The sequence below is a fragment of the Paraburkholderia dipogonis genome, from assembly GCF_046027395.1.
GTDB lineage: Bacteria > Pseudomonadota > Gammaproteobacteria > Burkholderiales > Burkholderiaceae > Paraburkholderia > Paraburkholderia dipogonis_A.
Genome location: NZ_JAQQEG010000034.1, coordinates 55,975 through 104,299 on the forward strand (window position 1 = coordinate 55,975; position 48,325 = coordinate 104,299).

Here is a 48,325-nt window from a genome sequence, read left to right on the forward strand (position 1 = left end):
CTGCAGGCGCATCTCCCCGAAACGCTGGATCAGGTAGGGATCGTCGGTGGCCTTGTCGACGCCGGAATAGATCCACGCCTTGCCGTGTTGCGTCACGTAGGCGCGCGCTTCGTCGAGCGCGCCTTGCGCGATGCCCACGAACAGATTCGTCAGCACCTGCTGCGAGATCAATGTGCGCAAACTCGCGTGCGGCGTGTCGGGTCGCACCATCACTTCATGGGGTTCGACCTTGACCCGCACGAAAGACACGCTGCCGCTGTCGGTCTGCCGCTGGCCGATCGGGTTCCAGTCTTCATGAACGGTGATGCCTTCGCGCGTAGTCGGCACCACGCCGAAGACCGGTTTGCCGGTGACCGGATCGTGCGCGGAAACCGTCATCATGTGCGAGCCGCGTGTGCCCGAGCAAAAGCCTTTCTGGCCGTCGAGCAGGTAGCCGCCGTCGTCGGTTGCGCTTGCAACGAGTCGCGTGTCGAGCGGATTGACGGCGTTGCCCCACCACCATCTTTCTTCGACGGTGCCGCCGAGATAGCGGGCACGTTGTTCGGGATTGCCCCATACATTGACGCTGACTACCTGCAAGCAGGTGAAGCCCAACAGATGCGCGAGCGCGCTGTCCACTTGCGCGATCTTGCGGATCGTCTCGTAGATGTCAGGCCAACGCGCGCCAAGGCCGCCGAATTCGCGCGGCACCGCGAGCGTGAGCAGCCCTGCGTCGGCGATCCATTGTTTCTCCTGCGCGGCGTGGCCGCCATCGATATCGCGCTGCGCGGCATTGGCGCGCAACGCGTCGAGCAAACCCGCGAGATCGCGCACCTCGGGCGCAGCGAATGCCTGAGGCGTTTGTAACGCATCGGCATGACGAGGATCGTTCATGCAATTTCCAGGTGAAGAGTTGTTCGGCGAGCGGTAGTAGACGAAGCGCCTGCGGCGGCGCTCGATGCCGTAGCTAGCATGATAGGCGCTGATGCGGGCGCCGCAAACGGGTGCGGCTATTCTTCATGCAAATAGCCGCCGCGCGATACATACGATCACGCTCGCTGCGCAAGCCGCCGCACGAACCGGTCGCCGACGAACTGCACCGCCGTGACGATCGCGATCAGCAGCACGATCACCGTCACCATCACAGTCGTATCGAAACGCTGATAGCCGTAGCGGATCGCCAGATCGCCAAGCCCGCCGGCGCCGACCGCGCCCGCCATCGCCGACGAACCGATCATCGCCACCACGGTAATCGTGAAGCCGCCGAGAATGCCCGGCAGCGCCTCGGGCAGAAGCACATGCCAGATGATATGCCGACGTTGCGCGCCCATGGCCTGCGCGGCTTCGATCAAACCGCGGTCCACTTCGCGCAAACTCACTTCAGCCACGCGAGCAAAGAACGGAATCGCCGCGATGCTCAACGGCACGATCGCGGCCCATACCCCGATCGTCGTGCCGATCAGCAAACGCGTGAGCGGCAGCAACGCGACCAGCAGAATGATAAAAGGCGTGGAACGGAACGCGTTGACGAGCGCACCGAGCGTGCTGTTCACCGCCCGCTTCTCGAAGATGCCGCCGCGCGTCGTCGTGACCAGCACCAGCGCCAGAGGAATGCCGACCAGCGCCGCGAAGAATGCGGACACGCCAACCATGACGATGGTGTCGCGAATCGCGTCGGCGAGTTCGGAAAGCCACAACTCAGACATAGCCCAATACCTCGACATGGTTGGCGTAGCGGCGCGCGCCTTCGAGCAAGGTCGCGATCTGTTTTTGCACGGTACTGCCCGCGTTCGCACGCACCTGCGCCGACACCACCAGACGCCCTTGCGCATGCCCCTGAATCCGGTCGATGCCGCCATGCACGAAACTCACGCGCCCGCCTTCGACACTCAACGCCGACGCAAGGCCGCCGAGATCGGGCTCACGTGCATCGACGCCGGTAAAACGCACGTCCAGCAGAATCTGCGCGTCCACTTGCGCGATGTCGCGTAGCGGCTTGACCCGCTCCGCAAGGTCGGTCGGCAAGTCATGCACCAGGGTTCGCAGCAACGCGCGCGTCGCATCATGTTGCGGATCGCCGAACACGCGCCACACCGGGCCTGTCTCCACCACTTCGCCTCGCTCGATCACGGCAACCGTATCGCAGACTTCGCGAATCACCTGCATCTCGTGCGTGATCAATACGATGGTCAGGTTCAGGCGCTGATTGATATCGCGCAGCAACGCGAGAATGGCTTGCGTCGTTTCGGGGTCCAGTGCGGAGGTCGCCTCGTCGCAAAGCAGAATGTCCGGGTCGGTGACCAAGGCCCGCGCAATGCCGACCCGTTGTTTCTGTCCACCGGACAGGCTCGCCGGGTACGCGTCGCGTTTGGCCGACAAACCCACCAGTTCGAGCAGCGCATCGACTTTTTTATCGATCGTCGCTTTCGGCACACCCGCAATTTCCAGCGGCAACGCGATGTTCTCGCGCACCGTCTTCGCCGACAGCAGATTGAAGTGCTGAAACACCATGCCGATGCGCCGGCGCAACGTGACGAGTCCGCGCTCGTCGAGTTCGCCGACACTCACCCCATTCACGCGCACGGCGCCTGAACTCGGTTTTTCCAGGCCGTTGACGAGCCGCAACAACGTCGACTTGCCTGCACCGCTGCGGCCGATAATGCCGAACACTTCCCCCCGCGCCACCTTCAACGTGACGTCGGCGAGCGCCGCGGTCCGCACGCCACGCGTGTTGGCGAACACTTTGCCGACGTTGTCGAATATCACGGCAGGTCGCGTCGCCGTTGCATGCGAATCAGGATCGACGGCGAGAGACGGCGCGTCTTCGATGAATTGCGGCACGTCGAAAAGATTGGCCATGGTTTCTCCTTTCTCATGCATCCGCGGCGGCCGGCGCGGCGACTTGCACCCGTCGACGATGCTGTGCGCCGGCATGCACATCAGGCAGACGCGCGCGCCCGCCGCCAAACAGTTTCTCGCGCAGCGTCGGCGCAGGATCGTAATCCTCCTTGTAGACGCCGCGATTCTGCAACTCCGGCACCACCAGATTCACAAAGTCTTCGAACGATTCCGGCATGACCGTGCGCGTCAGATTGAAGCCGTCGACGCCCGCTTCCTCGATCCACGACACCAGTTCATCCGCGATCTGCTGCGGCGAGCCGACCACCGGCTTCGCGCGGCCGCCGAGCGTCATCTGTTCGAGCACTTTCCGTTTGGTCCACACGCCGCTCACGCTTTTCTTCGAAATCGCCTCGACGGCAGACTGCATCGACTCGGTCTTCACATAGGAGATGGGTTCGTCCAACTCGTATTGCGAGAAGTCAATGCCGGTCGAACTCGAGAAATGCGCAATGCCACCTTCGGCGCTCGCATAACGGCGGTATTCCTCGAATTTTTCTTGCGCTGCCCGCTCGGTTTCGCCGACTACAACGGTGACGCCCGCGAAGATCTTGATGTCGTCGGGCGCTCGGCCGAAGCTCACCGCGCGCGCGCGGATGTCGTCGACAATCGAGCGCGTCAACTGCTTGTTCTGACCGCCGACGAACACGCATTCCGCGTGACGTGCCGCGAAATCGACGCCACGGCTCGACGATCCCGCCTGATACAACACCGGCGTGCGTTGCGGCGACGGCTCGCTCAGATGAATCGCGTCGATCGAATAGTACGGACCGTCGTGCTTCACGCGATGCACCTTGTCCGGATGCGAGAAGATGCGCGCCGCGCGGTCGCGCACCACCGCGTCGTCTTCCCAGCTCTGCTCCCACAGCTTGTAGACCACGTCCATGTAGTCGTCGGCGCGGTCGTAGCGGTCGTCGTGGCTGATCTGCTGCGCGAGGCCCATGCCGCGCGCCGCGCTGTCCAGATAGCCCGTTACGATGTTCCAGCCCACCCGCCCTTTGGTCAGATGGTCGAGCGTCGACATGCGGCGCGCGAACAGATACGGCGGCTCGTAAGTCAGATTCGACGTGACGCCGAAGCCGATATGTTTCGTCACGTGCGCCATCGCGGGTACGATCAGCGACGGATCGTTGATCGGAATCTGCACCGACTCGCGCAACGGCGTTTCCGGGCCGCCCTGATAAACGTCGTACACGCCGACGATATCCGCGAGAAAGATCCCGTCGAACTTGCCGCGCTCCAGCGTTTGCGCAAGACTCGTCCAATAGTCGAGATCGGTGTAATGCGCCGAACGGTCGCGCGGATGCGTCCACAAACCATGATTGATGTGGCCGACCGCATTCATGTTGAACGCGTTCAGCAGGATCTTTTTCTTCGCCATTGTGCGGCTCCTTTGGCTTTCCGGTTTCGGCTAACCGCGCGGGTTACCAGGCGACGGCGTAGAGATTGCCGAAGGCTTTATCGAGCGCGGCGCGCACTGCCGGCGAATGTTGATAGATCGAGATGAATTTGCGGATACGCGGATCGTTCGCGCTTTCCGGACGCACGACCCATTGAATCGCGTAGTTCTTGTTTTCCAGGCCGTCGAACAGTAGCGCGCTATTCGGATCGGTCGTGCCGGCGAGCTTGATGAAACTCGGGTAACCCTGTGCGAGATCGACGTCGTCGAGCGAACGCGCCAGTTGCGATGCTTCGAGCTGGACGATCTTCAGATGCTTCGGGTTGTCGATGATGTCGAGCGTCGTCGCGCGATAGTCGATGCCCGGCTTCAGCTTGATGAGACCGGCGCGCTGCAGCAATAACAGGCCGCGTCCGCCGTTGACCGGATCGTTGGCGATCGCGACCGTGGCGCCGTCTTTCAGTTCGTCGAAGCGTTTGATCTTCTTCGAATACAGGCCGATCTTCATGATCGTGCCCGGTGCGATCGCGACGAAGTTATAACCGCCTTGCTTCTTCGCATTCTCGAGAAACGGAATGTGCTGGAAGTAGTTGACGTCGATATCCTTGTTGGCGAGCGCCGCGTTCGGCGTGTTCCAGTCGGTGAACTCGATGATCTTCACGTCGAGGCCCTGTTCTTTCGCTTCGCGCGCGGCGATTTTGAGCGCTTCGATCTGCGGACTGGTCGCGGTGCCGATTTTCAGCGTGGGCGAGTCGGCCGCGGAAGCGGGCGCGGCCTGCAGCGCGAGTGCGAGGCCGAACACGCTGATGAGCGAGACGGTCGGCGTGTGGAAAAAACGCTGCACGTTTGACAAAAAATTGCGCATGGTGAACTCGTGAGTTTCGGGCGTGGTTTGATTCGAGGCGAGCCGATCCAGCGGCATGCGCTGAAGCGTCTACGAAGGGAGTTCCTTCGAGGCGCAACCAGGCTTGCCGGACAGGTCGGGCAACGGAAAAGCCACCACGTGCGGCTTAAATCGCGCGTGGCAGCAACAGGACGCGCAATGGGGTCAGCGCGGACAGCGGAAGGTCGGACAGGTCATCGCCTCTCTCCAGATGAGGTGCGACTCATCATAGTGGGCGGCAAAGCGGCGGTCTACGAAGGGATTTTTGTAAGGAAAGCGGGAAAAATGATTTGGGCGTGACCACGCGTCATGGCCAGATCCGAAGTTACAGCAGCGGCAGCACGTCTGGCGAAGTGCCTTTCCGCAAGGTCGGGCGGCATCTCCCAAAGTGGATTCGCTTAACGAAAAACGCCGGGCCGCGCTTTCGCGCGACCCGGCGTCTACCGCTCTTCCGTCAGTCGACGAATTACTGCTTCGCCACCTGTTGCACGGCAGCGGCGGCCGCCACCGGCGCGGATGCCGGCGCAACCGCACCCACAGCCGTATCCGACGCCGTCACATCGCCCCAACCGCCGCCCAGCGCACGAACCAGATTCACCGTCGCCACCGCTTGCGTACCAGACAGATGGCTCGCCTGCAGTTGCGAAGTCAGCACCTGCCGTTCACCATCGATCACATCCAGATAGCTGACCGCGCCCTCCGTGTACTGCGTACGCGACAGATGCGCCGCCCGTTGCGATGCCTGGACCGCGTCGTTCTGCTCGCGCATCTGATCGTCGAGCAAACGCAAATCGGACAGGTTGTCCTCCACCTCACGGAATGCCACCAGCACCTGCTGGCGATACTGCGCCACGTCCTCGTCATACTTCGAACGGGCTTGCGCGAGGTTCGCCTTGCGGCGGCCGCCGTCGAACAACGGCAGCGTCAACGCCGTGCCGGCAAACGGCCCGAGAATGAACGCACGGCTCGACCATTTGAACAGATCCCCGAGCGTCGCCGATTCGAAGCCTGCCCCGCCGGTGATATCGAGTTTCGGGAAGAACGCCGACTTCGCGAGGCCGATACGCGCATTCGCCGCCTGCATCGCGCGCTCCGCCGCCGAAATATCCGGCCGGCGTTCAAGCAAAGCCGAAGGCAGGCCCGGCGGCACACGCACCGTCACCGGCGCCAGCGGCGCTTCCGCGAACGAAAAATCCGCCGGCGGCTTGCCGAGCAGAATCGCCAGGCTATGTTCCGATGCCGCGCGCTGACGCGCCACGCCCACGGCGTCCGCACGCGCACTGGCGAGCTCATTACGGGCCCGCGATACATCCAGTTCGCCGATATCGCCTTCCTTGAAACGCCGTTCGACCAGCTTCAGCGTGTCTTCACGCAACGCCACGGTACGACGGTACAGGTCCTGATCCGTATCGAGCTCGCGCAACTGGAAGTAGTTCTGCGCGACATCTGCCTGCAAGGACAGTTGCACCGAGCGAAACAGCGCTTCACTTTGCTGTTCGTCCGAACGCGACGCGTTCACGTTCGAGCCGACCCGTCCGAACAGATCCGCTTCGTACGAAGCGGTGGTTTGCGCGCGCCAGATCGTGCCGGTGGTGCCGCCCACGCTATCCGGCTGAAATTGCGACGCCGCCGAAGCACGCTCGCGCGTCGGGCCGAAGCCCGCATCGAGCTTCGGGAACCAGTCCGACTTCGCTGCCTGCGTCACCGCACGCGCTTGTTGCACGCGCGCCGCGGCCGCCTTCAGGTCCTGATTCGCGGCGGAAGCCTGCTCTTCGAGTGCATTGAGTTGCGGGTCGCCGAATATCGTCCACCATTCGCCGCGATGCGCGTCGTCGGCGGGCTGGGCCTGTTTCCACGTGCCGTTGTCCTGCGCCGATACACCGGACGCAGCCGAGGGCGCGGAAGCAGCCGACGTAGCCGACGCCGCAGGCGCTTCCTTGAACGCAACCGGCGTATCCACTTCAGGCCGCTTATAAGTCGGCTCCAGAGAGCAGGCGGCGAGCAACGCGACCAGCAAACCGCTGACAGCCGCCCGGCCCCATCCGCTCAAAGATTCATAGCGTTTCATTCTTGTTTTCTCCTCAGGCGTCCGTCACCGGCGCGCCATAGTGCGGCGAATCTTTCTGTGCGACGTGAATCGTGCCACCCGCCAGCGTACGCAGCACTACATAGAACACAGGGGTCAGCATCAGACCGAACAACGTGACGCCAAGCATGCCGAAGAACACCGCGATACCCATCGCATGACGCATCTCCGAACCGGCTCCGCTCGACAGCACCAGCGGCACCACGCCCATGATGAATGCGATCGACGTCATCAGAATCGGCCGCAGACGCAAGCGGCTCGCCTCGATCGCGGCCGACAGCGGCGTATGCCCGTCATGCTCCAGTTCGCGAGCGAACTCGACGATCAGAATCGCGTTCTTCGCCGACAGGCCCACCAGCACCATCAAACCGATCTGCGTGAAGATGTTGTTGTCGCCGCCCGTGAGCCACACGCCGGTCAGCGCGGACAACACGCTCATCGGCACGATCAGGATCACCGCGAGCGGCAGCGTCAGACTTTCATACAGTGCGGCGAGCACGAGGAACACGAGCAGCACGCTGATCGGGAACACCCACAAGCCTGCGTTGCCGGCCAGAATCTGCTGATACGTCAGGTCGGTCCACTCCAGCTTCACACCGCGCGGCAAGACTTCCGCCGCCACGCGTTCGGCCGCGGCTTGCGCCTGTCCCGACGAGAAGCCCGGCGCCGGTCCACCGTTGATGTCGGCAGCCGTATAGCCGTTGTAGCGCACCACCATTTCCGGACCGAAGGTCGGCGTCACCGTCACCAGCGACGACAGCGGCACCATGTCGCCCGCGGCATTGCGCGTCTTCAGTTGCAGGATGTCGTCGGCGCGTTGACGGAACGGCGCGTCCGCCTGCACTCGCACCTGATACACACGGCCGAAGCGGTTGAAGTCGTTCACATACAGCGAGCCGAGATAAATCTGCATCGTGTTGAACACGTCCGTGACCGGCACGCCGAGCTGCTTGGCCTTCACACGATCGAGATCCACATTCAGTTGCGGCACGTTGATCTGATAGCTCGAGAAGGTCGGGCCGAGTTCAGGCGTCTGCGAGGCCTTCTTCACGAATGCCTCCGCTGCCTTGTTCAACTCCGCGTAACCGAGCGCGCCGTGATCCTCCAACTGCATCTTGAAGCCGCCGAGCGTGCCGAGACCGAGCACGGGTGGCGGTGGGAACACCGCGACGAACGAATCCTTGATCGCACCGTATTGCTGGTTCAGCGCACCGGCAATCGCACCGGCCGAGAGTTTCTTGTTGCCACGATCCTTGAAGGGCTTGAGCGTGACGAACACGATGCCCGCGCTGGAGCTATTCGTGAAGCCGTTCACCGACAGACCCGGGAATGCCACCGCGCTCTCCACGCCCGGCTGCTTCAGTGCAATCGAGCTCATGTCGCGAATCACTTTCTCCGTGCGATCCAGCGACGCACCGTTCGGCAATTGCGCAAAGGCAATCAGGTACTCCTTGTCCTGCGCCGGCACGAAGCCGCCCGGCACCACGCGCGAGATCAGCACAGTCGCGCCCAGCAGAATTGCGTAGACAGCCAGCATCGCGCCCTTACGGCGCAGCACGCCGGTCACGCCGCGTCCATACTCCGTCGAACCGCGATGAAAGACCTTGTTGAAACGCTTGAAGAAACCGCCCAGCAGGCGATTCATCACACGCGTCAGGAAGTCTTCCTTCGCGCCGTGGCTGCGCAACAGCATCGCGGACAGCGCCGGCGACAGGGTCAGCGAATTGAACGCCGAGATCACCGTCGAAATCGCGATGGTCATCGCAAACTGCTTGTAGAACTGGCCCGTCAAACCGGTCATGAACGCGAGCGGCACGAACACGGCGACGAGTGTCAGCGCAATGGCGATAATCGGCCCGCTCACTTCCTGCATCGCCTTATAAGTCGCGTCACGCGCACTCAGCCCGTTTTCGATGTTCCGCTCAACGTTCTCCACCACCACGATCGCATCGTCCACCACGATCCCGATGGCGAGCACCATGCCGAACAGTGACAACGCATTGATCGAGAAACCGAACGCGAGCAGCAGCGAGAACGTCCCGACAATCGACACCGGCACCGCGATCAACGGAATAATCGAAGCACGCCACGTCTGCAGGAACACGATCACGACGATCACCACCAGCGCAATCGCTTCGAGCAGCGTATGCACCACCGCCTCGATACTCGAGCGCACGAACTGCGTCGGGTCGTAGACGATCTTGTATTCGACGCCCGCCGGCATGTCTTCCGCGAGTTCCTTCATCGCGGTACGCACCTGATCGGAAATCGCGAGCGAGTTCGCGCCCGGCGCCTGGTTGATGGCGAGCGCCACCGCCGGCTTGTTGTCGAGCAACGAACGCAGGCCGTATTCCGAGGCCGCGAGTTCGATCCGCGCAATATCTTTCAGGTAGGTCACGCCGCCGTCCGGCGTGGTCTTGACGATGATGTCGCCGAATTCGCCCTCAGTCCTCAGACGGCCACGCGCATTCACCGACAACTGCAGTTGCGTGCCCGGCACCGAAGGCGATGCGCCGATCACACCGGCCGCCACCTGAATGTTCTGCTCACGGATCGCGTTGACCACTTCGGTCGCCGTCAAGCCGCGTTGCGACACTTTCTGCGGATCGAGCCAGACGCGCATCGCGTAGTCGCCCGAACCCCACAACTGCACTTCGCCGACGCCCTGAATCCGTGCGAGCCGGTCCTTGACGTTCAGCAGCGCGTAGTTGCGCAGATACGTCATGTCGTAGCGATTGTTCGGCGAGATCAGATGCACCACCATGGTCAGCGTGGGCGAGCTCTTGATCGTCGTGACGCCGAGCCGCTGCACGTCTTCCGGCAGACGCGGCAGCGCCTGGTTGACGCGGTTCTGCACGAGCTGCGTCGCGAGGTCCGGATTGGTGCCGAGCTTGAAGGTCACCGTGAGCGTGAGATTGCCGTCGCTATTCGCCTGCGACTGCATGTACAGCATGTTCTCGACGCCATTGATCTGCTCTTCGAGCGGCGAAGCGACCGCTTCGGCGATCACCTTCGGATTCGCACCCGGATACTGCGCGTGCACCACCACCGAAGGCGGCACGACTTCCGGATACTCCGAGATCGGCAGCTTGAAGAGCGAAATAATGCCCGCCAGCAGGATCAATACCGACAGCACGCCGGCAAAGATCGGTCGATCGATGAAGAATTTGGATATGTTCATGGGAAGCTCTTAACGTTGGAGCATGCGCCGCGCAGTCAGGCCGCGGCGCGCGAGGCTCACGAATTCTTGTCCGCTTTGGTGCGCGTCTGCGTTTGCGCCTGCGATTGCGGTTGCGTTGGCGTCTGCTTCTGTGCGAGCGGTGCGCTGTTCGGATCGTCATCGGTCGTCATCGGCACCATGTGCGCGCGCACCGCGTCACCAGGACGCACGCGCTGGATGCCGTTCACGACGATCCGGTCAGTCGCTTTCAGGCCGCCCTTGACCACGCGCAGATTGCCCTGCATGCCGCCCACGTCGATCGAGCGATACACGACGTGATTGCCCTGATCGACCACCAGCACGAACTTCTTGTCCTGATCGGTGCCCACCGCGGCGTCGTCGATCAACAGCGCCGGGTGCGGTTCGCTGCCGCCGACTTTCACGCGCGCATACAAACCGGGAATCAGTGCGCCGTCCTGGTTATCGAAACGCGCCCGCACGCGGATCGTGCCCGACGACGTGTCGAGGCGGTTATCCACCGACTCGATAACACCGCTGCGCGAGTAGCCGCTTTCGTCCGCGAGACCGAGTTCCACCGGCACCTTGCTGCCGTCTTTCGCGCGGCTCAGGTATTGCAGGTAGGTTTGTTCGTCCGCGTCGAACGATGCGTAGATCGGCGACACCGACACCAGCGTGGTCAGCGGGGCAGCAGTCGCGCCCGCCGATATGACGTTGCCCACCGTGATTTCGGCACGCGACACGCGACCCGAAACCGGCGCGACAATCTTCGTGTAGCCGAGATTGATGCGGGCAGTTTCGACGGCGGCTTGCGCGGCCTTCAGGTTGGCGCTCGCTTCGCGTGCGGCGTTCTGCTTCTCGTCGTAGTCGCGCTTGGCGATCGCGTTGTCGGCGATCAGGCGTTGCGCGCGCTCCCAATCGCTTTGCGTGTAGCCCGTGCGCGCCTGCGCGGCGGCCAGTTGCGCTTCGGCGCGATCCACTTCGGCGGCATACGGACGCGGGTCGATCACGAACAGCGTGTCGCCTTTCTTCACGAGCGCGCCGTCCTTGAAGTTGACGGACACGATGGTGCCCGGCACCTGCGAACGCACGTCCACTTTTTCGACGGCTTCGAGACGGCCCGAATAGCTCTGCCAATCGGTGATCGTTTTTTGCACCACAGTGGCCACATCGACTTCCGGCACGATGGTCGGCGCAGCAGGCGAGCTCGCGTCCACGCGAATCGCGCCGAACGTGCCCAGCCCGGCCACGACGATGACGGCAAGTGCGGCAATCGCCACACGGCGACGGGAAAGAGGAAGGATAGTCATGTGAAGCTCCCGAGATCGTTGATTAAAGTTCTGCTTATTTCTGTTTCAGCGATGGGCGCGCGCATCGAAGCGCCACTGAAAAAATCGCACCGCCTCCTGCAAAGCGGGCGGATGATCGGCCAACGCCGCATGCGAGACACTCGGATAGCGGACCACCTGGGTCAGCACACCGGCGTCGATCAGACTGCTGGCGTATTTCTCCGCTTCCACATGCAGCACGTCGTTTTGTGCCGTCGCGATCAGCGTGGCCGGCAGGCCCGCGAGGCGCGACGATTCGAGCGGCGCGGCATACGGATGCATACGCTGCGACGCTTGCGGCAGATACGCGCGATAACACGCCGCGCACTCTTTTGCCGTGATATCCGAACCGAGGCGCTTTTCGTCGCCCAGACGCGTGAGGCTCGGATCGAGCATCGGCCCGAACAGCGCCTGCGCGGAAATGCGCACGTCACCGCGATCCCGCGCGATGAAAGCGAGGCAATTGGCCAGTTGCCCGCCCGCATCGTGGCCGGCTACGCCGACCTTCTTGCTGTTGCCGCCGAACGCACGCGCCCGTGTTTGCACCCACAGCGCCGCGCGGTGCGCGTCTTCAGGCGCGGCGGGAAACGGAAACTGCGGCGCCAGCGAGTACCCGACCGACACGACCAGAGCCGGTAAGTGTTCTGCGAAATAACGCGAGGCGAAGTCCGCCTGGTCGATCGATCCCTTCGTAAATCCACCACCGTGGAAATAAAGCAGTACTGGCAGTGAGGTTTTGTTTGCCTGCCGGTACAGACGCAACGTGATGTCCTGCGCGTGCCCTTCGATCTGCACGTCAGTGACTTCGAGTGCCGTGCTGTCGGCCTCTGCCGGGCTGCTGCCGGTGGGCACAAAGGAGTACGGCGGTTTAAATGCTTCCATGTCGAGCCGCGCAATGCGCATAGAACTTCAATGGTGCGAATTGTGGGTTCGGCAGACTCGTAAATAAATGCCTATAATCCGGCAACACAATTCGGCGCCCCTGAACAATCGAATGCGATTGTCTGCGGATTCGCGGTGGAGTCCATTCCTGCTCAGTGCGCCAGCCCCTATTGGAGGTCTGCAATGGACCGGCTTCAGGCCATGCAAGTGTTCACGCGCGTCGTCGACACCAACAGCTTTACCCGTGCGGCGGAAACGCTCGACTTGCCGCGCGCATCGGTTACCACGATTATTCAGAACCTCGAAGCGTTCCTCGGCACGCGTCTGATGCATCGGACCACGCGCCGTTTGTCGCTCACGCCGGACGGCGCGGCGTACTACGAACGCTGCGTGCGCATCCTCGCGGACGTCGAAGAGACCGAGGCCAGTTTTCAAAGCGGCAATAAAAAGCCGCACGGCAAGCTGCGCATCGACATGCCGGGGTCGATCGGCCGCTTGCTGGTGATTCCTTCGCTGTGTGAATTCCACACGCGCTATCCGGACATCGACCTGCAACTCGGCCTGACGGACCGGCCGGTGGACCTGTTGCAGGAAGGCGTGGATTGCGTGGTGCGGGTCGGCGCGCTACAGGATTCCTCGCTGGTGGCGCGTCGGATCGGTTTGTTCGAGGGCGTGACTTGCGCGGCCCCCGATTACATCGAGCGCGCGGGCATGCCGACTTCGCTCGATGATCTGGAGAATCACAAAGCAGTCAATTACTTTTCGAGCCGCACGGGGCGCACGATCGATTGGGCCTTCATGGTTGATGGCAAAGAAGTCGAAGTGAAAATGAAGAGCATCGTCTCGGTGAACGATGCGGACGCCTACGTGACTTGCGGGTTGGAAGGCTTTGGCCTGATTCAGCCTGCGCTCTTCATGGTGCTGCCGCATCTGCGTTCGGGCCAGCTCGTGGAAGTACTGCCGGAGCTGAAACCTTTGCCGATGCCGATTTCCGCAGTCTATCCGCACAGCCGGCATCTGTCGCCTAAAGTCCGCGTTTTCGTAGACTGGATCGCGGAGTTGTTCGACCGTTGTCCGTTATTGAGCGGACGTGGCAGTCTCGACGCAACGTGCACGAAGCGCACTTTCGAAGAACGCGAGTCTGCTCCACTGCTCGACACGCCGGTGATAACGGAATGGGTCGCATGAAACGCGCGAGTTGTTGAAGTACAGATTCTGGAATAGTGAATTCCAACCGCGGCTCTAATGCCGCGGTTTTCTTTTGCGGCAGCGCCAGCAAGGCTTTTTACGCAGCATTAGAGCGATTGTTCCGAAATCGCGACAATTCATTTCGCGAAAGTGCGATTTATCCGCACTGCCTCAAAGTCTACATTTCACCCTGTCGCAGCGCCGCTCGTGCTGCAAACGAATCGACAGGAGTGAATCATGAAACGCAATCTCTTAGCAGGTCTGGCTCTTTCGCTGCTCGTGAGCGCCCCGGTGTTTGCACAAAGCAGCGGCGGCGGCATTGGCCGCGCCGGCACTTATGAAACGCTGCCGACCCCGACCGCCAGCGCGAAGACGCGTGAAGAAGTGAAGGCGGAACTCGTTGCGGCCTATCGCGACGGTTCGCTGCCCGCTCTGAATCGCACGACGTATCCGAACAAAGGCCTGATCGGTCAAACCCAGGCCGAACGCATCGCGCTGCAGGAAGGCACGAGCGGCGACGTCACGCGCGTGGCCAACGGTCAGTAAAGCGGACAGTAAAACCAGCGCGCCGCAATGATTCGGTTTCCAAAAGAAATAGTCATTGCGGCGCCATCCATGCACTCTTCAAAAAGGAGCTCATCATGACACCCTCGGAACTCGACCATTGGGATACCGACACCCCTGTGTGGACGCCGTACCGCGCGCCGCAACACTAAGTGTCGAAAGTAGCAGCATGTGCCCGCGGACCTGGTTCGCGGGCACAGTCGCATTTGCAGAGACCTAGCGCCTCGGCACGCCGTCGCGCCACTCACCCCAATGTGTGGAGATATCCTGCACGAGCGGATTGCCCGAGAGGAACAGGTTCTGGATAGCGATCGTAAAGCCACCTTGCGCGGCATAGTTCAGCAGGTTGTCCGCACTCGTCTGCCCGTCGTAGGGCCGGTCGAAATCGGAGCCTGCCCGCAACACGGCAACGCGACTCAGGTCCACCTTATTTACCGACGCCGCACGCTTGAGCGCCTCATACGTGGCGTTGTCTTCCTGCTGCGTCGTGCAGTAAACACCCTTTCCATCGGTCAGAATCTTGGTCCAATCGCGAGCTCTTTGGCCGAGGAGCGTACCTGACCACCACGTATCGCCGGCCAGCGTATCGCATTGAATGACCGTCGGCGGACGGTTCGCCGGCGCATACGAGTACTTGGCCCGCGCGGCCTGAGCCTGCGCGTTATCGGACAGCGTCACGTGGCGAGATAACGCGAACGCCGTGTTCGCGAGCCGCGTGTTCAACTGGAACACTTCAGTGCGGTAGTCGAGCGGCGGCTTGTCCGACGGACTCGTTGTGTTGATGCCGAGGTAGCCGGTATTCCAGCCGGGCGGAATCTCGCGCCCGTCGATCTCCCATTGAATCCCGAAGTCGACCAGATACTTCGCCCATGCGGCGGAGCCCACCGTACCCTGTTGTGGATCGATCCCGGCAATGCCGGCCACCATGAAGTACGTATGCCGCAAATCGAAACGCGGCGAGAACGTCAGCGCCATGATCGACGCAGCAGCGTTGGTGTGCCCCATGCCGGTGGTCATCACGCACACGTCCTGCCTGTTGCAATGGACGGTTGGGTAATCGGGCGACAAGCCGTCCACCGTAATCTCTCGCCAGGGACCGAGGTTATCGAGCCACACCTGCCCTTCCGGCCCGAACATCGAAATGATCATCACCTTGACGGGCTGCCCGTGCGAGCTGCCGTCGCCGTGCGAGAAACCGTCGTTGTCGTCCGCACTGGCTGGTCCGGACGAAAAGGCCGCGCATGCCGCGAGGGTAATGGCGCAAATGGCGCCGAGTGAGCGAGTCAGCATCGTGATCTTCCTTTTTTGCTTGTGATGCAGGTTGGGAGAGAGTGCTGCTTTCAAGCCGAAAGAAGTATAGGTGCGAAGAAATTATTTTCCACTACGCGATGCACCATCGGTCCGCGCTTCCGGGCACTGTCTGGAAAGGCATGCAAATCGGCTCCGCACGCGTTCTTCGGCGTTTTCTTATAATCGATAGTCCGCAGCGCACCGGCTTTGTGCACTTCATAAAAGGAGCACCACGATGGACTATGTGAAACTCGGCCGCACCGGCCTCGATGTATCGCGTCTTTGCCTCGGTTGCATGAGCTACGGCGTGCCGTCTCGCGGCACGCATCCGTGGTCGCTAGACGATGAAGCCGCGCGCCCCTTCATCAAACAGGCGCTCGATCACGGCATCAATTTCTTCGACACCGCCAACGTCTATTCCGACGGCACGAGCGAGGAAATCGTCGGCCGCGCGCTCAAGGACTTTGCGAAGCGCGACGAGATCGTGCTGGCCACCAAGGTCAATAGCCGCATGCATCCGGGCCCGAACGGCGCCGGCCTGTCGCGCAAGGCGATCATGTCGGAGATCGACCACAGCCTCAGGCGCCTCGGCACGGACTACGTGGACCTGTACCAGATCCATCGCTGGGATTACGGCACGCCGATCGAAGAAACCATGGAAGCGCTGCACGATGTCGTGAAGGCCGGCAAGGCGCGCTACATCGGCGCATCGTCCATGTATGCCTGGCAGTTCGCCAAGGCGCTGCACGTGGCTGAGAAGAACGGCTGGACGCGCTTCGTGACGATGCAGAACTACGTGAATCTGCTATATCGCGAGGAAGAGCGCGAGATGCTGCCGCTGTGCGAAAGCGAAGGTATCGGCGTGATTCCGTGGAGCCCGCTCGCGCGCGGCCGCCTGACGCGCGACTGGAACACCGAAAGCGCGCGCTCCGAGACCGATGAATTCGGCCGCACGCTCTACGCGCAGACGGAAGACGCGGACCGGCGGATCGTCGAACGGGTCAGCCAGATCGCCAAGGAGCGCGGTGTGCCGCATGCGCAAGTGGCGCTGGCGTGGGTGTTGCAGAAGAAGCCGATCACCGCGCCGATCGTCGGCGCGACCAAGCTGCATCATCTCGACGACGCAGTGGCCGCGCTCTCGTTGAATCTGAGCGCGGATGAAATCCGCCAGCTTGAAGAATTGTATGTGCCGCACGCGGTGACCGGGTTCCAGTAAGCGGCACAAGTGCCGCTCAAACGCGCGGCACCTCTGGTTCGAAAAACACCCAGCGGACTTGCGGGAAGGTGGCCTGCAAGTCCGCTTCGATCACGTTGATCGCATCGACCATCGCGCGGCCGCTCGCGTAGTCGATCATTTCCGCCTGCACGGCCACCACCACATGACGGCCCCATTGCAGCGTAATCATATTGATGATGCTGCGAATCTCGGTGCGCCCACGCAGATGCGCCTCGATAGCGCGCCGCACTTCGGGGCTCGCCGATTCGCCGACGATCATCGACTTCACTTCACGCGCCACCAGCCACGCGATCACCATCAGCAGCACGCCGACGCCGATTGAACCCAGCGCGTCGTAGACAGGATTGCCGGTCAACATGGTGAGCAGCACAGCCGCGAAGGCCATCGCCAGCCCCGCCAGCGCGGCGATATCCTCGCCCGCTACCACCAGCAGTTCGGACTCGCGCGTCTCGCGAAACCAGCGCCACATGCTTTTGTCGGGATGCGTCTTGCGGATTTCCTTGACGGCGCCCCACAAGGAAAGCGCCTCGAGCACCACGGACACGCCGAGCACCGCCAGCGCGACATACGCATACTGCAATGGCTCGCGCACGAACAGACGATGCACGCCCTCATACACCGAGAACGCGCCGCCGACAAAAAACAGCAGAAGCGCGACCAGTAGCGAGTAGAAGTTGATCTCGCGCCCGCCACCCATGGGATGCAGCGGGCTCGCCGGCTTGCGCGCTTCACGCAGACCGAACAGCAGCAACAGCTGATTGCCGCAGTCGGCGGTCGAGTGGATGGCCTCGGCGAACATCGAGCCGGAACCGGTGAACGCGGCAGCCGCGAACTTGCAGATGGCGATGCCGAGGTTGGCGGCGAGCGCATAGAAAATGGCTTTCGGCGATTCTTCTTTCATCGTCGTGGAAGGCGTCCGTGAGTTTGCAAAGAGCTTTCGGTGAGCAACAGCCCGTATTATGGCCATGCCGGGCGGCATGCGTCCAACCCGGGTGTTGTTTGCACCATGCTCTGCCTGCTCTCTACAACATTCGCCTTCCCTCGCCCTGCGCAGTGTTATGCCCTTTCGAGCGCCGCCATTTCACGCACGATCACCAGCAGCATCGACAGGCTCGCACCGCCGGTGGCCCGCAGATCGGCCAGCAGGCGCGCGTAGCGTTCCAGTTGCGCAGTGCGCTTCTCACGCCATGCCTCGACCAGCGCCTCGGGCGTGGATGCATCGTCGGCGTCGGCCAATGCGCTCGTCGTCAACGCGCGTTTGAGACGCGCGATGTCGGCCACCGCCGTCGCGCGCGCCAGCATGTCCCAGTGCGTGGGCGCCGGTAACGCGGCCGCGCGCTCGCTGATCCAGCTGGAATTCAGCAGCGTGCCGAGCGCGAAATAGACGCCCGTCACCAGTTCGAGACTGCGCCCGCTGGTCGACGCCACTTCGGCGATATCGAGCAACGCGGCGGAGACCTCGCCGCCCGCGATCCGCACGGCCAGTTCGCTATCCACGCCGGCGTCCGCGAACACGCGCTGCCGCTCGGAGAGCGCTTCGAGATCGGCGCTCGGCAAGAGCGAGGGCCATTGCGGCGCAAGGCGTTGCGCCGCGTCGCGGCAACGCGCGAGCAGGCCGGCCACGTCGCGGTCGCTGACCGCGCCCGATTGCAATTGCCGCAGGAACCATAGCGCGGAACGCTCGACGAGCCGCGCGACTTCGACGAACATGCGCGCCTGGATGTCGTCGGCAACGCGGTTGTCGAGCGCGTCGATACTGCGCCAGACGTCGTCGAGATTGAACACGTCACGCGCCATGATGATGGCCCGTACGATGTCGCCAGGCTGCGCGTCGGTTTCTTCCATCAGCCGGTGCACGAACTCGCAGCCTACGCGATTCACCAACGCGTTGGTCAGATGCGTCGCGAGAATTTCGCGGCGCAGCGGGTGGCGTTGCATCGGCTCGCTAAAGCGCTGCCGCAACGGCTTCGGGAAATATTCGACCAGCATGTCGCTAACGAGCGGGTCTTCCGGCATCGACGATTCGAGCAGCGCGTCGTACAGCCACATCTTGCTGTAGGCGAGCAGCACGGCGCGCTCCGGCGTGGTGAGCCCTTGTTTGGCGGCCTGCCGTTCGGCGACTTCTTCGTCGGTCGGCAGGAACTCGATCACGCGATTCAGACGCCCCGCACGTTCGAGGTAGCGCATCAGGCGCGTTTCCGCATCGAGCAATTCGACGCCGTAGCGGCCCGCAATCGACAGCGCCTGCGTCTGGTAGTAGTTGTCCTGCAACACGAGCAAGCCCACTTCGTCGGTCATTTCGGCGAGCAGTGCGTTGCGCTGCTTCTCCGTCATTTCGCCGTCGGAGACGACCAGCCCCAGCAAAATCTTGATGTTGACCTCGTGGTCCGAGCAGTCGACGCCCGCGGAGTTGTCGATTGCATCGGTATTGATGCGGCCGCCGCGCTGTGCGAACTCGATGCGCCCGAGTTGCGTGAGACCGAGGTTGCCGCCTTCGGCCACGACCTTGCACTGCAGATCGGAACCGTTGACGCGGATCGCGTCGTTGGCACGGTCGCCAACTTGCAGATGCGTTTCGCGACTCGCCTTCACATAGGTGCCGATGCCGCCGTTGTACAGCAGATCGACCGGCGCCTGCAGAATCGCGCGCATCAATTCAGCGGGCGCGAGCGCCGGCGCGCTGATGCCGAGCACCGACTGCACCGCCGGCGACAGCGGAATCGTCTTGGCGCCGCGCGGGAACACGCCGCCGCCCGCCGAGATCAGCGAGGGATCGTAGTCGGCCCAACTCGACCGGTCGAGAATGAACAGGCGCCCGCGCTCGGCAAGACTGACCGCCGGATCGGGATTCGGATCGAGAAAGATATGCCGATGATCGAACGCGGCCACCAGTTTGATATGCGGCGACAGCAGCATGCCGTTGCCGAACACGTCGCCCGACATATCGCCCACGCCGACCACCGTGAAGTCCATGGTCTGGGTATCCACGCCCATTTCGCGGAAGTGCCGCTTGACCGACTCCCATGCACCGCGCGCGGTGATGGCCATTTTCTTGTGGTCGTAGCCGACCGAGCCGCCCGATGCAAACGCGTCGTCGAGCCAGAAACCGTATTCCTGCGAAATCGCGTTCGCGTAGTCGGAGAACGTGGCCGTGCCTTTATCGGCGGCGACCACCAGATAGGGGTCGTCGGGATCGTGGCGCACCACATCGGGCGGCGGCACGATGGTCGTGCCGGCGAGATTGTCGGTCACGTCGAGCAAGCCGCGCAGGAAGGTCTGATAGCAGGCAATGCCTTCGCGCATCCACGCGTCGCGTTCGGATTGCGGCGGCGGATTCTTCACGACGAAGCCGCCTTTCGAACCGACCGGCACGATCACCACGTTCTTCACCATCTGCGCCTTCATCAGGCCGAGCACTTCCGTGCGGAAGTCCTCGCGCCGGTCCGACCAGCGCAGGCCGCCGCGCGCCACGCGTCCGCCGCGCAAATGCACGCCTTCCACGCGCGGCGAGTACACCCAGATTTCGAACATTGGTTTCGGCTCGGGCAAGCCGGGCACCTGCGCGGGATCGAACTTGAAGGACAGATACGGCTTTGGATGTCCATCAGCATCGAAGCGATAGTAGTTCGTCCGCTTGGTGGCCTTGATGACGCCGAGAAATTGCCGCAGTATCCGGTCTTCGTCGAGATTCGGCACCTGATCGAGCGCGCTATCGATCGTGCGCAGCCAGCCGTCGACGCGCGCCTCGCGCGTCTCGCCCAATACTGGATCGAAGCGGGCGATGAACAGCTCCACCAGCATGCGCGCAATCGCCGGATTGCCCGTCACCGCGCGCTCGATATACGCGTCGCTAAAGGTCGAGCCGACCTGCCGCAAATACTTCGCGTACGCGCGCAGGATCGTCACCTCGCGCGCATTCAATTGCGCGCGCAACACGAGGCGATTGAAGTCGTCGCTTTCAATCGCGCCGGTCCACACCTGTTCGAACGCTTCTTCGAAGAGATCCTTCACGCGCTCGATGTCGAACTCCGCGTCGTCCGCGAGTTCGAGGCCGAAATCGTGAATCCACGCGGGTGTCGCGCCCAGCGCCTCGATCAGATAGGGGCGCTCTTCATCGACACGCACGCCGAGATGTTCGAGCATCGGCAGACTGCGCGACAAGGCGATCGGCAAACCCGCGCGATACACCTTGAAGCGAAACGCGCGCGGGCCCGATTCGATCGGGCGGTACAGGTTCATCGCGAGCCGCTCGCTGCCTTGCACGTGTTCGATCAGTTCGATATCGCGCACTGCCGTACGGGCGGGATAATCGTCGCGATAGCCGGGTGGAAACGAATCGCCGTAGTGTTGCAGCAGACGGTTGCCGTGCTCTTCGCCGAAGGCGTCGAGCAAGGCGTCGGCGAGATCGTCCTGCCAGCGGCGTGCGACCTGCACGAGCCGCGCCTCCAGTTCGCGCGTATCGACGTTGGGCATGCCGCCCGGCTTCGCGTGCACGACGAAGTGAATGCGCGCCAGCGTCGACTCCGACAGCAGCGGCGTGAACTCGACACTCTCGCCATTGAATGCGTCGGCCAGCAGATTGGCGATGCGCTGGCGCAGATCGGTGTTGTACTTGTCGCGCGGCACGAACACGAGGCACGAGACGAAACGATCGAAGCGGTCGCGCCGTATGAACAGCCGGGTGCGCTGGTGTTCCTGCAAACGCAGCACGCCTAGCGCGATATCGTAGAGCTGATTCTCGTCGGCCTGAAAGAGTTCGTCGCGTGGATAGGTTTCAAGCACCGTGACCAGCGATTTCGCAAGATGACCTTTCGGCAGGAAACCGGCTCGTCTCACGATATTCGCGCATTTGCGCCGCACGATCGGAATCTCCGCGGCCGACACGAAATACGCCGTCGACGTATAGAGACCAATGAAACGCCGCTCGCCGGTCACCTTGCCATCAGGGCCGGTCATCTTGATGCCGACATAGTCCAGATAACCCGGCCGGTGCACGGTGGCCCGTGAATTGGCCTTGGTCAGAAAGATCGGCGACGAACCGGAAATGATCTCCGCCGCTGCAGGCGGCAAGGGTGTGATTTCGGCGGCGCCGGCGGGCCGCAATGCGTCGCGCAGAATGCCCAGACCTGAACCCGGCACCGCGCGCAGACCGTAGCCGATATCGTGCTGCACCAGTTCGTAATCGCGCTGGCCGAGAAAGGTGAAATGATCGGCCACCATCCATTCGAGGAACGCGCGTGCTTCCAGACCTTCCGGTCCGCCCTCGCCGGCTTTCATGCCTTTGATCGTGACGCGCGCGAGTTCGACGATCTTGGGCCAGTCTTCGACGGCCGCGCGTATGTCGCGCAACACCTTGGCGATGTCGTCACGCAGCGCATCGAGTTTTGCGGCATCGCCGCAACGGTCCACTTCGAAGTGGATGAACGACGTCAACTGCGAACGCGTATCGGTCGCTTCTTCGGCGCCCTGGATCAACCGCGCGATACTGCCATCGGGCGCACGCCAGATGCGAAACACCGGATGCACGACCGAATGCAGCGCGAGGCCCTGGCGGTTGACCGCCATCGAGACGGAATCGACCAGGAACGGCATATCGTCATTGACGATCTCGATCACCGTGTGATCGGAGTGCCAGCCGTGCTGTTCGAGAATCGGGTTATAGACGCGCAGCCGTTCGGCGCCGGGCACGAAACGCTGCGCCGTTTGCCAGTGCGCGAGCGCCGCGCCGTAGAGATCGGCAATCGAGCGGCTTTGCAGATCGTCGGCGTCGACGAAATCGTAGTAGTGCCGCAGAAAGGTCTCGACGACCTTGAAGGTTGGCTCAGGCAGGCGCCCTCGCGCAAATTCGACGACATCGTTCAGCAAGTGCGTGACGGCTTCTTCGTTCTTTGCTTGCATGATCAACTCCCCCGGCTGGGCGGCAATGGCGGGTATCGCTTGATACTCGCTTGATTCGCATGCATCGTCTGAAGGGGAATTATGCACCTGCGGACCGGCACGCGACGGACGACCGCACTTAGGTTATACCCGCTGCCGCTGAATGCGCCGCCACGGCGTGTCCGGCTGTTTAAAGCACGGCTCTCGGAACCGCGTGCTCCTGCGCGAGCCATGCGCGGACCTGTTCGCTGGTCCACACCGGGTCGTCGTGCGGCAGGTCGTGGCCTGCCCACGGATGCTCGCCATGCAACGCGCCCCACGCGGCCGCGAGCTTCGCCGAGCACACGGGATCGACCAGTTTGTCCGCGCGCGAAGAAAGAATCAGCAACGGGCACTCCGGTCGCGCGGCGCCCGCTGTGAAATTTGCCGCGGCCCAGAGTTGCCGCAACGCATTGCCACGGCTCACGGGCGCGCTGCGACGAATCCGGCTCCAGGTGTCGAGATCGTCGCCCAGCGTCTGCACGTTATTGCACGTCAGCCGATGAATGCCGTGTTCCGCGCGTGGCGCGTCGCGCCAGTGCGCGGCCACGCCCAGCAGGTCCGGCCATGCTGAAGGACGCAAGCGCTCCTGCATCTGGCTGAACGGCCGCATGCTCGTGTTGATCAGCACCAGCCGTTCGATCTCGTAGGGATGCCGTTGCGCCCAGTCCGTCGCCACCATGCCGCCGAGCGACATCGCCAGCACGCAATACGGTCCGGGCATGCCGCTTTGCAAGGCAGCATTTCGCACGAAGCCCACCATGTCGGCAACCGTCGACGGTGCGCGCAAGTGCGCGAATTCGCCATTGCCCGGCAGATCGAGCAGCAGTTGGCGGCCAGGCGCGCCCATGTGAAGGGCCGATTCATTGACCGCGCCATGCAGCAAGCCGGGCAAGCGGCCCCAGTGGCGGATTTCACGCGTGAGGCCGCGTAGCAGGATCCACGTGCTCATACGCTTTCCGGTTTATACCAATGGTCGATCGCGCTTTGCAGCAACTGCTCGCGACGATTGCCTTGCGGCAGCCAGCGTTGCGACGAAAAGGCCGCGCGCGCCAGAAAGTCGAGCAGGTTCGCGTGACGCCGCAGCACACGCGCCGTGCGATGCGCCTTCACCGGATTGAACATGCCCTGACGCGAAAACAACTGGCGCGGATTCTTCTTGATCCACAGCCAGGAGCCGAGTTCGAGGGTCATCGGCAGAAAGACATTGGGCGCGGGCGCGCGGTCGTAAGCGAAGTCCCACAGATCGCCGTGCAACAGGTATTGATGGCTCTGCGGTTCGAACGCGTAACCATGATGCGGATGCGCGCGTTCGAACATGGTTTTCAGCACGTACATTTCCGGCAAATGCGGCATCACCTTGCGGGTGCGTGCGTACGGAAACCAGATGCTGTCGCTCCAGCCATAGCCCGAGTGGCAATCGAGCGCAATGCTCAACGGCCGCGCGGCCAGTTCCGTTTCGACCACCCGCAGCAGCGCCGAGGCCTCGGGTTCCATCGGCTCGCCCTCGCGGCCGCGATACCACGGCAGCCAGGCGCCGACGCGCTGGCCGCCCGCCAGCAGCGGCACGCGTTCGTCGGCGTTCTGCGGCGCGTTGCGCATCAGGTCGACGCCGTTCGGGTTGGCGCGCGTGGCCGCCCACATACCGCCTGGATTGACGATCGGCATAAAGATCAGACGAATCGACTGCAATTGGCGCACCAGCAGTTCGTCCCATTCGAGCCGTGCAAGCAGCGCGCGCATGTAGTCGAGCACGAGTTGTGAGCCGATCCGCTCGAGCCCGTGAATGCCGCCGAAAAAGCCGATTGCCGGCGCTTGCGGGTCGGTGGAACCAATGCTCGCGGTCTGCACGGCGAATTGCCGGCCGCGCACCGTCGTCTCGCAGACGGTGCGGATCGCGAAGCTCGCGCTGCCCTGCTCGAGGATCGTCCTGAGATCTTCGTACTCCGCAAAACTGTCGGGAAGGAAGCTCAGAGGCTGCATGACGATGTCGCGGGCAATTGCAAGGTTAATGGGGACGGCACACCGATTCACGCAATATAGCCTGGCCGGGCGCCATCATGCTGAAGCGGCGCGGGCCGATGCAGATCATGTCACACCCATGTCATTTTCCATTCGATCGAATGACTCCATTTTGCCTTTTCGCCGACGCAAAAAAAGACACGAGAAGATATAGTCGTCTAGACGTTGCGATGCCTTCACTCAACCGTCACAGTCGCTTCCTAGAATGAGCCCCACACATGCCGGCAGCGGCCGGATGCATCAAGGGGTACTCATGGAAGCAATTCGGGAAGCAATTCGTATCGAACGGTTGAGCAAGACGTTCAGCAACGGCCGCAAGGCGCTGGACGAAATCGATCTGCGCGTCGAGCCGGGCGAAATGGTTGCGTTGATCGGCGCCTCGGGCTCGGGCAAGTCGACGCTGCTGCGTCATATCGCGGGCTTCACGGCGTCAGATGCGCAGCCGTCGCAGATCGCGATTCTAGGCCGGCCGATTCAGCAGAACGGCCGCATCGTGCGGGAAGTACGCAGCATTCGCCGTGACATCGGCTTTGTGTTCCAGCAATTCAATCTGGTGAACCGCCTCTCCGTCGAAAGCAATGTGCTGATCGGCGCGCTCGCGCGGCTGCCTTGGTGGCGCCGTCTCAGCGGCCGTTTTCCGCGCGACGAGCGGGCGTTGTCGATGGCCGCGTTGAACGAGGTCGGCATCGGCGAACACGCGCGCGAACGCGCCGCCAATCTCTCCGGCGGGCAGCAGCAACGCGCGGCGCTCGCCCGTGCGCTGGTGCAGCGCGCGCGCATCGTGCTCGCCGACGAGCCGATCGCCTCGCTCGATCCCGAGTCGTCGCGCCGCGTGATGGAGATGCTGCGCACGCTGAACATCGAGCATCAACTCACGGTGCTGGTCTCGCTGCATCAGGTCGACATCGCGATGCAGTACTGCCCGCGCACGATTGCGCTGCGCCGCGGCAAGGTGGTCTACGACGGCCCTTCAGCCGCGCTCACGCCGCTCCTGCTCAAGAAACTCTACGGCGACGACGCCCGCGAGTTGCTCGATGAAGCCGCCATAAGCGCGGACGATCCCGACACAAAGCCCGCTAACGGCAGCACACCGCCGCAGGACATCGCCCCCGCCTCCACGCGCTACGCGTTCGCTCTCAATCCGGCGCACTCGAACTGAGCGCGCCCATTCAGTCTGTCAACTCAATTGGATCTCAAACAATGAAATTCCTGCGTTCATTGATTACGCTGGCCGTCGGCGCGGCCGCTTTTGCTGCTGTCGCCACCGCGCAAGCCGAAGACCTCAACCTCGGCATCATTTCGACCGACTCGTCCTCCGTGCTGAAACAGCGCTGGGAACCGCTGATTCAGGACATGAACAAGCAGACCGGCCTGAACGTCAAGGCGTTCTTCGCGACGGACTACGCCGGCATTATCGAAGGCATGCGCTTTAACAAGGTACAGGTCGGCTATTTCGGCAATGCGTCGGCGATCGAGGCGGTGGACCGCTCGCAAGGCGAAGTGTTCGCGAAGATCCAGTACTCGAACGGTGATGCCGGTTACTACTCGGTGCTGATCACGAACGTGAACAGCCGTTTCAAGACGCTCGACGACGTCTTCAAGAACACGAAGGACGTCACGCTCGGTTTCGGCGATCCGAACTCCACCTCGGGCACGCTGATTCCCGGCTACTACCTGTTCGCCAAGCACAACACGCCCGTCAACACTTCGTTCAAGACCGTGCTGCCGTCGAGCCACGAAGCGAATCTGCTGGCCGTGGTGAACAACAAGATCGACATCGCGACCAACAACACCGAGATGCTCGACACGTTGAAAAAGGAGCATCCGGACAAGTTCGCGCAAGTGCGCGTGCTGTGGAAGTCGCCGCTGATTCCGTCGGATCCGCTGGTATGGCGCAAGGATCTGCCGCAAGCCACCAAGGACAAGCTGCGCAACTTCTTCGTGAACTATGCGAAGACCGATCCGCACGAAAAAGCGGTGATGGCGGCGATTACCGGTTACGGCGGCTTCGCGGCATCGTCGGATGCACAGTTGTTGCCGATCCGCCAGGTCGCCTTGTTCCAGCAGAAGCAGAAGATCGAGAGCGACGCGCATCTCTCCGATGACGATCGCAAGACCCAGTTGGCCGCGCTCGACGCGAAGCTGAGCGCGCTGAACACCGCGCAATCGAAGCAATGAACACGGCAGATCTGATCACGTCGACGGCGCGTGCGAGCGAAGCGCTCGACGCCCAGGCGGCGCGTCATCCCGCGCCTGCTGCCGGCAAGCGTAGCTGGCTGTCGCTGCTCGGCTGGATCGCGCTGCTTGCCGTGTTGGGCGGCGCATGGCATAGCGCCGACATGCGTCCGCTGGATCTGCTCAGCGACTCCGGCAACATGGGTCAGTTCGCCAAGGACTTCTTTCCGCCCGACTTCACCGAATGGCGCAGCTATCTGCACGAGATGGTCGTGACGCTTTCGGTGGCGGTGTGGGGCACCGCTCTCTCGCTCGTGTGCGCAGTGCCGTGCGGGCTGATGTCCGCTCACAACATGGCGCCGATGTGGATCGTGCAGCCCATGCGCCGCATGATGGACGCGTGCCGCGCGATTAATGAAATGGTCTTCGCCATGCTGTTCATCGTCGCGGTCGGCCTCGGTCCTTTTGCGGGCGTGCTGGCGCTGTGGGTGCACACCACCGGCGTGCTCGCCAAGCTGTTCGCCGAAGCGGTCGAGGCCATCGATCCGCGTCCGGCAGAAGGCGTGCGCGCCACCGGCGCAACGAGTCTCGACGAAATCATTTACGGCGTGCTGCCGCAAGTGCTGCCGTTGTGGATCTCGTACGCGTTGTATCGCTTCGAATCGAACGTGCGCTCGGCGATGGTGGTCGGCATGGTCGGTGCGGGCGGTATCGGCGTGGTGCTGTACGAAGCGATCCGCTCGTTCAACTATGCGCAAACTGCCGCGGTGATGATCATGGTGATCGTGGTCGTGACGGTGATCGACCTCGCGTCCGCGTGGCTGCGCGAGCGCGTGACCTGAAGTTGGCGGCATGACGGCCCGGTGGGAAGTTTGGCGAAGCGCGGCTTCGTCAGCTTTCCGCCGCGCGCCGTTGCGCTGCATTTCAACCTGCATGCGCCGGATTTCGTTCGTCTTTGCGGCGTCTTTTTGACGCCACAAATCGCCTCAATTTTACAAATAAAACCCCTCCGATCGAGTTGTCCACTCCTCTATTCCGGCGTTCTGCTGGAATAATCACGGGCTCATGGCCCGCACCCAGGCCTTCGCTTCCCCTCTCCCCTGGTCTTCGATGGAAACCTTTGTCGTTTTGCTGGTGCTGCTCTCCGCGCTGCTTCACGCTACGTGGAACGCGTTTCTACATCTTTCGGAAGATCGCGTCTGGCTGCTCGGCATGATGGCGATTCCGTATATCGCCGTGAGCGCGGTCGGCGTGGTCGTGCTGCCCATGCCGGCGCCGGCGGCGTGGCCGTACATCGTTGCATCGGTGGTGCTGGAATTCGGCTATTTGCTGGCGCTGATCCGCGCCTACAAAAGCGGCGACTTCGGGCAGATCTATCCGATCGCGCGCGGCCTTTCGCCGATGCTCGTGTTCGCCGGCGCACTGGTCTTCGCGCACGAAGCGCTCAAGCCGCTGGCGGCGATCGGTGTCGCGCTGGTGTCGATCGGCATCGTCTCGCTGGCGTTTCGCCGCGGCATGCGCTTTTCGGGCGAGAGCGTGCCTTTCGCGCTCCTGACCGGCTTTTTCATCGCGACGTATTCAGTGGTCGACGGCATCGGCGCGCGCCTGGCGGGCAATGGCCTGAGCTACATCATGTGGGTCTATCTGATCTGGAACATCCCGCAGTTTCTGCTCGCCTGGCACTGGCGCGGCGGCGCCAAAGGGCTGTTCATCGGGCGCGCGGTGGTGCTCAAAGGCATGGCGGCGGGCGTGCTCGCGTTGAGCGCCTACTGCCTGATCATCGAGGCTTACCGCTATCTGCCGATTGCGATGGTCTCCGCGCTGCGCGAGATGAGTTCGATCTTCGCGGTGGTGATCGGCTGGCTGTTCATGCGGGAGAAGCTGACCAGGCGGCGGATCGTTGCGTGCGCGCTGGTGACGCTGGGAGCGGTGTTGATACGGGTTTGAGTCAGGCACCCCTCACGCGAACTCCGGCAACGTCGCATCGATCGCATCGGCGAGCGTGTTGAAAGCCGGCGCGATCTCCTCATCCGGCACGCACGCATAGCCGATCAGCAAACCCGAGGGCGCCAGCAACGGTTGCGCGTAATACCCCGACAATGGCCGCACGACGATATTGCGCTCCAGCGCGGCGGCCGCGACCCGCCGATCGTCGCTGCCATCAGGCAACTGCATCACCAGATGCAAACCGGCGTCGCCGCCCACCGCCGGCAACGCATCGCCGTAACGATGCGCCGCGGCGTCGAGCAACGTCTGACGGCGCTGTCCGTAGAGCGTGCGCATCTTGCGGATATGCGACGTGAAATGCCCTTCGGCGATGAACTCCGCGAGCATCGCCTGCTGCAGCAACTGCCCCTCGCGATACAACTCGGCGCTCGCGGTGGCAAAGCTTTCCGCCAGCGCTTCCGGCACGACGAGGTAGCCTATGCGCAAACCCGGAAATAGCGTCTTGCCGAAGCTGCCCACATAAATCACCTGCCCCGACGTATCCAGACCCTGCAGCGACGCCAGCGGCCGGCTGCCGTAGCGGTATTCGCTGTCGTAGTCGTCCTCGATGATCCAGCACTGGTTCTGCCGCGCGTATTCAAGCAACATGCGCCGCCGCGCGAGGCTCATCACCATGCCGAGCGGATATTGATGCGAAGGCGTGACGAGCATCAGCTTCGGCGGCTGCGCGAGGTCGTCGGCGGATGGATTGATGCCTTCCTCGTCGACGGCGATTGGCCGCGATTCCAGGCCGGACACGTGCAGCACACTGCGCACGCCCCAATAACAGGGGTCCTCGGTCCAGATCACGTCACCCGGATCGGACAGCAGGCGCACGGCAAGGTCGACCGATTGGTGAATCCCGGTCGTGATGATGATCTGCTCCGGCGTGCAGCGCACCGAGCGCGAAGTGCGCAGATAGTCGGCCAGCGCGTGCCGCAGCGAGGCGAGGCCTCCGCCCGGCGCATACGTCAGCAGGTCCGGGCGCAGCCGGCGCCAATATTTGTTGTGCAGGCGGCTCCAGACACGCGCCGGAAACTTCGTGACGTCCGGCACGCCAGGCATGAACGCGCCCCACTGCCGCTTGGACACGCCCGCGCCCGCGATCAGCCGCGCGCCACGCGTGGAAAGCGCACGCCGCGCCTGCAGCGGCGCCGGCTCGGGCCGCGCGGCGGGCGCCTCGGCATCGGGCACCCCGACGATTTCGTCCGGCGCACTGTCGGCGACGAACGTCCCGCGTCCGGTCGCCGAACTCACATAGCCTTCGAGCACGAGCTGCTCGTACACCTGCGTGACGGTATTGCGCCCGATGCCCAACTCCTGCGCCAGCAAACGCGACGACGGCACCTTGCTGCCCGGCGGCAATTCGCGCGACAGGATCGCTTGCTGCAACAGCCGATGCAACTGACGATAGATCGGCTGGCCGTTGCCCCGGTCGAGGCGCTGGGCCAGCCAGTCGGACAAAACGCTCGCGCGCATGATTGGCTCCTACATTTTTATTGAAATGGCTCTGAAGTTAAGAGCCAAATCTCATTATAGTCGCTGCATGTGCTGCGCTGAGCGCGCGGCGTCCGCAAAAACCGAGGAGCGAAGGAGATGACCATGAAGAACGCAGAACTGAAGAGCCGTAAAGACGCCGCCACGCCGCGCGGCGTCGGGGTGATGTGCGATTTCTACGCCGAGCGCGCTGAAAACGCGGAACTGTGGGACGTCGAGGGCCGCCGTTTCATCGACTTCGCCGCCGGTATCGCCGTGTGCAACACCGGCCACCGGCATCCGAAGATCCTCGCCGCGATCCGCGACCAGCTCGATCATTTCACCCACACGGCGTATCAGATCGTGCCGTACGCGTCGTATGTCGAACTGGCCGAGAAGCTCAACGAGCGCGCGCCGGGCGACCATCCGAAGAAGACCGCGTTTTTCACGACCGGTGCCGAAGCCGTCGAAAACGCGATCAAGATCGCCCGCGCCGCGACCGGCCGTCCGGGCGTGATCGCCTTCACTGGCGGTTTCCACGGCCGCACGCTGATGGGCATGGCGCTGACCGGCAAGGTCGCGCCGTACAAGATCGGCTTTGGCCCGTTCCCGTCGGACGTGTTCCATGCGCCGTTCCCCAATCCGCTGCACGGCGTGACCACGGCCGACTCGCTGAAGGCCATCGAATTCCTCTTCAAGGCCGACATCGATCCGAAGCGCGTGGCCGCGATCATCTTCGAACCGGTTCAGGGCGAAGGCGGCTTCTATCCGGCGCCGGCCGAATTCGTGCGCGCCCTGCGCAAGCTGTGCAACGAGCACGGCATTCTGCTGATCGCCGACGAAGTCCAAACGGGTTTTGCACGCACCGGCAAGCTGTTCGCCATGCATCACTACGACGTGGTGCCCGATCTGATGACGGTCGCCAAGAGTCTCGCCGGCGGCATGCCGCTGTCGGGCGTGATCGGCCGTGCGGATGTGATGGATGCCGCGGCGCCTGGCGGCCTCGGCGGCACCTATGCGGGCAATCCTTTGGCGGTTGCCGCCGCGCATGCGGTGCTCGATATCATCGACGAAGAGAAGCTCTGCGAGCGCGCCATGGTGCTGGGTGACCGCGTCAAGGCAAAGCTGATCGCGCTGCAAAGCGACGTGCCGCAAATCGCCGATGTGCGCGGCCCCGGCGGCATGGTCGCCGTCGAATTCTGCAACGCAGGCGGCACGGAGCCGGATGCGGAGTTCACCAAGCGCGTGCAGACGCGCGCGCTCGAACGCGGCTTGCTGCTGCTGGTGTGCGGCGTCTATTCGAACGTGGTGCGCTTCCTGTTCCCGCTGACGATTCAGGACGCGGTCTTCGACGAAGCCATGGCGATTCTCGAAGACGTGATCAAGGACAGCGTCACCGTCGCGGCATAAGGAACCTACATGACCACGTTGAGCTTGAAAGACCCGTCGCTGCTGAAGAGCCACGCGTACATCGCGGGCGAATGGCAATGCGCCGACGACGGCACGACCTTCGAAGTAAAGAACCCGGCCACGGGCGAAACGATCGCGACGGTGCCGCGTATGGGCACGGCGGAAACCCGTCGCGCCATCGACACGGCCAACGCCGCGTGGCCCGCATGGCGCGCCACGACCGCGAAGCAGCGCGCCGTGATCCTGCGCAAATGGCACGACCTGATGATGGAGAACGCCGACGATCTGGCGAAGATCCTCACCACGGAACAGGGCAAGCCGCTCGCCGAAGCCAAGGGCGAAATCCAGTACGCCGCGTCGTTCCTCGAATGGTTCGCCGAAGAAGGCAAGCGCGTGAACGGCGACACGATCCCGACGCCGGCCAACGACAAACGCATCGTCGTGACGAAAGAGCCGATCGGCGTTTGCGCGGCTATCACACCGTGGAATTTCCCGGCCGCGATGATCACGCGCAAGGTCGGTCCGGCGCTCGCGGCGGGCTGCCCGATCATCGTCAAACCGGCTGAAGCCACGCCGCTCTCCGCGCTCGCGCTCGCGGTGCTGGCCGAGCGCGCCGGCGTGCCGCGCGGCGTGTTCAACGTCGTGACCGGCGAGCCGAAAGCCATCGGCGCGGAAATGACGGGCAATCCGATCGTGCGCAAGCTGTCGTTCACCGGCTCGACGCCGGTCGGCCGTTTGCTCATGGCGCAGTGCGCGCCGACGGTCAAGAAGGTGTCGCTCGAACTCGGCGGCAATGCGCCGTTCATCGTATTCGACGACGCGGATCTGGACGCCGCGGTGGCCGGCGCGATTGCATCGAAGTATCGCAATAGCGGCCAGACCTGTGTGTGCACGAACCGTTTCTACGTGCATGACAAGGTCTACGATGCGTTCGCCGAGAAACTGCGCGTCGCCGTCGAACAGCTCAAGGTTGGCCGCGGTACTGAGGACGGCGTCACGCAAGGTCCGCTGATCAACGAAGCGGCGGTACTCAAGGTCGAGTCGCATATCGAAGACGCGCTTGCCAAAGGCGCCCGCATTGTTACCGGCGGCAAGCGTCATGCGCTTGGTCATGGTTTCTTCGAGCCGACCGTGCTTGCGGATGTCACGCCGGCCATGAAGGTGGCGCGTGACGAAACCTTCGGGCCGCTCGCGCCGCTGTTCCGTTTCTCGTCGGATGAAGAAGTGATCCGCCTCGCTAACGACACCGAGTTCGGCCTCGCGTCGTACTTCTATAGCCGCGATATCGGCCGTGTCTGGCGTGTCGCGGAAGCGCTCGAATACGGCATGGTCGGCATCAACACGGGCCTCATCTCGAACGAAGTCGCGCCGTTCGGCGGCGTCAAGCAATCGGGCCTGGGCCGCGAAGGTTCGCATTACGGCATCGACGACTACGTGGTGATCAAGTACATGTGCGTCGGCGGAATCTGAACGCGAAGCTTGAAGTGAGAAAGTGAGAAGCGGCCACGTCGACATGTCTGACGTGGCCGTTTTTCGTTGGCCCGGTGGAAACAGGCCTGCTGTGTGGTGACAACGCCCGCTCTTGCGTTGCGAACGAAAACGGATCCCTACTCCGCCAGGTCTGTCGTTAAACTGCTGGCACAATTGCGGCACTTGACCGCGGTGCACGCAGCCGAATAACGACCGTTAAATGAAACGCTTCGAAATGCTGGCCAACACCATGGCCGATGAAATTCGCTCGGGCAGCCGTCCGGTCGGCTCCCGCATGCCATCTTTGCGGCATCTCACCACGCAGCACGGCGTCAGCCAGTCCACGGTGTTTCGCGCCTATTACCTGCTCGAAGAGTGGGGCTTGATTCGAGCGCGCGAACGCTCTGGCTACTACGTCGCGCCGGGCGCCGCGCTCGAGCAACACCCGGCGCCCCGCCCTCAAGTCGCTCTGGAGTCCGCCAAGGTCGAGATCAGCGATCTTGTCTTCTCGGTGCTCGAAGCCGCGAAGCATCCCGACGTGGTTCCGTTCGGCTCGGCCTTTCCGTCGCCGCAGCTGTTTCCTCTTCAGCGTCTTGCCAGGTCGCTCGGGCATTCGAGCCGCTTGATCAGTCCGTGGAGCACCGTCGTCGATCTTCCGCCGGGCAATGAGCCATTGCGTCGCCAGATATCGTTGCGTTACATGGGAATGGGCGTTGCTCAACCAATGGAGCAACTCGTCGTCACCAATGGCGCGCTGGAAGCACTGAACCTGTGTTTGATGGCCGTGACGCGGCCGGGCGACGTAGTCGCGATCGAGTCGCCCGGCTTTTATGCGGCCCTGCAGGCCATCGAGCGCCTCGATCTGCGGGCAGTCGAGATTCCAGTCGATCCCGTTTCAGGCATCGATTTGCAAGCGCTTTCGGATGCCCTCGACAAGCACCCTATCCGCGCATGCTGGTTCATGACCAACTACCAGAATCCGACCGGCGCGTCGATGTCGCAGGACAAGAAGAAAGCGCTGGTCGAACTTCTCGCCCGGCATGACGTGCCGCTCATCGAAGATGACGTGTACGGCGAGCTGCATCATGCGGCGACCTACCCGCTGCCCGCCATCGCCTTCGACACGAAGGGGCTGGTGATGCACTGCAGTTCATTTTCAAAGACGCTCGCACCAGGATACCGCATTGGATGGGTCGCGGCGGGACGTTTTGCCGAGAAGGTGCAGCGTCTGAAGTTGATGACCACGTTGTCAGCGAGCATCCCCGCCCAGGCAGCCATAGCGGACTATCTTCAGCACGGCGGGTACGACAAGCATCTGCGGAAACTGCGCGGCGCGTTCCGCAATCAACTCGCTTCGATGGACACTGCGCTGCGCCGCTGGATGCCCGACGATTCGCATTGGACGCTGCCGTCTGGCGGCTATTTTCTGTGGCTCCGGCTACCGTCGCATGTCGACGCGATGCAGTTGCATCGTCTTGCGATAGAGAACGGCATCAGCATTGCGCCGGGTCCTATTTTCTCCGCGCGACACGAATTCCGGAACCATATCCGGTTGAACTTCGGTCATCCGTGGAGCGACAGCACGGAAAGCGCTGTCCGAACGCTGGGCTCGCTGCTCGAGCAGGCGAGCCGATGAACCACGTTCATCACGCTCTTCCTGCGAATGCACCGCAAACGTCAATGCGCCACGCTGACCGCAAGTCTCGCGAGTGCAAACAGCGTCGCGCCGAATCCGGCGGCGAGGGCTACCGCGACTAGCGGCAACAGGGGCAGCTTGACGCCCGCCATGTCGGCCTGGTGCGAGGCGCCGCGGCGGATGCCGAAAAAACTCCACAGCACGATTCGCGTCATCTTCAAGAGGTTCATGGCATCACCTTCAAGGCAGGGTTGTTGTATCTCACGCGATAGTGTGAGCCCGTCAGGTCACGCAAAACAGTAGCAGTTGCGATCAATTCCAGCGCAGCAGTCTTCCGTGACCGACCGGCCGGCGGGCCGCCGGTTCGCTCACCATCTGCTAGCGTGTTTTCAGCGGCATCTGCTGCTTTTCAGCGCCCGCCATTGCCTCTATCGTTCGCCAGAAGCCCCCGGGTCGGGCGCGGCACAGCAGGTGTCGATGCCGATGTGACCACGGTTCCTTCCACGAATCGACGCTCAGCGAGACTGCGCCATGTAAGGCGGCAGTCGCACCGGACCATGTACCAATACACCGAGTTTGACAAATCATTCGTGCGCAGCCGCGCTGCGCAGTTTCGCGACCAGCTCGAACGCTGGCAGTCCGGCAAGCTGAGTGAGGACGACTTTCGTCCACTGCGTCTTCAGAACGGCTGGTATGTGCAACGGCATGCGCCGATGTTGCGCGTGGCGATCCCATATGGTGAGTTGTCGAGCAGACAGTTGCGCATGCTCGCCCGCATTGCACGCGAATACGATGAACCGGAGGCCGAGGTCTACCGGCTCGCTAGCGAAGCGCAGCGGAAACTCGGTACCGTCCGCTTGCCCACGAACTATGCGCATTTCACGACGCGCACCAACGTGCAGTTCAACTGGATTCCGCTCTCGAAGGCCGCGGACGTGATGGACTTGCTCGCAAGCGTCGACATGCACGGCATTCAGACGAGCGGCAACTGCATTCGCAACATTTCCTGTGACGAACGCGCGGGCGTCGCGCCTGACGAAATTGCCGACCCGCGTCCGTTCGCGGAAATCATGCGGCAGTGGACGACCCTCCATCCCGAGTTCGCGTTCCTGCCGCGCAAGTTCAAGATAGCGATCACCGGGGCAAGCGAAGACCGCGCCGCGACGGACTGGCATGACGTCGGCCTTCGTCTGCTGCGTAACGAGGCGGGCGGACTGGGATTTCGCGTCACGGTTGGCGGCGGGATGGGCCGCACTCCCGTGATCGGCACCGTGCTGCGCGAGTTTTTGCCATGGCAGCACATCATGAATTACATCGAGGCGGTGGTGCGCGTCTACAACCAGTACGGACGCCGCGACAACAAGTACAAAGCGCGGATCAAGATCCTGGTGAAGGCAGAAGGTCAACGTTACATCGACGGCGTCGAGGAAGAGTTCCGCCAGATCGTCGAGCACGACGGCGGCCCTCACACTATTCCGCTGGCCGAACTCGAGCGCGTCAGCGCGTGCTTCGCTCTACCCCAAATGCCTTCCGTCGACGCGCCGGTCAACCTCGAAGCGATCGCAACGTCGAACGCCGCGGCCCTCGAGACGCCGCAATTCGAACGCTGGCTCCAGCGCAATGTCGCGCCGCACAGGAACCAGCGCTTGCGGATTGTCACGCTCTCGTTCAAACGCCTACTGCAAGCGCCCGGGGACGCATCGGCGGAACAGCTCGATCGCGTGGCCGACCTGGCCGAGCGGTTCTCCGCGGGCGAAGCGCGTGTCACCCACACGCAGAATGTCGTGCTGCCCTGGGTGCATGTCAATGACCTCCTGCCGCTCTGGGAAGCCGCGCGCGAGGCGGGGCTCGCGAGCGCCAACGTGAATTTGCTGACGGACATGATCGCCTGCCCCGGTGGCGATTTCTGCGCGCTCGCCAATGCCCGCTCCATTCCGGTTGCAGAAGCCATTACCGAGCGCTATCAGGATCTGGACGAACTCAACGATATCGGTGAAATCGACCTGCATATCAGCGGCTGCATCAATTCGTGCGGCCATCACCATAGCGGGCATATTGGCATCCTCGGTGTCGATAAGGATGGCAAGGAGTGGTACCAGGTGACGTTGGGCGGCTCGGACGGTTCGACCGCCAGTGGCCGCGCGCAAGCGGGCAAGGTCATCGGCCCGTCGTTTTCCGCGATCGAGGTGCCCGAGGTCATCGACGCGCTGCTGTCCGCTTACCTCGACATGCGAGCGACGGTTGGCGAGAGGCGCGAGTCGTTCGTCGAAACGGTTCGACGGGCAGGTATCGAACCGTTCAGGACGGCCGCGGATCGCGTGCGCACGCTCATGGAGAAAACGGCATGAACGGCACGACACGTATCAGACTTCTCACTTTGCGCGAGCACGCATCGGATTCGTCGCGGCAGGTTGTCGCTCTGGCAAACGATGAGGATCCGGCCGAGCAAAAAGAGGCCATCGCAACTGCTGCGCGCGTGGAGTTGCACTTCCCTAATTTCACCGACGGCCGGGCCTACAGCCAGGCGTATCTCCTGCGCCGCCGCCTCGGTTTCAAAGGCGATCTGCGGGCAACAGGCGACGTGCTCGTCGACCAGTTGATTCAGATGGAGCGAACCGGGTTTTCAAGTGCGGTACTGAAAGACGGTATCGATCCAGAGGACGCGCAGCGCCAACTCGACCGCTTTCCTGCGTTTTATCAGGGCGATGTCATTCACGATGCGCCCTTTGTGCGATCAGATGCCCGGAATAAGGATGAGTGACGGCGCGAGAGACACGCGGGTGGTTTCTACAACCACGCCGATATCTGGGGACTACTGCGTAAAGCGAGCTGTGCCGCGAGATGGCGGATCGTCGCCAGATGCATTTTCGGGAGTTTGCCCGTCCCGGCTCGCTCTCGCACGCGTCGGTCAAAAGTGGACCGTTTTGGCGATGGTCGCGTTGCGGGAAAAGCATCTGCGCTTTGCCGAGATCAGGCGTCGTTTGGACGGCGTCTCCGACAAAATGCTTTCCCAGACGCTGAGATCGATGGAAAGAGATGGGCTTGTCGAGCGATACGTCGACGACCAGCATCCGGGGCGTATCGAGTATCGCTTAAGTCCGCTCGCTCGCACCGTGCTGCCGATCGTCACCGCGTTGAAGCAATGGGCCGAACGTTCTATCGACTCCATTGAGGCCAGTAATCACGCGTACGACCATAAGATCGAACGGTCCACGCGTCAGGCCGTTTCATAGGTGCTGAAAATGCCACGATCCAGCGCCCTGCTACAGCGACTACACACTACGCGATCGATTAACGACCGTAGTTAACAACCGGAGCCGAATACGAACTGTTCGTCGTGTCCGAACGGCCGCCTGCCTGCGACGAACCATTGGTGGCCGAACCATAGCCGCTGGTCTGAGCGGCGCTCTTTTGTGCCGCGACACGCGCTTCAGCAGCCTGAATGTTCGCCGGATAGTCATCGTCGTTCGCGGTGCCCGGGTTATAGCCGGCCTTTTCCAGCTGGATCAGTTCGGCGCGCACCTGAGCGCGCGTAACCGGCTGATTCGATTGAGCAAAAGCGGCGAGCGGAGCGGAAATGAGAGCGGCGATAACAACAGCTTCGATCAGGGATTTCATGATACCTACCTCCAGAGATTGTTTTTTGCCATGCTGCGAACTCGTGTCTGCAGCGTATGGATACAGTCTAGGAGGCAATGTCTATAGGGTAAACCCCGAATCAACGAATTCACTGTTGCGATAAACGGGACAGTTGGGGCGCGGAAGCAAGGCTTTGCCCCGGCGATGACGCCAGTTCACCAGCATTTCGGCCGCCCGTCCCTTGCCGGTCGCTTCTCGGACTCGCGCCGAAACGCGCGCGATACGTCCGCGAAAAATGCGAGGGCGACTCGAACCCGCATGCCACGCAAATCGACGTAATCGACATGTCGGTCTGTTGCAGCAACTCGCGCGCACGCGTGAGGCGCAACTGCAGATAGAAATGCGTCGGCGTGTCCTTCAGCGAGGCGCAGAACAACCGCTCCAGTTGGCGCCGCGTCACGCCGATTTCCTGCGCGAGCTGATCCGGCGTGAGCGGCTCCTCCATATGCTGTTCCATCACGCCGATCACCTGAATCAGCTTGCGGTTATGCACACCGTAGCGCGCCGCGATCTCCATGCGCTGATGGTCCGAGCGCTGCCGGATACGGCTCACCACGAATTGCTCCGAGACTGCCGAGGCCAGCGCGGCGCCATGCTCGCGGCCGATCAGATCGAGCATCATGTCGATCGACGCCGTGCCGCCCGCGCACGTAATGCGCCGCGCGCCGATTTCGAACAGTTCCTGACTCGCATCGAGCGACGGATAGCGCTCGCGGAACGCCGACAGCGCTTCCCAGTGCACGGTCACACTGTCCTCGCCGCCGAGCAGCCCCGCTTCCGCGAGCACGAAGCTGCCGGTGTCGATACCGCCGAGCGTCGCGCCCGCACGCGCGAGGCGCTTCAGACAATCGCCCAGCACGCGCGTGTAGCAGGCGAGCGGCTCGAAGCCCGCGACGACGAAGAGCGTCCGCGCCGCGTCGATGTCGCCGATGGCGGCATCCGCATTGATCGAAATGCCGTTGCTAGCGTCCACCGGCGCGCCGTCCAGACTCAGAATGCGCCAGCGGTACAGGTCGCCGCGAAAGCGGTTCGCCACGCGCAACGGCTCCACCGCCGACATGAAACCGATCGCCGAAAAGCCCGGCAGCAACAGGAACGACATATCTTCGGGCATCGTGCTCAGACTCGATCAGGAGACAAAAAACGCAGGCGGACGCGGGTTCCCGGCGAGCGTAGCAAGCAGCGACCGAGCCGGCAAGGCGCGCCAAAATTCGCGCTCGAACCGATTTTGCAGCGCAATCCGCGCGATGCAGGTTTTCCCTCATTGTCGCGTGGGAGCAAGAACGGGTCGCTGGCGGTCGCTTTGGCCGGAATATGGGGCATTAACGTTACGTCATTCGTGCAGTTCAGGCATTACACAAGCCGTATCGCATGTCCGGGGGCCGCTTCGCCTGATGTCGTTTGCTCAGGCGAAGGGGGCCGGTTCGAAACACGCTGTCATCCGTGTCAGAAGAGGGAACGTCATGAAGTTACGCGTCAAAGCCCTGCTTGCCCAACTTGCGTGCCTCGCGGCCGCCATCGCCGCCGCCGGCACCGCGCTGCCGGCCTCCGCCCAAGACCCCGCTGCCTGCCGCGCGGTACATTTCGCCGATATCGGCTGGACCGATATCACCTCGACCACCGCGCTCGCGTCGACCGTGTTCGAAGGACTCGGCTATCAGCCGGTGACGACCGTCGCCTCCGTGCCCATCTCGTTCGCGGGCTTGAAGAGCAAACAGCTCGACGTGTCGCTCGGCTACTGGTGGCCGGTGCAGGAAAAGGCGATTGCGCCGTTCGTCGATTCGAAATCGATCCAGGTGCTGCAGCCGCCTAATCTGACCGGCGCCAAGGCCACGTTCGCTGTGCCGAGCTACGAATACGACGCGGGCCTGAAGACTTTCGCGGACATCGCCAAACACCGCGATCAGCTCGACGGCAAGATCTACGGCATCGAACCCGGCAGCAGCGCGAACGCGGCGATCCTGAAGATGATCGCCAACAATCAGTTCGGCCTCCGCGGCTTCAAGCTGATCGAATCGAGTGAAGCGGGCATGCTGGTCTCGGTCGATCGCGCGATCCGTGAGAAGAAATGGGTGGTCTTTCTGGGTTGGGAGCCTCATCCGATGAACATCCAGATCGACATGACATACCTCACCGGCAGCGACGGTGTATTCGGTCCGAACGACGGCGAAGCACGCGTTTATACGCTGACGTCCCCCGACTTTCTGACGCGTTGCCCGAACGCGGGCAAGCTCGTGAGCAATCTGCGCTTTTCGACGCAGCTCGAAAACGTGGTCATGCAATCGGTCATGAACAAGGAAAAACCCGCCGACGCCGCCAAGGCGTATCTGAAGAAAAACCCGCAAGTACTCGACGCATGGCTTGCCGGCGTAAAGACCTACGACGGTAAGGAAGGCTTGCCCGCGGTCAAGGCCTATCTGGGTCTTTGATCCCGAATGTCGCGCATATCAATTCACAGGAACCAGATCGCATGAATCAAGAAGTCATCGTGACCTGCGCGGTCACTGGCGCAGGCGATACCGTCGGCAAGCACCCGGCCATTCCCGTCACGCCGAAGCAGATTGCCGAGGCCGCCATCGAAGCCGCGAAAGCCGGCGCCACCGTTGCGCATTGCCACGTGCGCGATCCGAAAACCGGACGCGGCAGCCGCGATCCGCAACTGTATCGCGAGGTCGTGGACCGCATTCGCTCGTCGGGCACGGACGTGATCATCAATCTGACCGCCGGCATGGGCGGCGATCTGGAGATCGGTCCGGGCGAAGACCCGATGCGCTTCGGCGCGAACACGGATCTGGTCGGCGGCCTCACGCGCCTCGCGCATGTGGAGGAATTGCTGCCGGAAATCTGCACGCTCGATTGCGGCACGCTCAATTTCGGCGACGGCGACTACATCTATGTGTCGACGCCCGCGCAATTGCGGGCCGGCGCGCAGCGCATCCACGAACTCGGCGTCAAGCCTGAACTGGAAATCTTCGATACGGGCCACTTGTGGTTCGCCAAACAATTGCTCAAGGAAGGTTTGCTCGACGCGCCGCCGCTGTTTCAGATTTGCCTCGGCATTCCCTGGGGCGCGCCCGCCGACACCACGACCATGAAAGCCATGGCCGACAACCTGCCGCCCGGCGCGCAATGGGCCGGCTTCGGCATCGGCCGCATGCAGATGCCGATGGTCGCGCAGGCAATGCTGCTCGGCGGTCACGTGCGCGTTGGCCTCGAAGACAATATCTGGCTCGACAAAGGTGTGCCCGCAACGAACGGCACGCTGGTGCAACGCGCGGTGGAGATCATCGAACGGCTCGGCGCGCGTGCGCTGACGCCTGCCGAAGGACGCCGCAAGCTCGGTCTGCCCGCGCGTGGCGAGCGTCAACTGGAGCGGCGTGCGGCCGGACAGTACGCTTGATCGATCGCGAGAGTCGCGCGGCGCGTTCGATGCAACGCGCTTCTTTCTGAACCGGGCAACACACAGGCAAAGGAAACGTCAGCAATGGCAGTGATTGTCGATATCAAAACATTCGCGGCAATCGGCGTGGGCGTGATCGGCAGCGGCTGGGTGGCGCGCGCGCTCGCGCACGGGCTCGATGTCATCGCGTGGGACCCGGCGCCGGGCGCGGAGAAACAGTTGCGCGAGAACGTCGCGAACGCATGGCCGGCGCTGCAGCGCGTGGGGTTGGCCGCGGGCGCGTCGCCCGAGCGATTGCGCTTCGTCGATACGATCGAAGCCTGCGTCGGGCAGGCGGATTTCATTCAGGAAAGCGCGCCAGAGCGCGAGGAATTGAAGCTCGCGTTGCACGAGCAGATCAGCCGCGCGGCGAAGCCGGATGCAATCATCGCCTCCTCTACGTCGGGCCTGTTGCCGAGCGACTTTTACGCACGGGCGGTGAATCCGCAGCGTTGCATCGTCGGGCATCCATTCAATCCGGTGTACCTGCTGCCGCTCGTCGAAGTGCTGGGCGGCGAAAGCACCGCGCCGGAAACCATCGACGCCGCGCTGCGGGTATATCGCGCGCTGTCGATGCGGCCGCTGCGGGTTCGCAAGGAAGTGCCGGGCTTCATCGCCGACCGCCTGCTCGAAGCGCTGTGGCGCGAGGCGCTGCATCTGGTCAACGAAGGCGTCGCGACGACCGGCGAAATCGACGACGCGATCCGCTTCGGCGCGGGCATCCGCTGGTCGTTCATGGGCACGTTCCTGACGTACACGCTGGCGGGCGGCGATGCGGGCATGCGCCACTTCATGCAGCAATTCGGACCCGCGCTGGAGTTGCCCTGGACTAAACTGGTAGCGCCGAAGCTGACGGACGAGCTGATCGACCGGGTCGTGGACGGTACAACCGAACAGGTCGGGCCACGGTCGATCAAACAGCTCGAACGTTACCGCGACGATTGCATTACGAGCGTGCTGGCGGCGATTGCGGAGGCGAAGGTGCGGCATGGAATGCTGCCGGCTGACTGAGGGCGACCGCGCGGAGGCGCGGAAGGACCTGCGACCGCGGAACGGCGGAATAGCGCGTAAGGATCGACGCGCACGGAGGCGGCGGAAGGACCGCGCGTACCCAAGGGCGCGGAAGCCACGGATGGCGTGCCACGCGCGCCAAGCGTCGGCGACGCATGCCCCCGCGCGCAGCCGCCACCTTTGACACGAACAACGGAGACAACTTGCTGATGCCGCAATCCGCTGCCCTACCAAGCTATCGCGACACGGTGCGCGCCGAATGGGTCGATTACAACGGCCATTTGCGCGACGCGTTCTACATGCTTATCTTCAGCTTCGCGACCGACACCCTGATCGACCTGATCGGTTTGCCGGACGCCGTGCGCAAAGAACGCCGGCGCTCGATCTACACGCTCGAAGCGCATATCAACTATCTGCACGAGATCAAGGAAGGCGCGCAGGTGCGCGTCGACATGCGCTTGCTCGGGCACGATGCGAAGCGGCTGCATCTGTACCTCGAGATGTTTGCCGGCGATGGCGACGAACCGGTGGCAGCAGGCGAGCAGATGTTGCTGCACGTGGACACTAGCGGACCACGCGCCGCCGCGTTCGATCCGGACGTCGCGGCACACGTGCGGGCATTGACCGACGCGCATGCCGCACTGCCGCCCGCCGTGTTTGCCGGCCGCGTGATCGGCTTGCCCGCGAGAACGAAGCCCAGTGGGAGTGGACATGCTTGAGCCAGAGATTGCCGCGTTCATCGAAAGAACCGCCGCGATTTATCCGGGGCATTCGACTTCATTGACGCCGGCTGAACAGCGCAAGATTTACGACCGCTACGCCGCGGCGGTCACGCCCGCGTTGCCGGATGAAGTCGTGACGCAGGATGCCGAGTTCCAAACCGGCGCGGGGCATTCGATCGCACTGCGGCTGTACCGGAACCGTTCAAGGCATCACGAGGCGCCGCGTGGCGCCGTGTTGTACTTTCACGGCGGCGGCTTCGTGCTCGGATCGCTGGACAGCCATCAGATCGTGACCGCACGCCTCGCCGCGGATACCGGTCTCGATGTGATCGCGGTCGACTACCGGCTGGCTCCCGAACATCCCGCGCCGGCCGCGCATGACGATTGCATGGAGGTCACGCTCGCCGCTTTGGCAGGGCGCCTGCCATTCGATCCGCGTATCGACGCTCCGCTGCAACTGGCCGGCGACAGCGCCGGCGCGACGCTCGCGGCCAGTGTGGCGATGCGGCTGCGCGACGACGCCATGCAAGGCGTAAGCGGCCTCGCGCTGATTTATCCAATGCTCGGCACCGAGCCGCAGATGCCCGCGCGCGAAACGGAAGCACATGCGCCGATGCTCAAGCTAGCCGACGTTCATGCGTTCCGCGATCTGTATTGGGGCACCCATCCGCCCTTCCCCGCGTGGACGATCCCACTCGATGCGACCCGCTACGACGGCCTGCCGCCGACGCTGGCGATCGGCGTCGAACATGATCCGTTGCGGGACGATGCGCGCGTGTTTACCGAGCGTATCAACGCGGCCGGTGGCGAGGCGCGGCTCTGGATCGGCGCCGGGCTCGTGCATGGATGCTGGCGCGCCATCGAATCGAGCCCCGGCGTGCAGCGGTTTCACGAAGCGGTGTGCCGTTTTCTATCCGCCCATGCGACGCCGGCGTCGTCCGCCGCTCGTTAGTGCGAGTTCAGGCCGCCGGATAGTCGGTCGCAACGAACTTATCGACCATTAGCTCTGACGCCAACGTGGCGAGCGCGCAGGCGCCTTGCGCAATGCGCGATCCGCAGGCGTGTCCGGTGCCGGCAACCGTACGGTGAAGGTCGTGTGGGTGCCTCGTATCGAACTGCACTCGATACTCCCGCCCAGCAGTTCCGTCGCGCGACGGCAAAACGCGAGCCCCATGCCCGCGCCGCTGCCGTGCCGCTTGGTCGTGAAGAAAGCGTCGAAGATATAGGGCAGGACGTCGGGCGCGATGCCCGGCCCGGTGTCGCGGAATTGCAGCACGCAGAAGTCATGATCCTGAACGGCACTGATCGTGATCTCGCCATCGCCACCCACGCGAATGGCATGCAACGCGTTTTTCAGCAGGTTGAACAGCACGAAAACCACGACCGTATCCGAGCCCGAAAAAGACATGGCGAGGTCGATGGGCATCACCGTGACACGCTTACGCTCGTCGCCGCTGAACGGATACCGCTCGAGCGCCGACATCACGCACTGGTGCACGGAATGCCGGCTGAAGCCGCCACGGTCCAGACGATCGAGCGTGAAAGACGCGAGCGCCATTTCGACCATCGCGCTGGTGCCGGACACTTCGCGCCGGATCGCCGTCGCAAGCTGGCCAATGCGCTCGGATTGTCCGGACTCGTCGTGATCGTCATACAGCCCGTGCGTGACGGCCGTCCGGTAGCCCTTGAATACGTGGCCCCATACGCTGGCGATTTCGTCGGCGTGCATACCGATGGTCGCGAGCGGCGTCGAAATCTCGTGCGCGATGGTCGCTGCGACGGCATACGGGTGAATCAGGTGATAGCGGACGATGGTGATTGCCAGCAGCCCAAGGCTCAGGCCGATGAACAGGACGCCCGGCGGATAGAACCCGAAGCCGTAGTTGACCGCGTAATCCACCGCGGCAAACGAGTACAGGCAAAGGCTCGCCAGACACAGATCGAGACGCCGGCGCGCGTCGCCCTCCGCCTTCTGACGCGCGGCGAGCAGAAGCTGTCCGCTGCGCCCGGCCAGCAACACGGTCTGCACGACATGCACGGGATGCAGTGGCCCGGCGACCGGATAGTAGCCGAAGAAGAAGTGCTGATAGCCGGCTATCACTTCGTTACCGGGCAGCAATATCGCGAGGACGAAACACAGCCCGTACGACGCGAGCAATATCGGCCGCTCACGGCGCTGCGCCGCCACCTCCGTCACGAAGTGGTAGAACGTTGTCGGCAGAAAGAGAATGAAGAGGTAACCGCATCTGACCAGCAGGTCCGCGGTCTGCGGGTTTTCAGTCTGAAACAGCAGCGTCCATGCGCCTTGCCAGGCGAAGGTCGCGACGCACATCAGGATAAACGGCGTGAATAGACGCGTCGCGCCTTGCGTAATCAGCACGTATAGGGCGAACACCACGAACATCGCGGACACGAAGGCAGTCGGAATGGCGTACATGTGGCTCAACGTGTCGGCAGACTTTAGCGGGTCCGCTCATTCCGCCATTGCGCGAAGGTCACAAGGTCCAGGCCCACGTCGGTTTTGTCGATCGGGGTCCAGCAATAGAACACGTCATCCCAGCCCGGAATGGTCTGCGGCGTCAGCGTCCTGACGGTCATGCCGGAGCGATACGCCAGGTTCGGCCAGAAGATCGGCATCACCTCGCGCACCGCCATTTGCTTCAGGAGCTCGGCCGGGCCGTCCTCGTCCGCGACGATTTCGCCTTGGGAAATCCAGTCGTTCTCAGCCCACGCGACGAAAACGCTCGGGTTGCCGGCGCGATCGAACATCAGAATGGCGTCCTGTTCCGGGCGCCAGTAGTACTCGACGATACCGTTCGCGGCCACCACCTCGTCGATGACCTTGCGCGTTCGCGGATCGCAATACGTCATGCCGTTCTCGCCCAACGCCAGCCAGCCGCCTTCCGAACAATGCCGGATTTTGGCATCCCTCAGAAAATGGGCCAGCCGGTTAGCGGAGTCGGTATCCGTTTTTCTCAGGTATAAATCGACGATTCCCGCATTGAAGGCTTTGACCGCCACCGTTTCGTCCGCGACCCCGGTCAGCAGCACTTTCGCGCAGCGCAGATTGGAGATGGACGAGAGGAATTCCACGCCGTTCATGCCCGGCATGTCGAAATCCACGACCACCGCCGCCACTTCCGCGAAACGGGAACCGCGGGCCAGGATGTCCCGTTCCGCCGCGGTTTCCATGTAGCGCTCAAAACCTGTTTCGCTCACGCATGCCGACGCCGGCGCGAACTCCAGCGAATTCTCGCGAGCATGCTGACGGATGAAAGCAAGCGCAGTCTGCGGCCGCGTAAAAAACAGATTGGTGGCGGTATCCGGAAAGAAACGCCGCAGGGCGTCGAGGTAGCTGTCGTTGTCATCCACGAAAACAACCGTCGACGGATAGATAACAGGTGGTCGGATAAAATTGTTCATATTTTCACGTGGTTCGTCACGCCCCCGCTCGAGGCCAACCGCGGCAGGCCGCACGGCAAGCCCGCACGACAGGTTGCAGCGCGGCGGCGCCCCGAGCATAGGGAGCCGCTGCCGGTTCCCGCATGTTCGTATATGGAACATTCCGGCGCGCCTCGGATCTGCTTATAGGCAGGATTCTCTCACGCCGGTCGCCAGGGCGGTTTTCCGCTGAACAATATAGTACAGGGCCTTGGCATCGATCGTGCGAAGTCGCCGCGGCGCTCAACGGCAGCACTGATGCGTTCTGGGAATCCGCGATGCGGAGCAGCCCTTTACGGCCGCGACGCAACCTCGTCCAGATGCTCCAGCAGATCGGCGGGATCGTCGTAGACACGCAGCGCGCCCGCCCGTTCGAGTTCCTCCGTGCCGTACCCGCCCGACAGCAAGCCCACACCCAGCGCACGACAGCGCCGCGCCGCGAGCATGTCCCAGATGCTGTCGCCGACCACCACCGTGTTTTCGACCGGTACGCCGAGCCGCCCCGCCGCGGCGATGAACAGATCCGGATCCGGCTTTGCATATTTGACGTCGTCGCGCGTCACGACAACCGCCTTCGCGGGATCGACACCCAGCGCCTCCAGATTGAGCGCCGCCGTCTCCATGCGGCCGCTCGTCGCCACGGCCCAAGGCGTGCCGGCTTGCGTCAGCGCGTCGAGCAAGGCCCGCGCGCCCGGCAGCGGACACACCTGCGCACGCAATCGCTGGTAGGCCGCTGCGTGAGCATGACGAAGACGCTCGACCCGCTCGGCGCTGATTTCACCGTGCGTTTCCCGCAGAAGCTGATTGGTAAAGAGGCCGCCGCTCATGCCGATCTTGCGGTGGATTCGCCAGACCGACAAGGGAATGCCTTCGCTGTCGAGCGCTTCCTTCCAGGCCAGCACGTGCTGGTAGACGCTGTCGACCAGCGTTCCGTCGAGATCGAAGAGGAAAGAGGTCTGGATTCGCATGGTGTGCTCCTGTTGATGACTACCTTCGCCAATATGCCATGTCCCGGGATTCGCGGGTCGCGCGAATCCCGCCTCGATTCCCCTTGACCCTCTCGGGGCGCG

The 48,325-nt window shown here is 62.9% G+C and carries 39 protein-coding genes (1 of these 39 cut by a window edge); 18 read left to right on the forward strand and 21 right to left on the reverse strand.

All coding sequences use genetic code 11. The annotated features are described in order from the left end of the window. The 9 genes from PQR32_RS30155 to PQR32_RS30195 form a co-directional block, all read right to left on the reverse strand. Window positions 1-873: the 5' portion of an acyl-CoA dehydrogenase family protein gene (locus tag PQR32_RS30155; protein ID WP_408235689.1), read on the reverse strand. Its footprint begins 330 nt before the window's first position; the window shows 873 of its 1,203 coding nt (coding positions 1-873); its start codon is at window positions 871-873; its stop codon lies beyond the left edge, outside the window. A 155-nt stretch (window positions 874-1,028) separates the two neighbouring features. Further along, the gene (locus PQR32_RS30160) at window positions 1,029-1,685 is read right to left on the reverse strand and encodes a methionine ABC transporter permease (protein WP_310817977.1); all 657 of its coding nucleotides are present in this window, start codon (window positions 1,683-1,685) and stop codon (window positions 1,029-1,031) included. After that, window positions 1,678-2,838, reverse strand: coding sequence for a methionine ABC transporter ATP-binding protein (locus PQR32_RS30165; protein WP_408235693.1), 1,161 nt, complete (start codon window positions 2,836-2,838; stop codon window positions 1,678-1,680). Before PQR32_RS30165 ends, PQR32_RS30160 begins: the two co-directional genes overlap by 8 nt. A gap of 13 nt (window positions 2,839-2,851) precedes the next feature. Further along, the gene (locus PQR32_RS30170) at window positions 2,852-4,258 is read right to left on the reverse strand and encodes an LLM class flavin-dependent oxidoreductase (RefSeq protein WP_408235696.1); all 1,407 of its coding nucleotides are present in this window, start codon (window positions 4,256-4,258) and stop codon (window positions 2,852-2,854) included. A 43-nt stretch (window positions 4,259-4,301) separates the two neighbouring features. Then, entirely contained in the window at window positions 4,302-5,141 is an 840-nt protein-coding gene (locus tag PQR32_RS30175) for a MetQ/NlpA family ABC transporter substrate-binding protein (RefSeq protein ID WP_408235699.1), read from the reverse strand. Between the two features lie 484 nt (window positions 5,142-5,625). Beyond that, window positions 5,626-7,227, reverse strand: coding sequence for an efflux transporter outer membrane subunit (locus PQR32_RS30180; RefSeq protein WP_408235702.1), 1,602 nt, complete (start codon window positions 7,225-7,227; stop codon window positions 5,626-5,628). 13 nt (window positions 7,228-7,240) lie between these two features. Beyond that, window positions 7,241-10,426, reverse strand: a complete 3,186-nt coding sequence (locus PQR32_RS30185) for an efflux RND transporter permease subunit (protein ID WP_408235705.1) — start codon at window positions 10,424-10,426, stop codon at window positions 7,241-7,243. A 56-nt stretch (window positions 10,427-10,482) separates the two neighbouring features. Then, window positions 10,483-11,733: an efflux RND transporter periplasmic adaptor subunit gene (locus PQR32_RS30190; RefSeq protein WP_408235708.1), complete on the reverse strand. Its 1,251-nt coding sequence runs from the start codon at window positions 11,731-11,733 to the stop codon at window positions 10,483-10,485. A 45-nt stretch (window positions 11,734-11,778) separates the two neighbouring features. Then, on the reverse strand, window positions 11,779-12,633 hold the full coding sequence (locus PQR32_RS30195; RefSeq protein WP_408235711.1) for an alpha/beta hydrolase: 855 nt from the start codon (window positions 12,631-12,633) through the stop codon (window positions 11,779-11,781). Between the two features lie 183 nt (window positions 12,634-12,816). On the opposite strand from PQR32_RS30195, the gene PQR32_RS30200 reads away from it, so the two are divergent. Together PQR32_RS30200 and PQR32_RS30205 are read left to right on the forward strand one after the other, a co-directional pair. Then, window positions 12,817-13,821: a LysR family transcriptional regulator gene (locus PQR32_RS30200; RefSeq protein ID WP_408235714.1), complete on the forward strand. Its 1,005-nt coding sequence runs from the start codon at window positions 12,817-12,819 to the stop codon at window positions 13,819-13,821. Window positions 13,822-14,058: 237 nt separating this feature from the next. Then, complete coding sequence (locus PQR32_RS30205) at window positions 14,059-14,367, forward strand: DUF4148 domain-containing protein (RefSeq protein WP_408235717.1); 309 nt, start codon at window positions 14,059-14,061, stop codon at window positions 14,365-14,367. A 234-nt stretch (window positions 14,368-14,601) separates the two neighbouring features. Here PQR32_RS30205 and PQR32_RS30210 read toward each other — a convergent pair whose 3' ends face one another. Next, the gene (locus tag PQR32_RS30210; protein WP_408235720.1) at window positions 14,602-15,675 is read right to left on the reverse strand and encodes a purine-nucleoside phosphorylase; all 1,074 of its coding nucleotides are present in this window, start codon (window positions 15,673-15,675) and stop codon (window positions 14,602-14,604) included. Between the two features lie 235 nt (window positions 15,676-15,910). Here PQR32_RS30210 and PQR32_RS30215 point away from each other — a divergent pair, with 235 nt between their 5' ends. Next, window positions 15,911-16,891 carry an aldo/keto reductase gene (locus tag PQR32_RS30215; RefSeq protein WP_408218097.1) on the forward strand — a complete coding sequence of 327 codons (981 nt, stop codon included), beginning with the start codon at window positions 15,911-15,913 and terminating at the stop codon, window positions 16,889-16,891. 16 nt (window positions 16,892-16,907) lie between these two features. Here the strand turns inward: PQR32_RS30215 and PQR32_RS30220 are convergent, their stop codons facing one another. The 4 genes from PQR32_RS30220 to PQR32_RS30235 all read right to left on the reverse strand — a co-directional run bounded on the left by PQR32_RS30220 (window position 16,908) and on the right by PQR32_RS30235 (window position 24,811). Continuing rightward, window positions 16,908-17,813, reverse strand: coding sequence for a cation diffusion facilitator family transporter (locus PQR32_RS30220; RefSeq protein WP_408235723.1), 906 nt, complete (start codon window positions 17,811-17,813; stop codon window positions 16,908-16,910). A 155-nt stretch (window positions 17,814-17,968) separates the two neighbouring features. Continuing rightward, on the reverse strand, window positions 17,969-22,810 hold the full coding sequence (locus PQR32_RS30225; RefSeq protein WP_408235726.1) for an NAD-glutamate dehydrogenase: 4,842 nt from the start codon (window positions 22,808-22,810) through the stop codon (window positions 17,969-17,971). 169 nt (window positions 22,811-22,979) lie between these two features. Further along, the gene (locus PQR32_RS30230) at window positions 22,980-23,780 is read right to left on the reverse strand and encodes an alpha/beta fold hydrolase (RefSeq protein WP_408235729.1); all 801 of its coding nucleotides are present in this window, start codon (window positions 23,778-23,780) and stop codon (window positions 22,980-22,982) included. Then, window positions 23,777-24,811 carry a M14 family zinc carboxypeptidase gene (locus PQR32_RS30235; protein WP_408235732.1) on the reverse strand — a complete coding sequence of 345 codons (1,035 nt, stop codon included), beginning with the start codon at window positions 24,809-24,811 and terminating at the stop codon, window positions 23,777-23,779. Before PQR32_RS30235 ends, PQR32_RS30230 begins: the two co-directional genes overlap by 4 nt. A 292-nt stretch (window positions 24,812-25,103) precedes the next feature. Between PQR32_RS30235 and phnC the strand changes: the two genes are divergently transcribed. The 4 genes from phnC (at window position 25,104) to PQR32_RS30255 (ending at window position 28,972) form a co-directional block, all read left to right on the forward strand. Next, on the forward strand, window positions 25,104-26,009 hold the full coding sequence (gene phnC, locus PQR32_RS30240; RefSeq protein ID WP_408235735.1) for a phosphonate ABC transporter ATP-binding protein: 906 nt from the start codon (window positions 25,104-25,106) through the stop codon (window positions 26,007-26,009). A 41-nt stretch (window positions 26,010-26,050) separates the two neighbouring features. Next, a complete protein-coding gene (gene phnD, locus PQR32_RS30245; protein ID WP_408235738.1) occupies window positions 26,051-27,028 on the forward strand; it encodes a phosphonate ABC transporter substrate-binding protein in 978 nt (325 codons plus the stop codon). Then, window positions 27,025-27,867: a phosphonate ABC transporter, permease protein PhnE gene (phnE, locus tag PQR32_RS30250; protein WP_408235741.1), complete on the forward strand. Its 843-nt coding sequence runs from the start codon at window positions 27,025-27,027 to the stop codon at window positions 27,865-27,867. The genes phnD and phnE overlap by 4 nt, the downstream gene beginning before the upstream one ends. Before the next feature lie 268 nt (window positions 27,868-28,135). Next, window positions 28,136-28,972: an EamA family transporter gene (locus PQR32_RS30255; RefSeq protein WP_408235744.1), complete on the forward strand. Its 837-nt coding sequence runs from the start codon at window positions 28,136-28,138 to the stop codon at window positions 28,970-28,972. Between the two features lie 12 nt (window positions 28,973-28,984). Here the strand turns inward: PQR32_RS30255 and pdxR are convergent, their stop codons facing one another. Beyond that, a complete protein-coding gene (gene pdxR / locus PQR32_RS30260; protein ID WP_408235747.1) occupies window positions 28,985-30,490 on the reverse strand; it encodes a MocR-like pyridoxine biosynthesis transcription factor PdxR in 1,506 nt (501 codons plus the stop codon). A 123-nt stretch (window positions 30,491-30,613) separates the two neighbouring features. Between pdxR and PQR32_RS30265 the strand changes: the two genes are divergently transcribed. From PQR32_RS30265 to PQR32_RS30275, 3 genes are all read left to right on the forward strand, one after another. Next, window positions 30,614-31,897: a 4-aminobutyrate--2-oxoglutarate transaminase gene (locus PQR32_RS30265; protein WP_408235750.1), complete on the forward strand. Its 1,284-nt coding sequence runs from the start codon at window positions 30,614-30,616 to the stop codon at window positions 31,895-31,897. Between the two features lie 9 nt (window positions 31,898-31,906). Beyond that, window positions 31,907-33,367, forward strand: coding sequence for an NADP-dependent succinate-semialdehyde dehydrogenase (gabD, locus tag PQR32_RS30270; protein ID WP_408235753.1), 1,461 nt, complete (start codon window positions 31,907-31,909; stop codon window positions 33,365-33,367). A gap of 220 nt (window positions 33,368-33,587) precedes the next feature. Further along, window positions 33,588-35,003, forward strand: a complete 1,416-nt coding sequence (locus PQR32_RS30275; protein ID WP_408235755.1) for an aminotransferase-like domain-containing protein — start codon at window positions 33,588-33,590, stop codon at window positions 35,001-35,003. 41 nt (window positions 35,004-35,044) lie between these two features. Here the strand turns inward: PQR32_RS30275 and PQR32_RS30280 are convergent, their stop codons facing one another. Further along, window positions 35,045-35,233, reverse strand: coding sequence for a DUF2970 domain-containing protein (locus PQR32_RS30280; protein ID WP_168789849.1), 189 nt, complete (start codon window positions 35,231-35,233; stop codon window positions 35,045-35,047). A gap of 327 nt (window positions 35,234-35,560) precedes the next feature. Between PQR32_RS30280 and PQR32_RS30285 the strand changes: the two genes are divergently transcribed. From PQR32_RS30285 to PQR32_RS30295, 3 genes are read left to right on the forward strand one after another with little or no spacing between them, the layout of a single operon-like run. Continuing rightward, window positions 35,561-37,351 (forward strand): nitrite/sulfite reductase, encoded by a 1,791-nt coding sequence (locus PQR32_RS30285; RefSeq protein WP_408235758.1) that lies wholly within the window; start codon window positions 35,561-35,563, stop codon window positions 37,349-37,351. Then, the gene (locus tag PQR32_RS30290; protein WP_408235761.1) at window positions 37,348-37,764 is read left to right on the forward strand and encodes a DUF934 domain-containing protein; all 417 of its coding nucleotides are present in this window, start codon (window positions 37,348-37,350) and stop codon (window positions 37,762-37,764) included. Before PQR32_RS30285 ends, PQR32_RS30290 begins: the two co-directional genes overlap by 4 nt. Beyond that, on the forward strand, window positions 37,757-38,236 hold the full coding sequence (locus PQR32_RS30295; RefSeq protein WP_408235764.1) for a winged helix-turn-helix transcriptional regulator: 480 nt from the start codon (window positions 37,757-37,759) through the stop codon (window positions 38,234-38,236). The genes PQR32_RS30290 and PQR32_RS30295 overlap by 8 nt, the downstream gene beginning before the upstream one ends. A gap of 58 nt (window positions 38,237-38,294) precedes the next feature. On the opposite strand, the gene PQR32_RS30300 is transcribed toward PQR32_RS30295, so the two are convergent. Together PQR32_RS30300 and PQR32_RS30305 are read right to left on the reverse strand one after the other, a co-directional pair. Then, window positions 38,295-38,621 (reverse strand): DUF4148 domain-containing protein, encoded by a 327-nt coding sequence (locus PQR32_RS30300; protein ID WP_408235767.1) that lies wholly within the window; start codon window positions 38,619-38,621, stop codon window positions 38,295-38,297. 109 nt (window positions 38,622-38,730) lie between these two features. Further along, window positions 38,731-39,756: a GlxA family transcriptional regulator gene (locus tag PQR32_RS30305; protein WP_408235770.1), complete on the reverse strand. Its 1,026-nt coding sequence runs from the start codon at window positions 39,754-39,756 to the stop codon at window positions 38,731-38,733. 349 nt (window positions 39,757-40,105) lie between these two features. Between PQR32_RS30305 and PQR32_RS30310 the strand changes: the two genes are divergently transcribed. From PQR32_RS30310 to PQR32_RS30330, 5 genes are all read left to right on the forward strand, one after another. Then, entirely contained in the window at window positions 40,106-41,071 is a 966-nt protein-coding gene (locus PQR32_RS30310) for a choline ABC transporter substrate-binding protein (protein WP_408235773.1), read from the forward strand. A gap of 41 nt (window positions 41,072-41,112) precedes the next feature. Beyond that, window positions 41,113-42,042, forward strand: a complete 930-nt coding sequence (gene cdhC, locus PQR32_RS30315) for a 3-dehydrocarnitine:acetyl-CoA trimethylamine transferase CdhC (RefSeq protein ID WP_408235776.1) — start codon at window positions 41,113-41,115, stop codon at window positions 42,040-42,042. Between the two features lie 84 nt (window positions 42,043-42,126). Continuing rightward, on the forward strand, window positions 42,127-43,092 hold the full coding sequence (locus PQR32_RS30320) for an L-carnitine dehydrogenase (protein ID WP_408235779.1): 966 nt from the start codon (window positions 42,127-42,129) through the stop codon (window positions 43,090-43,092). A gap of 209 nt (window positions 43,093-43,301) precedes the next feature. Then, on the forward strand, window positions 43,302-43,811 hold the full coding sequence (locus PQR32_RS30325; RefSeq protein WP_408235782.1) for a thioesterase family protein: 510 nt from the start codon (window positions 43,302-43,304) through the stop codon (window positions 43,809-43,811). After that, window positions 43,804-44,766 carry an alpha/beta hydrolase gene (locus tag PQR32_RS30330; RefSeq protein WP_408235785.1) on the forward strand — a complete coding sequence of 321 codons (963 nt, stop codon included), beginning with the start codon at window positions 43,804-43,806 and terminating at the stop codon, window positions 44,764-44,766. The genes PQR32_RS30325 and PQR32_RS30330 overlap by 8 nt, the downstream gene beginning before the upstream one ends. A gap of 48 nt (window positions 44,767-44,814) precedes the next feature. Here the strand turns inward: PQR32_RS30330 and PQR32_RS30335 are convergent, their stop codons facing one another. From PQR32_RS30335 to PQR32_RS30345, 3 genes are all read right to left on the reverse strand, one after another. Further along, window positions 44,815-46,251: a sensor histidine kinase gene (locus PQR32_RS30335; protein WP_408235788.1), complete on the reverse strand. Its 1,437-nt coding sequence runs from the start codon at window positions 46,249-46,251 to the stop codon at window positions 44,815-44,817. A gap of 23 nt (window positions 46,252-46,274) precedes the next feature. Beyond that, on the reverse strand, window positions 46,275-47,237 hold the full coding sequence (locus PQR32_RS30340) for a response regulator (RefSeq protein WP_408235794.1): 963 nt from the start codon (window positions 47,235-47,237) through the stop codon (window positions 46,275-46,277). Window positions 47,238-47,548: 311 nt separating this feature from the next. Then, complete coding sequence (locus PQR32_RS30345; protein ID WP_132377739.1) at window positions 47,549-48,223, reverse strand: HAD family hydrolase; 675 nt, start codon at window positions 48,221-48,223, stop codon at window positions 47,549-47,551. Window positions 48,224-48,325 lie beyond the last annotated feature (102 nt).

Excerpts from the sequence above, each read along its gene's own strand:
- PQR32_RS30230 (WP_408235729.1), bottom strand. The coding sequence starts at position 23,780 with ATGAGCACGTGGATCCTGCTACGCGGCCTCACGCGTGAAATCCGCCAC.
- PQR32_RS30320 (WP_408235779.1), top strand. The coding sequence starts at position 42,127 with ATGGCAGTGATTGTCGATATCAAAACATTCGCGGCAATCGGCGTGGGC.
- phnC (WP_408235735.1), top strand. The coding sequence starts at position 25,104 with ATGGAAGCAATTCGGGAAGCAATTCGTATCGAACGGTTGAGCAAGACG.
- PQR32_RS30295 (WP_408235764.1), top strand. The coding sequence starts at position 37,757 with ATGAGTGACGGCGCGAGAGACACGCGGGTGGTTTCTACAACCACGCCG.
- PQR32_RS30210 (WP_408235720.1), bottom strand. The coding sequence starts at position 15,675 with ATGCTGACTCGCTCACTCGGCGCCATTTGCGCCATTACCCTCGCGGCA.
- PQR32_RS30310 (WP_408235773.1), top strand. The coding sequence starts at position 40,106 with ATGAAGTTACGCGTCAAAGCCCTGCTTGCCCAACTTGCGTGCCTCGCG.
- phnD (WP_408235738.1), top strand. The coding sequence starts at position 26,051 with ATGAAATTCCTGCGTTCATTGATTACGCTGGCCGTCGGCGCGGCCGCT.
- PQR32_RS30175 (WP_408235699.1), bottom strand. The coding sequence starts at position 5,141 with ATGCGCAATTTTTTGTCAAACGTGCAGCGTTTTTTCCACACGCCGACC.
- gabD (WP_408235753.1), top strand. The coding sequence starts at position 31,907 with ATGACCACGTTGAGCTTGAAAGACCCGTCGCTGCTGAAGAGCCACGCG.
- PQR32_RS30265 (WP_408235750.1), top strand. The coding sequence starts at position 30,614 with ATGAAGAACGCAGAACTGAAGAGCCGTAAAGACGCCGCCACGCCGCGC.
- PQR32_RS30285 (WP_408235758.1), top strand. The coding sequence starts at position 35,561 with ATGTACCAATACACCGAGTTTGACAAATCATTCGTGCGCAGCCGCGCT.
- PQR32_RS30345 (WP_132377739.1), bottom strand. The coding sequence starts at position 48,223 with ATGCGAATCCAGACCTCTTTCCTCTTCGATCTCGACGGAACGCTGGTC.
- PQR32_RS30305 (WP_408235770.1), bottom strand. The coding sequence starts at position 39,756 with ATGCCCGAAGATATGTCGTTCCTGTTGCTGCCGGGCTTTTCGGCGATC.
- phnE (WP_408235741.1), top strand. The coding sequence starts at position 27,025 with ATGAACACGGCAGATCTGATCACGTCGACGGCGCGTGCGAGCGAAGCG.
- PQR32_RS30170 (WP_408235696.1), bottom strand. The coding sequence starts at position 4,258 with ATGGCGAAGAAAAAGATCCTGCTGAACGCGTTCAACATGAATGCGGTC.
- PQR32_RS30220 (WP_408235723.1), bottom strand. The coding sequence starts at position 17,813 with ATGAAAGAAGAATCGCCGAAAGCCATTTTCTATGCGCTCGCCGCCAAC.
- PQR32_RS30235 (WP_408235732.1), bottom strand. The coding sequence starts at position 24,811 with ATGCAGCCTCTGAGCTTCCTTCCCGACAGTTTTGCGGAGTACGAAGAT.
- PQR32_RS30160 (WP_310817977.1), bottom strand. The coding sequence starts at position 1,685 with ATGTCTGAGTTGTGGCTTTCCGAACTCGCCGACGCGATTCGCGACACC.
- cdhC (WP_408235776.1), top strand. The coding sequence starts at position 41,113 with ATGAATCAAGAAGTCATCGTGACCTGCGCGGTCACTGGCGCAGGCGAT.
- PQR32_RS30200 (WP_408235714.1), top strand. The coding sequence starts at position 12,817 with ATGGACCGGCTTCAGGCCATGCAAGTGTTCACGCGCGTCGTCGACACC.
- PQR32_RS30340 (WP_408235794.1), bottom strand. The coding sequence starts at position 47,237 with ATGAACAATTTTATCCGACCACCTGTTATCTATCCGTCGACGGTTGTT.
- PQR32_RS30255 (WP_408235744.1), top strand. The coding sequence starts at position 28,136 with ATGGAAACCTTTGTCGTTTTGCTGGTGCTGCTCTCCGCGCTGCTTCAC.
- PQR32_RS30275 (WP_408235755.1), top strand. The coding sequence starts at position 33,588 with ATGAAACGCTTCGAAATGCTGGCCAACACCATGGCCGATGAAATTCGC.
- PQR32_RS30215 (WP_408218097.1), top strand. The coding sequence starts at position 15,911 with ATGGACTATGTGAAACTCGGCCGCACCGGCCTCGATGTATCGCGTCTT.
- PQR32_RS30335 (WP_408235788.1), bottom strand. The coding sequence starts at position 46,251 with ATGTACGCCATTCCGACTGCCTTCGTGTCCGCGATGTTCGTGGTGTTC.
- PQR32_RS30190 (WP_408235708.1), bottom strand. The coding sequence starts at position 11,733 with ATGACTATCCTTCCTCTTTCCCGTCGCCGTGTGGCGATTGCCGCACTT.
- PQR32_RS30290 (WP_408235761.1), top strand. The coding sequence starts at position 37,348 with ATGAACGGCACGACACGTATCAGACTTCTCACTTTGCGCGAGCACGCA.
- PQR32_RS30185 (WP_408235705.1), bottom strand. The coding sequence starts at position 10,426 with ATGAACATATCCAAATTCTTCATCGATCGACCGATCTTTGCCGGCGTG.
- PQR32_RS30325 (WP_408235782.1), top strand. The coding sequence starts at position 43,302 with ATGCCGCAATCCGCTGCCCTACCAAGCTATCGCGACACGGTGCGCGCC.
- PQR32_RS30280 (WP_168789849.1), bottom strand. The coding sequence starts at position 35,233 with ATGAACCTCTTGAAGATGACGCGAATCGTGCTGTGGAGTTTTTTCGGC.
- pdxR (WP_408235747.1), bottom strand. The coding sequence starts at position 30,490 with ATGCGCGCGAGCGTTTTGTCCGACTGGCTGGCCCAGCGCCTCGACCGG.
- PQR32_RS30330 (WP_408235785.1), top strand. The coding sequence starts at position 43,804 with ATGCTTGAGCCAGAGATTGCCGCGTTCATCGAAAGAACCGCCGCGATT.
- PQR32_RS30195 (WP_408235711.1), bottom strand. The coding sequence starts at position 12,633 with ATGGAAGCATTTAAACCGCCGTACTCCTTTGTGCCCACCGGCAGCAGC.
- PQR32_RS30165 (WP_408235693.1), bottom strand. The coding sequence starts at position 2,838 with ATGGCCAATCTTTTCGACGTGCCGCAATTCATCGAAGACGCGCCGTCT.
- PQR32_RS30300 (WP_408235767.1), bottom strand. The coding sequence starts at position 38,621 with ATGAAATCCCTGATCGAAGCTGTTGTTATCGCCGCTCTCATTTCCGCT.
- PQR32_RS30225 (WP_408235726.1), bottom strand. The coding sequence starts at position 22,810 with ATGCAAGCAAAGAACGAAGAAGCCGTCACGCACTTGCTGAACGATGTC.
- PQR32_RS30180 (WP_408235702.1), bottom strand. The coding sequence starts at position 7,227 with ATGAAACGCTATGAATCTTTGAGCGGATGGGGCCGGGCGGCTGTCAGC.
- PQR32_RS30205 (WP_408235717.1), top strand. The coding sequence starts at position 14,059 with ATGAAACGCAATCTCTTAGCAGGTCTGGCTCTTTCGCTGCTCGTGAGC.